54 protein-coding genes, 2 tRNA genes and 1 pseudogene (1 of these 57 only partly in view) are annotated in these 55104 nt (G+C 61.5%); 33 read left to right on the top strand and 24 right to left on the bottom strand.

What is annotated here, in order from left to right; all coding sequences use genetic code 11:
• Positions 1-247, bottom strand: a pseudogene (locus BT116_RS10825) (IS4 family transposase); the annotation flags it as partial.
• A 192-nt stretch (positions 248-439) separates the two neighbouring features.
• The gene (locus BT116_RS10830) at positions 440-904 is read right to left on the bottom strand and encodes an outer membrane lipoprotein (RefSeq protein WP_047228399.1); all 465 of its coding nucleotides are present in this window, start codon (positions 902-904) and stop codon (positions 440-442) included.
• Between the two features lie 169 nt (positions 905-1073).
• On the opposite strand from BT116_RS10830, the gene BT116_RS10835 reads away from it, so the two are divergent.
• Complete coding sequence (locus tag BT116_RS10835; protein WP_072343203.1) at positions 1074-1358, top strand: hypothetical protein; 285 nt, start codon at positions 1074-1076, stop codon at positions 1356-1358.
• Here BT116_RS10835 and pdxH read toward each other — a convergent pair.
• From pdxH to dinG, 4 genes are all read right to left on the bottom strand, one after another.
• Positions 1306-1953, bottom strand: a complete 648-nt coding sequence (gene pdxH, locus BT116_RS10840) for a pyridoxamine 5'-phosphate oxidase (protein ID WP_072343206.1) — start codon at positions 1951-1953, stop codon at positions 1306-1308. The genes BT116_RS10835 and pdxH overlap by 53 nt on opposite strands.
• A gap of 24 nt (positions 1954-1977) precedes the next feature.
• A complete protein-coding gene (locus BT116_RS10845) occupies positions 1978-3090 on the bottom strand; it encodes an OmpA family protein (RefSeq protein ID WP_072343209.1) in 1113 nt (370 codons plus the stop codon).
• A gap of 116 nt (positions 3091-3206) precedes the next feature.
• The gene (locus tag BT116_RS10850) at positions 3207-4352 is read right to left on the bottom strand and encodes a serine hydrolase domain-containing protein (RefSeq protein WP_072343212.1); all 1146 of its coding nucleotides are present in this window, start codon (positions 4350-4352) and stop codon (positions 3207-3209) included.
• 273 nt (positions 4353-4625) lie between these two features.
• Entirely contained in the window at positions 4626-6770 is a 2145-nt protein-coding gene (gene dinG, locus BT116_RS10855) for an ATP-dependent DNA helicase DinG (RefSeq protein ID WP_063322679.1), read from the bottom strand.
• Positions 6771-6869: 99 nt separating this feature from the next.
• Between dinG and BT116_RS10860 the strand changes: the two genes are divergently transcribed.
• Entirely contained in the window at positions 6870-7334 is a 465-nt protein-coding gene (locus tag BT116_RS10860; protein WP_072343215.1) for a CopD family protein, read from the top strand.
• A 60-nt stretch (positions 7335-7394) separates the two neighbouring features.
• Here the strand turns inward: BT116_RS10860 and BT116_RS10865 are convergent, their stop codons facing one another.
• The 4 genes from BT116_RS10865 to BT116_RS10880 form a co-directional block, all read right to left on the bottom strand.
• Positions 7395-8153: a collagen-like triple helix repeat-containing protein gene (locus tag BT116_RS10865; RefSeq protein WP_072343218.1), complete on the bottom strand. Its 759-nt coding sequence runs from the start codon at positions 8151-8153 to the stop codon at positions 7395-7397.
• Positions 8146-8418, bottom strand: a complete 273-nt coding sequence (locus BT116_RS10870; RefSeq protein ID WP_063322681.1) for a DUF1145 domain-containing protein — start codon at positions 8416-8418, stop codon at positions 8146-8148. The genes BT116_RS10865 and BT116_RS10870 overlap by 8 nt, the downstream gene beginning before the upstream one ends.
• A 138-nt stretch (positions 8419-8556) precedes the next feature.
• Positions 8557-9282, bottom strand: a complete 726-nt coding sequence (locus BT116_RS10875) for a PA1041 family peptidoglycan-binding anchor lipoprotein (protein ID WP_072343221.1) — start codon at positions 9280-9282, stop codon at positions 8557-8559.
• A gap of 90 nt (positions 9283-9372) precedes the next feature.
• Positions 9373-10068, bottom strand: a complete 696-nt coding sequence (locus tag BT116_RS10880) for a PA1041 family peptidoglycan-binding anchor lipoprotein (RefSeq protein ID WP_072343224.1) — start codon at positions 10066-10068, stop codon at positions 9373-9375.
• A 191-nt stretch (positions 10069-10259) separates the two neighbouring features.
• Between BT116_RS10880 and BT116_RS10885 the strand changes: the two genes are divergently transcribed.
• From BT116_RS10885 to BT116_RS10900, 4 genes are all read left to right on the top strand, one after another.
• Positions 10260-10757 (top strand): DUF6231 family protein, encoded by a 498-nt coding sequence (locus tag BT116_RS10885; protein WP_072343227.1) that lies wholly within the window; start codon positions 10260-10262, stop codon positions 10755-10757.
• Positions 10758-10759: 2 nt separating this feature from the next.
• Positions 10760-11248 carry a YchJ family protein gene (locus BT116_RS10890; protein ID WP_063325155.1) on the top strand — a complete coding sequence of 163 codons (489 nt, stop codon included), beginning with the start codon at positions 10760-10762 and terminating at the stop codon, positions 11246-11248.
• Between the two features lie 70 nt (positions 11249-11318).
• The gene (locus BT116_RS10895; protein ID WP_072343230.1) at positions 11319-11804 is read left to right on the top strand and encodes an LEA/WHy family protein; all 486 of its coding nucleotides are present in this window, start codon (positions 11319-11321) and stop codon (positions 11802-11804) included.
• Positions 11805-11809: 5 nt separating this feature from the next.
• Positions 11810-12013 (top strand): SEC-C metal-binding domain-containing protein, encoded by a 204-nt coding sequence (locus BT116_RS10900; protein WP_072343233.1) that lies wholly within the window; start codon positions 11810-11812, stop codon positions 12011-12013.
• Between the two features lie 141 nt (positions 12014-12154).
• Here BT116_RS10900 and BT116_RS10905 read toward each other — a convergent pair whose 3' ends face one another.
• Positions 12155-12712 (bottom strand): cysteine hydrolase family protein, encoded by a 558-nt coding sequence (locus BT116_RS10905; RefSeq protein WP_072343236.1) that lies wholly within the window; start codon positions 12710-12712, stop codon positions 12155-12157.
• 205 nt (positions 12713-12917) lie between these two features.
• Here BT116_RS10905 and BT116_RS10910 point away from each other — a divergent pair, with 205 nt between their 5' ends.
• The 10 genes from BT116_RS10910 to pdeM all read left to right on the top strand — a co-directional run bounded on the left by BT116_RS10910 (position 12918) and on the right by pdeM (position 26310).
• On the top strand, positions 12918-15368 hold the full coding sequence (locus tag BT116_RS10910; protein ID WP_072343238.1) for a penicillin acylase family protein: 2451 nt from the start codon (positions 12918-12920) through the stop codon (positions 15366-15368).
• 234 nt (positions 15369-15602) lie between these two features.
• Entirely contained in the window at positions 15603-16634 is a 1032-nt protein-coding gene (locus tag BT116_RS10915) for a ligase-associated DNA damage response exonuclease (protein WP_072343240.1), read from the top strand.
• Positions 16631-18319: an ATP-dependent DNA ligase gene (locus BT116_RS10920; RefSeq protein WP_072343242.1), complete on the top strand. Its 1689-nt coding sequence runs from the start codon at positions 16631-16633 to the stop codon at positions 18317-18319. The genes BT116_RS10915 and BT116_RS10920 overlap by 4 nt, the downstream gene beginning before the upstream one ends.
• 389 nt (positions 18320-18708) lie before the next feature.
• Complete coding sequence (locus BT116_RS10925) at positions 18709-19491, top strand: transporter substrate-binding domain-containing protein (protein ID WP_072343244.1); 783 nt, start codon at positions 18709-18711, stop codon at positions 19489-19491.
• 58 nt (positions 19492-19549) lie between these two features.
• Positions 19550-20278: an ABC transporter permease gene (locus BT116_RS10930; protein ID WP_003198406.1), complete on the top strand. Its 729-nt coding sequence runs from the start codon at positions 19550-19552 to the stop codon at positions 20276-20278.
• Positions 20275-20985 (top strand): ABC transporter permease, encoded by a 711-nt coding sequence (locus BT116_RS10935; protein WP_072343246.1) that lies wholly within the window; start codon positions 20275-20277, stop codon positions 20983-20985. The genes BT116_RS10930 and BT116_RS10935 overlap by 4 nt, the downstream gene beginning before the upstream one ends.
• Before the next feature lie 27 nt (positions 20986-21012).
• Positions 21013-22131: a succinylglutamate desuccinylase/aspartoacylase family protein gene (locus BT116_RS10940; RefSeq protein ID WP_072343248.1), complete on the top strand. Its 1119-nt coding sequence runs from the start codon at positions 21013-21015 to the stop codon at positions 22129-22131.
• Between the two features lie 13 nt (positions 22132-22144).
• Entirely contained in the window at positions 22145-22909 is a 765-nt protein-coding gene (locus BT116_RS10945; RefSeq protein WP_053118987.1) for an ABC transporter ATP-binding protein, read from the top strand.
• A gap of 258 nt (positions 22910-23167) precedes the next feature.
• The gene (locus BT116_RS10950; RefSeq protein ID WP_072343250.1) at positions 23168-25654 is read left to right on the top strand and encodes a ligase-associated DNA damage response DEXH box helicase; all 2487 of its coding nucleotides are present in this window, start codon (positions 23168-23170) and stop codon (positions 25652-25654) included.
• The gene (gene pdeM / locus BT116_RS10955; protein ID WP_072343253.1) at positions 25654-26310 is read left to right on the top strand and encodes a ligase-associated DNA damage response endonuclease PdeM; all 657 of its coding nucleotides are present in this window, start codon (positions 25654-25656) and stop codon (positions 26308-26310) included. Before BT116_RS10950 ends, pdeM begins: the two co-directional genes overlap by 1 nt.
• 36 nt (positions 26311-26346) lie before the next feature.
• Here the strand turns inward: pdeM and BT116_RS10960 are convergent, their stop codons facing one another.
• Positions 26347-26553 carry a hypothetical protein gene (locus BT116_RS10960; RefSeq protein ID WP_003184748.1) on the bottom strand — a complete coding sequence of 69 codons (207 nt, stop codon included), beginning with the start codon at positions 26551-26553 and terminating at the stop codon, positions 26347-26349.
• Between the two features lie 102 nt (positions 26554-26655).
• Complete coding sequence (dcd, locus tag BT116_RS10965) at positions 26656-27222, bottom strand: dCTP deaminase (RefSeq protein ID WP_003184751.1); 567 nt, start codon at positions 27220-27222, stop codon at positions 26656-26658.
• 354 nt (positions 27223-27576) lie between these two features.
• On the opposite strand from dcd, the gene BT116_RS10970 reads away from it, so the two are divergent.
• Positions 27577-27786, top strand: coding sequence for a cold-shock protein (locus BT116_RS10970; protein WP_002554837.1), 210 nt, complete (start codon positions 27577-27579; stop codon positions 27784-27786).
• Between the two features lie 133 nt (positions 27787-27919).
• Here BT116_RS10970 and BT116_RS10975 read toward each other — a convergent pair whose 3' ends face one another.
• Positions 27920-28927, bottom strand: a complete 1008-nt coding sequence (locus tag BT116_RS10975) for a DUF481 domain-containing protein (RefSeq protein WP_072343256.1) — start codon at positions 28925-28927, stop codon at positions 27920-27922.
• 157 nt (positions 28928-29084) lie between these two features.
• Here BT116_RS10975 and BT116_RS10980 point away from each other — a divergent pair, with 157 nt between their 5' ends.
• From BT116_RS10980 to BT116_RS10995, 4 genes are all read left to right on the top strand, one after another.
• The gene (locus BT116_RS10980) at positions 29085-29438 is read left to right on the top strand and encodes an MGMT family protein (protein WP_072343259.1); all 354 of its coding nucleotides are present in this window, start codon (positions 29085-29087) and stop codon (positions 29436-29438) included.
• A 44-nt stretch (positions 29439-29482) separates the two neighbouring features.
• Entirely contained in the window at positions 29483-31042 is a 1560-nt protein-coding gene (locus BT116_RS10985) for an AmpG family muropeptide MFS transporter (RefSeq protein WP_072343262.1), read from the top strand.
• A gap of 129 nt (positions 31043-31171) precedes the next feature.
• Positions 31172-32887 (top strand): proline--tRNA ligase, encoded by a 1716-nt coding sequence (locus BT116_RS10990; protein WP_072343265.1) that lies wholly within the window; start codon positions 31172-31174, stop codon positions 32885-32887.
• A gap of 17 nt (positions 32888-32904) precedes the next feature.
• Positions 32905-33858, top strand: coding sequence for a hypothetical protein (locus tag BT116_RS10995; protein ID WP_072343268.1), 954 nt, complete (start codon positions 32905-32907; stop codon positions 33856-33858).
• Between the two features lie 194 nt (positions 33859-34052).
• Here the strand turns inward: BT116_RS10995 and dinB are convergent, their stop codons facing one another.
• Complete coding sequence (gene dinB, locus BT116_RS11000; protein WP_072343271.1) at positions 34053-35114, bottom strand: DNA polymerase IV; 1062 nt, start codon at positions 35112-35114, stop codon at positions 34053-34055.
• Positions 35115-35399: 285 nt separating this feature from the next.
• Here dinB and BT116_RS11005 point away from each other — a divergent pair.
• The 4 genes from BT116_RS11005 (at position 35400) to BT116_RS11020 (ending at position 39857) form a co-directional block, all read left to right on the top strand.
• Positions 35400-35476 (top strand) — tRNA-Met (locus tag BT116_RS11005).
• 219 nt (positions 35477-35695) lie between these two features.
• Positions 35696-35772: transfer RNA gene (locus BT116_RS11010), tRNA-Met, on the top strand.
• A 153-nt stretch (positions 35773-35925) separates the two neighbouring features.
• A complete protein-coding gene (gene mprF, locus BT116_RS11015) occupies positions 35926-38568 on the top strand; it encodes a bifunctional lysylphosphatidylglycerol flippase/synthetase MprF (protein WP_072343274.1) in 2643 nt (880 codons plus the stop codon).
• Positions 38568-39857 carry a virulence factor family protein gene (locus BT116_RS11020; RefSeq protein ID WP_072343275.1) on the top strand — a complete coding sequence of 430 codons (1290 nt, stop codon included), beginning with the start codon at positions 38568-38570 and terminating at the stop codon, positions 39855-39857. The genes mprF and BT116_RS11020 overlap by 1 nt, the downstream gene beginning before the upstream one ends.
• Before the next feature lie 304 nt (positions 39858-40161).
• Here BT116_RS11020 and BT116_RS11025 read toward each other — a convergent pair whose 3' ends face one another.
• The gene (locus BT116_RS11025) at positions 40162-42003 is read right to left on the bottom strand and encodes a potassium transporter Kup (protein WP_371856172.1); all 1842 of its coding nucleotides are present in this window, start codon (positions 42001-42003) and stop codon (positions 40162-40164) included.
• Between the two features lie 333 nt (positions 42004-42336).
• Between BT116_RS11025 and rimO the strand changes: the two genes are divergently transcribed.
• The 5 genes from rimO (at position 42337) to tsaA (ending at position 46572) form a co-directional block, all read left to right on the top strand.
• Complete coding sequence (rimO, locus tag BT116_RS11030) at positions 42337-43677, top strand: 30S ribosomal protein S12 methylthiotransferase RimO (protein ID WP_003198379.1); 1341 nt, start codon at positions 42337-42339, stop codon at positions 43675-43677.
• Between the two features lie 264 nt (positions 43678-43941).
• On the top strand, positions 43942-44415 hold the full coding sequence (locus BT116_RS11035) for a GNAT family N-acetyltransferase (protein WP_072343277.1): 474 nt from the start codon (positions 43942-43944) through the stop codon (positions 44413-44415).
• Between the two features lie 83 nt (positions 44416-44498).
• On the top strand, positions 44499-45209 hold the full coding sequence (locus BT116_RS11040; RefSeq protein WP_063322706.1) for an rRNA pseudouridine synthase: 711 nt from the start codon (positions 44499-44501) through the stop codon (positions 45207-45209).
• Positions 45210-45266: 57 nt separating this feature from the next.
• Positions 45267-45728, top strand: a complete 462-nt coding sequence (locus BT116_RS11045) for a YehS family protein (protein ID WP_063322707.1) — start codon at positions 45267-45269, stop codon at positions 45726-45728.
• Positions 45729-45873: 145 nt separating this feature from the next.
• Complete coding sequence (gene tsaA / locus BT116_RS11050) at positions 45874-46572, top strand: tRNA (N6-threonylcarbamoyladenosine(37)-N6)-methyltransferase TrmO (RefSeq protein ID WP_072343278.1); 699 nt, start codon at positions 45874-45876, stop codon at positions 46570-46572.
• A gap of 108 nt (positions 46573-46680) precedes the next feature.
• Here the strand turns inward: tsaA and fpr are convergent, their stop codons facing one another.
• Positions 46681-47460, bottom strand: a complete 780-nt coding sequence (fpr, locus tag BT116_RS11055) for a ferredoxin-NADP reductase (RefSeq protein WP_003198368.1) — start codon at positions 47458-47460, stop codon at positions 46681-46683.
• A gap of 121 nt (positions 47461-47581) precedes the next feature.
• On the opposite strand from fpr, the gene BT116_RS11060 reads away from it, so the two are divergent.
• Complete coding sequence (locus tag BT116_RS11060) at positions 47582-48508, top strand: LysR family transcriptional regulator (protein WP_063322709.1); 927 nt, start codon at positions 47582-47584, stop codon at positions 48506-48508.
• Positions 48509-48512: 4 nt separating this feature from the next.
• Here the strand turns inward: BT116_RS11060 and BT116_RS11065 are convergent, their stop codons facing one another.
• From BT116_RS11065 to BT116_RS11075, 3 genes are all read right to left on the bottom strand, one after another.
• A complete protein-coding gene (locus BT116_RS11065) occupies positions 48513-48875 on the bottom strand; it encodes a diacylglycerol kinase (RefSeq protein ID WP_063322710.1) in 363 nt (120 codons plus the stop codon).
• 72 nt (positions 48876-48947) lie between these two features.
• Positions 48948-49601, bottom strand: coding sequence for a response regulator transcription factor ErdR (erdR, locus tag BT116_RS11070; RefSeq protein WP_072343280.1), 654 nt, complete (start codon positions 49599-49601; stop codon positions 48948-48950).
• Positions 49602-49813: 212 nt separating this feature from the next.
• Positions 49814-50560 (bottom strand): tRNA-uridine aminocarboxypropyltransferase, encoded by a 747-nt coding sequence (locus tag BT116_RS11075; RefSeq protein ID WP_072343524.1) that lies wholly within the window; start codon positions 50558-50560, stop codon positions 49814-49816.
• Positions 50561-50744: 184 nt separating this feature from the next.
• On the opposite strand from BT116_RS11075, the gene BT116_RS11080 reads away from it, so the two are divergent.
• On the top strand, positions 50745-51167 hold the full coding sequence (locus tag BT116_RS11080; RefSeq protein ID WP_003198359.1) for a quorum-sensing-regulated virulence factor family protein: 423 nt from the start codon (positions 50745-50747) through the stop codon (positions 51165-51167).
• Here BT116_RS11080 and BT116_RS11085 read toward each other — a convergent pair whose 3' ends face one another.
• Entirely contained in the window at positions 51168-51362 is a 195-nt protein-coding gene (locus tag BT116_RS11085) for a hypothetical protein (RefSeq protein ID WP_063322711.1), read from the bottom strand.
• 466 nt (positions 51363-51828) lie between these two features.
• Here BT116_RS11085 and BT116_RS11090 point away from each other — a divergent pair, with 466 nt between their 5' ends.
• Entirely contained in the window at positions 51829-52947 is a 1119-nt protein-coding gene (locus BT116_RS11090; protein ID WP_072343282.1) for an LOG family protein, read from the top strand.
• 46 nt (positions 52948-52993) lie between these two features.
• Here BT116_RS11090 and recX read toward each other — a convergent pair whose 3' ends face one another.
• From recX to BT116_RS11105, 3 genes are all read right to left on the bottom strand, one after another.
• Positions 52994-53461 (bottom strand): recombination regulator RecX, encoded by a 468-nt coding sequence (recX, locus tag BT116_RS11095; protein WP_072343284.1) that lies wholly within the window; start codon positions 53459-53461, stop codon positions 52994-52996.
• 8 nt (positions 53462-53469) lie between these two features.
• Positions 53470-54522, bottom strand: coding sequence for a recombinase RecA (gene recA, locus BT116_RS11100; RefSeq protein WP_072343286.1), 1053 nt, complete (start codon positions 54520-54522; stop codon positions 53470-53472).
• Between the two features lie 83 nt (positions 54523-54605).
• A protein-coding gene (locus tag BT116_RS11105) for a CinA family protein (RefSeq protein ID WP_072343288.1) crosses the window boundary here: on the bottom strand, positions 54606-55104 show its 3' portion. Its footprint extends 2 nt past the window's final position; 499 of the gene's 501 nt are visible here — the last part of the coding sequence; the start codon is cut by the window's right edge — 1 of its three bases falls inside, at position 55104; its stop codon occupies positions 54606-54608.

A 55104-nucleotide genomic window follows, 5' to 3' on the forward strand; every position in this document is an offset into this window, starting at 1 on the left:
GGGCGCGCAGTAGCGCAGGCTCTGTACGACTGACCTTGTCATACAGCGCCGCCAAGCTGACAGGAAGATCTTCCATCTGCCGCGCGGCGGCATGCAGCGAAGGTCGCAAGCCCAATGAAACAAGGGACATCAGTTCAACGATGGTTGAAAACAAAAGCTCACGTGGGTACTGCCGCTGACGGTGCTCTTCGAACACCTGATCGATCCATTCAGCAGGAACAGCCTGTTCCAATACCACTCTGGTCATGACACTGGCCGGTGCTTTTTTCTCAAACCGCGCTAGAACTTCTGCCCACACTGCTTTCGTCACCCTGACTGGTTTTGGGGGATTTTATCAAAGACCTTGAAAGGGCTGGCTGTAAGAGCGGAACCCTAAGTAGCCGTTACCCCAACAACGGATATACACACAACTCTGGAATCCCGCCCGTAAACCCGTAAATTAGTGCGATACGCGACTCGTACCATCCACAGTAGAAATACGAACCCGCTCACCCACACGGAACACCTCATTCTCCTGAACCTGCTGCACATAGGCGCGCATGCTGCCATCGTCCTCACGAACAGTGATTTCCACGCCTTGGGTACGAGTCAGGCCTTCTTCAGTAGCGGAGCCAATCAGGCCACCGGCCACCGCGCCGATCACAGCGGCGACGATGCTGCCACGGCCACCACCGATGGCACTGCCGCCTACACCACCGACCACAGCACCGGCCGCACCGCCGATCGGGGTCTTGGTGCCTTCGATCTTGACCGGACGCAAGGCTTCGATCGTGCCCATGCGAATCGTCTGCACGCGACGCGCTTCGTCACGGGAGTAGGAGTCACCGGTCAGGCTCGACTGACAGCCAGTGAGCAACATCGCCATCGTGGAAAAGGAAGCAACCAGCAAAACAGACTTACGCATAGCATCAACTCCAAAAGACAGGGACTCATTAAACTCCGCAGCTTGACGCCTGTCACGGCCTCGCCGGGATAAAATTGTTTTCATTCAGGTGGGATACAGGCGCACCCGAAAAATTCACCAAACAGTAGCGCCAATTTCCGAAACCTGCGTCATCAACTCGGGGATTTTCATGGATTATTTCATCATCGTCGCGGTCACCGTGGCCGGTTTGTACTTCCACTGGTGGCTGTACGTACGAATCAAACGCTGGATGGACCGCGACCTGGCGCTGTCCCTGGCGGGGCAGGATGAGCAGAAAAAGACCTACATGCTGCAACAATTGGCCCGCGCTCGGGAGCAAGGGGTCAAACGCCGGGACTTGCCGCAATGGCTTGAAACCGCTGCGGCATATTACCCCGACGCTAAGGCGCCAGACGCTCGCGCGTCCAGTTCGCCCCTTGCAGGCGGTAGTTGAGGCGATCGTGCAGGCGGCTCGGACGCCCCTGCCAGAACTCGATGCGCTCGGGCAGCAAACGATAACCGCCCCAATGCTCCGGGCAATGCGGTTGGCTGTCGCTGAAACGTTGTTCGGTGGCCTTGAGCAGGTCGTCCAGCTCACCACGCCCTGCAATTACCCGGCTCTGGGGTGAAGCCCAGGCGCCGAGACGGCTGCCCAGCGGGCGAACCTGGTAATAGGCGTCCGACTCCTGCGCGGTGACCTTCACCACTTTGCCCTCGATGCGCACCTGGCGCTCCAGGGCCGGCCAGAAAAACGTCATGGCCGCAAATGGATTCGCGGCCAGTTGCTGCCCCTTGGCGCTGTCGTAGTTGGTGAAGAACGTGAACCCCAGAGCATCCAGGCCCTTGAGCAGCAGGATCCGGCAGTGCGGGCGCCCTTCTGCATCCACCGTCGCCAGGGTCATGGCGTTGGCCTCCACCGGCGCCTGCTCGGTTTTCACCGCGTCGGCGAACCATTGGTGGAACAGTGCAAACGGCTCGGCCGGGGCTTGTGCCTCGGTCAAGCCATCGCGGGTGTAGTCGCGGCGCATATCAGCCAGCGGTTGGGTCATGGCGCGTTCCTTGTGGTTAGCCCATCACTGCTTGGGGGTATCGGCAGCCGCGACTTTCTTGGTATCGGTGGCGGCTTTGGCCGGTTGGGTTTTCTTCGCCGGGGTAGTGGCCTTGGCAGGGGCTTTCTTCGCAGGCGCCTTGGCCACGGCTTTTTTGGCCGGTGCTTTTTTGCTGGTCGGGGTCACGGCTTTTTTCGCCGCAGGCGCTGGGGCCGGGGCCACGGGCTTCACGTCCTGGGCCGCCACCAGCGTCACGGGTGCGGGAGCCGGCATGTTGTATTTGCTCAGCAGCGCAACCATGGTGTTGGCCGGCGTGACCAGCAGTTCCACGCGACGGTTCAAGGCACGCCCTTCCACACTGTCGTTGGCCGCACGTGGCGCCACTGCGCCCATGCCGCGCAGCATCAGGCGATCACGTTGCAGGCCGCTGAGACGGAAAATCGCCGCAACGGACTGGGCACGCTCCTGGCTGAGCTTCAGGTTCGCAGGTGCGGCGCCCGAGGTATCGGCGTGGCCGAGGATCAGCACGGCGGTCTTGGGGTCGGCTTCAAGGATCTTCGCCACGCGGGTGAACGGCCCGAGGGTCACGGGCAGCAGCATGGCCGGACGGTCCGGGTTGAAGGAGCCGTCCACGGGCGCGGTGACCACCAGCACGTTGTCGCGGCGCTCGAGTTGGAGCTTGCTGTCCTGGATGGCTGTGCGCAGCTTCGGCTCGTAGTCGTCGAGCCAGGCCTGGGTGACTTTAGGATCGGGCATCGGCACCGCCTTGGCGGTCTCCTGATCCTTGCCGCCAAACGGCCACCACCACTTGCCGTTGCTTTCGGCTTCGGCCTTGGCAAGGGCCGGTGCCTTGGCTTCAGGTTTGTCCTGGGGTTTGACGTCATCTTTCTTCGCAACGTCGGCAGCATCATCGGAAGCGAACGGCCACCACCAGTGGGTGGCGCTCTCGGCCTTGGCTTGCGGTGCGACGGCAGCCGGTTTCAGAGGCGCCGCTGGCGCCGTTTCCTTGGCCGCCACCTTGTCGGAAGAGCCGAACGGCCACCAGCCGCCGCTGCCCTCGGCATCATTTTGCGGGGTTTGTGCGCAACCAGTGATAGCGAAGCACAGCGCCAGAGCGAGGGTTTTATTCGATGACATTGGATATCCACAAAATGATGTAAATGGAAAATAAAGGCCATGTTTTGGCCACATAAACAGTCGCTTGGAAACTGAAAAGGCCACGAGGTTCCGGTGCCCGCCGCCTTCAATGGCGTTTATAGACAAGTGGCAAGGACCCTCGCAAGGTTCTGCGCGCGCGGGTCCATCAATACGTAAGGCCCGAGCGTGTTGGTCACGAAGCCAAAAGCCACATCATGCTCCGGGTCGGCGAACCCCATGGAGCCCCCGGCCCCTGGATGACCAAACGCCCGTGGGCCAAGGCCATAGGTCGCATTCGGTACATCCGGCTGGTCGAGCATGCAACCCAGGCCGAAACGGGTCTGGGTCAACAAAGTCTTGTCCTCGCCGAAGCTGTGCTGGCGAGTCAGTTCGTCGAGCATTTCACCTTCCAGCAGGCTGCCATCCAGCAGCCCCCCATAGAACCCGGCCAGGCTGCGGGCGTTACCGTGGCCGTTGGCCGCCGGTTGCTGCATGCGCCGCCACTCCGGTTTGTTGGTACTGGTCATGATCGACGGCGGATTGGTGAAGGCCCGGGTGGTCATGGCCGTGGGCTCGCGCATCGTCACCTGCAGCAGGCGTTGGGCCGCGGCATCGCCGACGTTGCCTTTGCCACGGGCGATGTGGGCCACGCGATGAAACTCCTCGTCGGCCAGGCCAACGTGAAAATCCAGGCCCAACGGCTTGGCCACACGAGCCACGATGGACTCCCCCGGGCCACGCCCATCGGCCCTGCGCAACAGCTCGCCAACCAGCCAGCCGTAGGTGATCGCGGCATAACCATGACCCTCGCCCGGCGTCCACCAAGGTGTTTCGGCGGCCAGGGCATCGATCATGGCTTGCCAGTCATAAAGCGCTTCGGGCGGCAGCAATTCACGTAGCGCCGGCAACCCGGCCTGATGGCAGAGCAACTGGCGCAGGGTAATGGATTGCTTGCCGGCGGCGGCAAACTCGGGCCAATAGCGGGCGACCGGGGCATCCAGCTGCAACTTGCCTTCGGCCACCAGTTGCAGGGCGGTGACGGCGGTGAACGTTTTGGTGCAGGAAAACAGGTTGGCGATGGTGTCGCTGTGCCAGGTCTCATGGCCATCCTTGTCGGCGGTACCGGCCCACAGATCGATCACCGTGCGACCACCCACCTGAATGCACAACGCCGCGCCGCGCTCCTGGGGATTATCGAACAGCGCCGCGAACGCTTCACGCACCGCCTCGAACTGAAGCTCATAATGGCCTTGAATCTGCACCCGTAACTCCTCTCCACTGAACACTTTTTGCACTGGCCGCATTGTTCCAGCCATTACGGTTTTTGTGAACCTTGTCAGGACGGCTGGTTGACTTTTCACTGAGGCTTAAGGGTGAATCTGTGGCGAGGGGATTTATCCCCGCTGGGCTGCGCAGCAGCCCCAGACAACCAACTCGCTGGTCCGGGCGAACAGAGTCGCCTGGTTTGAGGGGCCGCTTCGCAGCCCAGCGGGGATAAATCCCCTCGCCACAATAAATCTCCCTCACCTGCCGACTCAGGAAATCTCCCGCCGAAACGGCGGCAGCGCGTTGAGGATCGCCTTGCCATAGCGCTGGGTGACCAGCCGCCGGTCGAGCAAGGTGATGGTGCCGCGGTCTTCTTCGGTGCGCAGCAACCGCCCGCAGGCCTGGACCAGTTTCAGCGAGGCGTCCGGCACGGAGATTTCCATGAACGGGTTGCCGCCACGGGCTTCGATCCACTCGGCCAGTGCGGCTTCCACCGGGTCGTCGGGAACCGAGAACGGGATCTTGGCGATCACCACGTGCTCGCAATAGGCACCAGGCAAGTCCACGCCTTCGGCAAAACTCGCCAGGCCGAACAGAACGCTGGAGTCCCCACCATCGACCCGGGCCTTGTGTTTGTTCAGGGTTTCCTGCTTCGACAGGTTGCCCTGGATGAACACCTGCTTGCGCCAGTCACGGTCAAGGCCATCGAACACGTCCTGCATCTGTTTGCGCGAGGAAAACAGCACCAGGGTGCCCCGTGAGCCTTCCACCAGTTCCGGCAGGTCGCGGATGATCGCCGCGGTATGGGCGGCGGCATCCCGTGGATCGGCCTTGAGGTCGGGCACCCGCAGCACGCCGGCGTCGGCGTGGTGGAAGGGGCTCGGGACCACGGCGGTCACGGCTTTCTTCGGCAGGCCGGCGCGCATGCGGAAGCGGTCGAACGTGCCCAGGGCAGTCAGCGTGGCGGACGTCACCAGCGCGCCATAGGCCACGTTCCACAAGTTGCGCCGCAGCATTTCCGCCGCCAGGATCGGGCTGGCATTGACCTCGATATCGAACAGCGAACCGCTTTCGGCCAGGGTCAGCCAGCGCGCCATTGGCGGGTTGTCTTCCGGGTCTTCAGCGGTGAAGGCCGTCCACAGTTCCCAGTTGCCTTGCGAGCGGGACAGCAGGCTGCCAAACAACGGGTACCACTCCTCGGCCTGGTTGCTGGCGATTCCAATGTTGACCTCGCCGTCCATGCCTTCCTTGAGCAGGTCGGTCAGGCGCGTGAACAAGTCGGTCAGGCGTGCGAAACCTTTCTTGAGCTCGATGCCCATTTCACGCATGTGTTCAGGAATCACTCCGCCGACGAAGCGATGACGTGGCCGTTCGCGGCCCTCGACGTCTTCGCCGGGCTTGAAGTCGGCCACTTGCTCGCAAGCGGTGAACATGAACTGCTGGTTCGTCTTGATTTCCCGGGCCAACTCCGGTACTTGCTCGATGAACTTGCCCAGGTCACCGGGCAATGGATGCTGGGCCAACAGTTTGGTGAGGTTCTTGGCGGTGGTTTCCAGCCAGTCGGCCGTCGAACGCAGCCGGGTGTAATGGGCGAAATGACCGATGGCCTTGTCCGGCAGGTGATGGCCTTCGTCGAACACGTAGATCGTGTCGCGCGGGTCCGGCAGCACCGCACCACCGCCCAGGGCCAGGTCGGCCAGCACCATGTCGTGGTTGGTGACGATGACATCGACCTTGCCCATGCCTTCGCGGGCCTTGTAGAAGGCGCACTGACCGAAGTTCGGGCAATGCCGGTTGGTGCACTGGCTATGGTCGGTCGTCAGGCGGGACCAGTCGGCGTCTTCCAGGGCGGTGGACCAACTGTCGCGGTCGCCGTCCCATTTATTGCCGGCCAGCTTCTCGATCATGCTGGTGAACAGCTTCTGGCTGGCCTCATCGACTTCGATCTTGAAACCTTCTTCTTCGAACAACTGGGCCGTGGCGGTCTGCGCGTGGCCTTCCTGGAGCAACATGTCGAGCTTGGACAGGCACATGTAGCGCCCACGGCCCTTGGCCAGCGCGAACGTGAAGTTCAGCCCGCTGTTGCGCATCAGGTCGGGCAGGTCCTTGTAGACGATCTGCTCCTGCAGGGCGACGGTGGCCGTGGCGATCACCAGGCGTTTGCCGGCGGCCTTGGCGGTGGGGATCGCCGCCAGGCTGTAGGCCACGGTCTTGCCGGTACCGGTACCGGCCTCCACCGCCACCACGGCGGGCTCGCCACTGCGCCGGCCTTCGTCGTCGGTATCGATGTCACCCAGGACTTTTGCCACTTCGGCAATCATCAGGCGCTGGCCATATCGCGGCTTGAGGCTCTTGGCTTCGAGAAAACGCGAATAGGCGCCCTGGATCGTGGTTTTGAGTTCGGTGCTGATCATGAATGGTCGGGCGCAAAAAACGCTGGATAAATTTTCAGTGGTTCGGATCGGCGGCTATCATACCCCGCTAATGAATCCTGCGCAGAACGGAGTAACCCAATGACACCCTTTGCCCTCGTCTACACCCTGCATTTACTGGCGGCCCTGGTCTGGGTCGGCGGCATGTTTTTCGCCTGGATGATCCTGCGCCCCGCCGCAATGACGGCGCTTGAGGGCCCTGCCCGGCTCAAGTTATGGGTAGAAGTGTTTCAGCGTTTTTTTGTCTGGGTCTGGGTGGCAGTGGTGCTTTTACCGATCAGCGGCGTAGGTCTGATCCATGTGCGCTTCGCCGGTTTCGAAACCGCGCCGCGATATGTGCAGGTGATGATGGGGTTGTACGTGGTGATGACAGCGCTGTTCATCCGCATCCAGGGCCTGCAACTGCCGGCATTGCGTAGCGCCGTGACGGCGCAGGACGTGCCGGCGGGTGCGGCGGTGCTGGGGAAGATTCGGCGGTTGGTGGGGATCAATTTGGTGATCGGGTTGCTGGTGGTGGCGATTGGCGCGGCGCGGCCGATGTTCTGAACATCACATAAAACCCTGTGGGTGCGAGCTCGCTCCCACAGGTTCAGATCAGATTTTTCTTCAGAACCGCTGCACCGTCACCGTTCCCGCCGCTCCGGCAGGCCCTGGCTGGCCATCGGCGCCAGGACGACCGCTTTTGCCGCCGTCAGCCGTATAGACCAGACAGCCCTTGGCCTTGCCACCGGCCCCGGGCTTGCCGCCGCGCCCCGCCGCGCCACCGGCACCGCCGTCCACCGTCACCTTGATCTGCTCGGCAGGGTAGGCCAGGGGCAGCTCAAGGCGTACCAGCGCACCGGCCGCACCCGGCTGGCCATCGCTGCCATTGCTGCCGTCGGCCCCGCGACCGGCCGAACCCCAGGTGCAACCCGGCGCCTGGCCATTGGCACCGTCAAGACCGACGAAACCCGGCGCACCGGTACCACCGCGGGCATCCACCGACAACAGCGGCGCATCCAAGGCATTGAAACGCAGGTTGAGATCGCGCCCCGACCGCGCGGCCTTGGTGTAGGTACCCGGTGCGCCGCGTGAAGTGATCTGGCTGCCCTCGGCCAGCTCAGCCCGGGCCACTTTCATTTCCAATGCCTGCTGCGCCGGCACGATGGCGATCCGTGCTTCACGCCCCAGGTGCAATTGGTCGATGGTCAGTTCAGTGACATTGGAAGGCACCAGCAGCGTGCCGTAGTCGGCCACGTCCAGTCGCTCGAGAACCAGGGTGCTGGTGGTGTTTGGCAGGCGCATCAACGAATGGCTTTCTACCTGGACCACCTGGGCCGAAGCCCAGGGGCATACGAGTGCGGCGAGCAGACACAATTTACGCATGGGAAGCCTCTGGCGCGGTCGGGAGGGTTTGCAAATGAAAGATACCGAACAACAGCACTCTGAGGCGATCACGACCAGGCGCGGGGCGGCCACGGAAACTGGCCCGGAACAACAGCAGTTCGAGCAAATGGAGCACCAGCAAAAACGCGCCGGCGACATTGACCAGCAGATGCAGCGGATGGACGAACGGCACGACCAGATTGACCAGCACCACCAGCCAGAACAACAGGGTCAGCAAGCGCCCCAGCCCCCAAAACACCTTCATACGCCCCCCTGATCGGGAATTATTCTTTGCGCGCACAGTAACGGCTTGCGCGCAGGATAAGCCAGAGGGCCAGGCAAATTTAATCTGACCCGAGCCCCGGATCGCCTTCCCGACGACCCGGCAGCCCTGGTCCGAGCTTCAACGCTGGATATGCAGCTCAACCCGACGGTTCTGTGCCCGCCCTTCGTCAGTCTCATTATCAGCCACCGGCTCGCTTTCGCCCTTGCCTTCGCTGGTGAGTTTGTCGGGGGCCAGCCCCTGGGTCAGCAAATACTCCACGACGCTGCTGGCCCGACGTTCAGACAGCCCCTGGTTATAGGCATCACTGCCGACACTGTCGGTGTGGCCCACGACCCGGATACTGGCGACATTGGCATGGCTGAGCTTGCCCATCAGCCCATCGAGCTGGCTTCGAGCCTCTGCGGTGAGGTCGGACTTGTCGAAATCGAACAGTACCTTGCCGGCGTCGTTGAGGGTGATGACCTCGCTCGCCGGCGCTTGCGGTTCGACCGGCGGGGCGCTGGCCGGGTATTGCGGCACCGGGCAACCGTGATGCTCGACGGGGGTATTGGCCGGCGTATCGGGACAACGGTCGCGGCGGTCGAACACTCCGTCGTCGTCTTCATCGCCATCCTGGGCATAGCAGATCAGACCACCGCCCAGCAACCCCAGTGCGGCGCCACCGGCGGCCCAGCCACTGCTTTCAATGGCCCCCAACCCGCCGCCAGCCAAGCCGCCGATCAGGCTACAAATTGGCCAGGTACGTTGGTTGAGAGGTGCGCTGCCGTCGCTGTGAGTGGCGCAACCGGACAACAGACTGCTCGCCAGCAGTACCGGTAAGGCGGCCCTGATTAGAACATTCATGGTGAAGGCTCCTGTGTCACCGGCCCATACCGGTCACACAGGAGTAAAGACCCGCATCCGCAACTCTACAAGCCGCGAATCGCAAGGGTTTCAGCGGTTAATCTTGATTTCCGTGCGACGGTTCATCGCGCGACCGTCGGCGGTCTTGTTATCGGCCACCGGCTGGCTCTCACCGGCGCCGGACACCGAGACGAAACTGGCACGCGGTACGCCGTTTTCGACCAGGTATTGCACCACCGAGTTGGCCCGTTTCTCCGACAACCGTTGGTTATAGGCATCGCTGCCGACACTGTCCGTATGGCCGGTGACCCGCAGTTGCGCGGTGGACGTTTCCTGTTTCAGCCGGGTCGCAACGCCGCTCAGGACATCTTTGTCGGCCGGGGTCAGCGTGGCTTTGTTGAACTCAAAGTGCACATCGCGGATCACGATGGTTTCTTCCTTGACCACTGGAGGTTCTTCAGCCATCGGAGGCGGTGCGGGTGGCGGGCAACCGTCGGCATCGACCTGTACGCCTTTCGGTGTACCCGGGCACTTGTCACGGCTGTCCGGCACGCCATCGCCGTCTTCGTCGCCGTCACCATGGGCCCAGCACCAGCCTGCCGCCACAGTGCCGGCCACCAGCGCTCCCGGGCCGATCCAGGAACTGCTTTCGATCGCGCCCAACCCCGCGCCGACGACACCACCCGTGGCCGCACAAATCGGCCAGTCGGTTTTCTGCAAACCTGCGCAACCAGTCAACACACTGGTTAGCAGAACCAGGGGTAACGCTGTCCGAACTATGCTCATCGGTTTTCTCCTTGAGGGATCGGCTTGTCGCCGATTCAGGGGAGTAAAGACCCGTCTTCGAATCTGCGCCAGCCCGAGCAATCGCGGGTTTTCGCCCCGTGTTTGCGAAGATTCCGCACGTTCAGGGACAAACCGCTCTAGGCCACGATGTCCGGGCAGGCTATCGTGGTGGTTCTGACTGAGGAACTTCGATGACCATTGCCATTTCTGCGCGTACGCCCCAGCAAGCCCTGGCGGCCGTGCTTGACCGTTATGCCCCGCAAAAACTGCTGCTGATCGGTGCCAGCGGCTTTCCCGCGCTCGAAGCATTCCAGCAGGCCCATCCCGACACCGAAGTGGTCCACGCCGGCCCCGGCGCCCTGCCGGCGGACGTGGCGGCACGGCGTTTTGACCTGGCCCTGGCGCTCGATTGCCTGGAGCATTTGCCCAAGCGCGAAGGTCTGAACCTGCTGGGTGGCATCCGCAATCTCAATGCCAGTCGTATCGCCGTGCTGGCAGATCTCAACGCCTGCGGCTGGCAAGAGACGGACTTTTTTTCACTGGCCCTGCAAGCCAGCGAGCGATTCCAGCGCGAAGATCAGGTGCTGACCCTGTTTACCTACGATCTGCTTGAATACAAACAAGTCCCCGATTGGCTCAACTCGCGCTTTTGGGCCAACCCGGAAAATTTTGGAAAATATTGGTGGTAACCGTGAACACAAGCCCACACACACCCATCTGCCCCTGCGGCAGTGGCAATCCACTGGACGCCTGCTGCGGCCATTACCACGACGGTCACCCGGCGCCCTGCGCCGAAGCCTTGATGCGCTCGCGCTATAGCGCCTATGTGTTGGGCCTGGTGGATTATCTGGTCGCCACCACCCTGCCCGCCCAACAGCCTGGCCTCGATCGCCAGTCGATCAGCGAGTGGAGCGCCAACAGCACCTGGTTGGGGCTGGAAGTGGAAAGCAGCGAAGTGCTAGGTGGTCAACCGGAACACGCCTTTGTCACGTTCACGGCACGCTGGCACGACGGCCAGGGCGAGCATAGCCACCGTGAGCAATCCTCGTTCGTGCAGAACGACGGGCGCTGGTATTTCATCGATCCGACCGTGCCGGTCAAGACGGGACGCAACGACAGCTGTCCGTGTGGCAGCGGGCACAAATTCAAGAAGTGCTGCGCCGGCTACTTCAATCGCTGAATTTAGGAAACGTCCGACGCTCGTCCATCGGCCCATAGGGCTAGACTGGGGATAAACCAGAGGCACGGACATGACCCCTCCATCATTCTTGCTGCGCATCACCTGCCTGCTGCTGTTCGTTGGATTCGGCGGCTGTGCATCCTGGCAAGGTGAAGAAGCCCCTGAACCACAGGTGCACCTGGTCAAGGTCGAGGTGGTGCGGGCCCGGCTGCTGGAACAGAAGTTCACGCTGCACTTTCGCGTCGACAACCCCGGCGACAGCGACCTCACCGTTCGCGGCCTGACCTACCGCATCCACCTGGGCGACCTGTTGCTGACCGAAGGTGAGCATGAACACTGGTTCACCGTGAGCCCCCGGCACAGCGCCTACTTCAAGGTGCCGATCCGCACCAACCTGTGGCCACAGGTGCGGCACGTGGTGAAGTTGCTGGAGAATCCCCGGGAACAGATCCCCTATCGTCTGGAAGGTGAGCTGGAAACCGGATCATTCATCGCTCACTACGTGCACCTGGAACGCAATGGCGTGATAATCGCCGCCGATTTTATTGCGGAGTAACCCCGATGACCCAACAACCCCACATCCATGGCCCTGATTGCAACCACGATCACGACCATCATCACGATCATGACCACGGCCATGTCCACGGTCCTAACTGCGGCCACGCCCACCAGGAACCGGTGCGCAACGCCCTGAAGGATGTCGGCCGCAACGACCCTTGCCCGTGCGGCAATGGCAAAAAATTCAAGAAGTGCCACGGGGCCTGAGGGGCTGGGCGAAAAATTTCTTCGCCTGTTAGACCGCCATCGCGAGCAAGCTCGCTCCCACAAGGGTTCTGCGCCTCAGCGCAATTTCCCTGTGGGAGCGAGCTTGCTCGCGATGAGGCCGGCGCTGTCGGTACCTATCTGTCAGCCCGCCTGCAGAATTCGCTTCACACCGACCACCGTCGCATACTCACCGTGCAAGTTGCCCAGGGACATGGCATGCACTTCGGCTGCCGAACGGGCGTTACCAAAGTAATCGTTCTTGTCGAAGGTAAAGCAGGCGTCCTCGGCCACCCAGGTGTCGAATCCCAGATTGCCGGCCGTACGCGCCGTGGACTCCACCGAGTTGTGCGTCGCCACACCGACGATCACCAGTTGCCTGATTCCGGCTTGGCGCAGGTCTTGCTCCAGGTGGGTGCCACTGAACGCATCCGGCACCTGCTTTTGCACCAACCATTCCCCTGCCTTCGGCTCGAACCGTGGCTGGACCTCCACCCCCGACTGCCCCGGCCAGAACACCGAGTCCGGCGAGCGGGACAGATGGTGGACGTGAATCACCGGGCGCGCCGTCCGTCGCCATAAAGCCAGTAGCTCCAGCATGCGCAGCTCTGCCTCGGGGTTGTTGCGAGGGCCGAGCCTGGGGTGAAGGATGCCTTTTTGTTGATCGATGAGAATCAACGCCGCGTCGTTCTGTAGCTCCATGCCGGTTTCTCTTGCTTGGTCTTTGAATGTTCCACACTTGATCATCACCTTTTCCTACAGGCAAGCCTTCGAGCAAAGCGATGACCCGGCCCCGGAGTTTTATCGCCAAACCAACAAATAACCCTCGCCCCCGCTTGCGCGGCCCCCGCCTGCTCACTAACGTAGCGCCTTTATTGGTGCCCCCCCCTCCCGCAGGAGCTTTGCCATGGCCTCGCCAGCCTCTATTTCCTTCATCCCCCGGCTCGGTGTTGCCGCCGCGGTGGCCAGTGTGCTCGGTTTGAGCGGATGCCAGACCTGGAACGCCCAGGACACCGTCCCGCCGACGTCCGGTGTGCAACCGCTCAAGGGGCTGGCGCAGAACGTCTCGGTCCGGCGCAACGCCACCGGCATGCCGCTGATCGAAAGCAACAGCTTCCATGACGCCCTGTTCACCCTCGGCTACGTCCACGCCAGCGATCGCATCACCCAAATGGTCACCCTGCGCCTGCTGGCCCAAGGACGATTGGCAGAAATGTCCGGCGCCGAACGGCTGGACGTCGACCGCTACATGCGCGCCGTCAACCTGAAGAAAAACGCCGACGAGCTGTACAAGGCGTCTTCGCCAAGGCTCAAGCGTTTCTTCGAAGTCTATGCCCGCGGCGTCAACGCCTACCTGTTCCGCTACCGCGACAAGTTGCCGTCGGACCTGGCCGCCACTGGTTACAAACCCGAGTACTGGAAACCGGAAGACTCGGCGCTGATGTTCTGCCTGCTGAATTTCAGCCAGTCAGCCAACCTGCCGGAAGAAATCGCCAGCCTGGTACTGGCCCAGACCGTCACCAACGACAAGCTCGCCTGGCTGAGCCCGTCCTATCCAGACGAACCACTGCCCGTGGCCGAAGCTGACAAACTCCAGGGCTTGCGACTCAACGGCCAGATTCCGGGCCTGAACGAGATCAGCAAGGCCACCAGCCAACTGGCCGAGCTGAACCTTTTGAGTGCTGCGTCTTCGAGCAACTGGGCCATCGCGCCACAACGCAGCCGCAGCGGCAAGAGCCTGCTGGCCAGCGACAGCCACGGGCCGCTGGGCATGCCGGGGCTGTGGAGCCCGGTACAGATCCGTGCGCCCAAGTACCAGGCGGCCGGGGTTTCCGTGGCAGGGATCCCGATGATCCTGGCCGGGTTCAACGGCAAAGTGGCCTGGAGCATGACCAGCGTGCTGGGGGACAACCAGGACCTGTTCCTGGAAAAAATCCGCCGTCAGGGCAATGGCCTGTCCTACGAGGTCAACGGCAAATGGCAACCGGCGATCGTGCGCAACGAAACCTACTTCATCAAAGGCCAGCGGCCGATTCGTGAAGCGGTGTTCGAGACCCGTCACGGCCCGCTGCTCAACAGCGCCCAGGGCCCGGCCATGGCCAACGGCTTTGGCCTGGCCTTGCAGACGCCGAGCTTGAGCGACGACAAGACCCTGGATGCCTTCTTCGACCTGTCCCGGGCGCAGAACGTCGAGAAAGCCTCCGACGCCAGCCGGGAAATCCGCGCCATGGCGGTGAACCTGGTCTTCGCCGACGCCAGCCATATCGGCTGGCAAGTCACCGGTCGCTACCCGAACCGCCGTGAAGGCGAGGGTCTGTTGCCGTCGCCGGGTTGGGACGGTCGCTACGATTGGGATGGTTACGCCGACCCGATGCTGCACCCCTACGATCAGGACCCGCCCCAGGGCTGGCTTGGCACGGCCAACCAACGAGTAATCCCCCACGGCTACGGCATGCAACTGTCCAACTCGTGGGCCGCACCGGAGCGTGGCGAACGCATGGCCGAACTGGCCGGCGTGGGCAAGCACGACACCCGCAGCCTGACCGCCATGCAATATGACCAGGGCACAACGTTCGCCGCCAAGCTCAAGCAAGTCTTCGAAGCACCGGGCATGGCCCAGCCGCTCAAACAGGCGATCGAAGCCCTGCCGGTGGCTGACCGGGCCAAGGCCCGCGAGGCCTACACTCGCTTGATGGCATTCGATGGCCGGCTCAGCCCGACCTCCGCCGACGCGGCGATCTATGAGCTGTTCCTGCAGGAAAGCATGAAGCAGATTTTCCTCGACGAGCTGGGCCCGGACGGCAGCCCGGCGTGGAAGGCGCTGGTCGCCAACGGCCAATTGTCCTACTCGGCCCAGGCCGATCATCTGCTGGGCCGTGAAGACAGCCCGTTCTGGGACGATGTGCGCACCCCGCAGAAAGAAGACAAGGCCGTCATCCTCGCCCGCAGCCTGGCCGCCACCATCAACGCCGGTGATAGCCAGTTGGGCGGTGACCACAAGGCTTGGCAGTGGGGCCAGTTGCATCGCTACGCGTGGAAGAACAGCAACGGCCAGATCGTACGCGGCCCGCTGCCGGCCGGTGGCGACGCCAGCACGCTCAACACCGCAGCGTTCGCCTGGGGCCAGGATTTCACCACCACCCTGGCGCCGGCCATGCGCTTTATCGTGGACTTCGGCCAGCCCGAACCGTTGATGATCCAGGACGGCGCCGGCCAGTCTGGCAACCCGGTCAGCCCGAACTATGCCAATGGCATCGATCCGTGGATCAAGGGGCAGTACCAGAGCCTGCCGTTGCAGTCACAGAACTTCGATCGGGCGTATGGCAAGACGCGGTTGACCCTGGTGCCTGGCAAATAACTGCAGCCCGGGACTGGAGATAGTATTTGTGGCGAGGGAGCTTGCTCCCGCTCGGCTGCGCAGCAGTCGTAAACCGGCTGATGCGGTCTGCCTGTAGACCTGCAGGGGGCTGCTTCGCAGCCCAGCGGGAGCAAGCTCCCTCGCCACGGGTTCAGTCCATCCCCCACTAAATCCGATAGAACTTCCCCCCTCGCCTGCGCCTCTACCTGACAAGCCCATCGCTCCGGTGACCGCATGGATCTTGTCATTGCCCGCCCCGAAGGCTTGTACTGCCCGCCCGGGGATTTCTACATCGACCCGTGGCGGGCGGTGGAACGCTCGGTCATCACCCACGCCCACGGCGACCATGCCCGCAGTGGCAACCAACACTACCTGGCAGCGGCACCCGGCGAAGGCATCCTGCGATCACGCCTGGGCCAGGACATCAACCTGCAAACGCTGCCCTACGGCGAACGCCTGTCGCACCATGGCGTGACCTTGAGCTTTCACCCCGCCGGCCATGTGCTGGGCTCGGCCCAGGTACGGCTGGAATATCAAGGTGAGGTCTGGGTAGCGTCGGGGGATTACAAAGTCGAGCCTGACGGCACCTGCACCCCGTTCGAGCCGGTGAAATGCCATACCTTCATCACGGAATCCACCTTCGGCCTGCCGATCTACCGCTGGCAGCCCCAGGCGCAGATTTTCGACGAGATCAACCAGTGGTGGCGCGGGAACATCGCCGCCAGCCGGGCCAGCGTGTTGTTCTGCTATTCCTTCGGCAAGGCCCAGCGAATTCTCCACGGCATCGACGGAAGCCTCGGCCCGATCCTGGCCCATGGCGCGGTGGAACCACTGAATCGGGTCTACCGCGAGGCCGGGGTTCATCTCCCGCCTACGATCTACGCCGGCGACATCAAGAAGAACGACCCGATCATGGGCCAGGCACTGGTCATCGCGCCGCCCTCCGCCGGAGGCAGCAGCTGGATGCGCCGCTTTGGCGACTACAGCGACGCCTTCGCCAGTGGCTGGATGCGCCTGCGCGGTACGCGTCGGCGGCGCGGCGTGGACCGGGGTTTTGTGCTGTCCGACCACGCCGACTGGCCTGGCCTGCTCTGGGCCATCGAACAGACCGGCGCCGAACGGGTGATGGTCACGCACGGTTCGGTAAGCGTGCTGGTGCGCCATCTCTGCGAGCAAGGCCTCGACGCCCAGGCGTTCAGCACCGAATACGGTGACGATGAAGAAGACCTCGCCGTGGCCACCGACAGCGGTGAGGAGGCGCCATGAAAGCCTTCGCCGAGTTGTACGCCGAACTGGACGCCACCACCTCCAGCAATGCCAAGCTCACCGCCATGCAGGACTATTTCAGCAAAGCCCCACCTCAGGATGCGGCGTGGGCCGTGTATTTCCTTTCCGGCGGGCGTCCACGGCAACTGGTGCCGGTAAAAATCCTGCGAGAGTTGGCGGTCCGGATATCCGGGTTGTCGCTCTGGCTGTTCGAAGAAAGTTATCAGGCCGTGGGCGACCTGGCCGAAACCATTTCGCTGGTATTACCCGAATCGCCCCACAGCTCCGATGAAGGCCTGGCGCTGTGGATAGAAGAGAAACTGCTGCCGTTGCGCGGTGAGTCGCCCGACGTCCTGGCAGAACGGCTTCCGGCGCTGTGGGCGCAGCTCGACCGACCGAGCCTGATGCTGTGCATCAAACTCATCACCGGCAGTTTCCGGGTGGGCGTATCCAAACTGCTGGTGACCCGGGCCCTGGCCGCCATGGCCAACCTGGACAGCAAGCGGGTGGCCCAACGCCTGGTGGGCTACACCGACCTGTCCCATCGTCCCACGGCCGCCAGTTACCTCAAGCTGATCGCGGCCGAATCCGACGATGAACATGCCCAGCGCGGCGGCCAGCCTTATCCGTTTTTCCTGGCCCATGCGTTGTCTGCCCCGGTGGAGCAATTCGACACGCTGCTGGGGCCGGCCAGCGACTGGCAGGTGGAATGGAAATGGGATGGGATCCGCGCCCAGGTGATCAAGCGCGACGGCCATTTGTGGGTCTGGTCGCGAGGCGAGGACTTGGTCACTGAGCGGTTTCCGGAACTGCATTCACTGGCCCTGGCGCTGCCCGACGGCACGGTGATCGACGGTGAAATTGTGGTCTGGAAAGCCCCCCAGTCAGTTACCGAAGACGCCTTCGACCCGGACGCGCCGTTGCAGCCTGCGGTGCAACCCTTCGCCCTGCTGCAACAGCGCATCGGTCGCAAGACCCTTGGCAAGAAAATCCTCGACGATGCCCCGGTGGTGGTGATGGCCTACGACCTGTTGGAATGGCAAGGCGAGGACTGGCGCAGCCGTCCCCAGGCCGAGCGCCGCGAACAGCTGGAGGCGCTGATCGCCCGTGTTCGCAGTCCGGTGTTGTTGCCGTCGCCTACTGTCACCGGCCAGGACTGGTTCGACCTCGCCCGGCAACGCGAAGCCTCTCGCCGCCTCGGTGTCGAAGGCATGATGCTCAAGGCCCGCAACGCGCTGTACGGCGTCGGTCGCACCAAGGACATGGGCGTGTGGTGGAAATGGAAGATCGACCCCTTCAGCGTCGACGCGGTGCTGATCTATGCCCAACGCGGCCACGGCCGGCGCGCCAGCCTGTACAGCGACTACACCTTCGCCGTATGGGACAACCCGCCGGACAGTCGCGAGCGCACACTGGTGCCATTTGCCAAGGCCTATTCAGGGCTGACCGATGCGCAAATGCGCCAGGTCGACAACATCGTGCGCAAGACCACCGTGGAGAAGTTCGGCCCGGTGAGCAGCGTCACGCCCACCCTGGTGTTCGAACTGGGTTTCGAAGGCATCGCCCTGTCCAATCGCCACAAGAGTGGGATCGCGGTGCGCTTTCCACGGATGTTGCGTTGGCGCCAGGATAAAACCGTCGAAGAGGCAGATACCTTGGCAACGCTTCAGGACCTGCTGAAATAGCGCTGTACGCTCTTTGTGGCGAGGGGATTTATCCCCGCTGGGCTGCGAAGCGGCCCCCAAAAAAACCTGAGATGAACAACCTGACACTTCGAGGCGACTGACTGTTGGGGCTGCTGCGCAGCCCAACGGGGATAAATCCCCTCGCCACAAATAATTGCTCACCCCATAGTGTTTCCCAAACAACGCATGCTCCATCCCGGTGCACTTTTTGATGTACGCTCATCCCCGCGCACCATCGCATTCCGTTGCCTGTCGCCGAAGCTTTTAAAACACTTGTTCGGCACTCTGGTTCGGAAATTGCTACCTTTATGCCGTCATACCGTTCTCGCCTTCACCGGTAACAATACTTACGCGCCACAAGCGCTCATATTGGTTTTAGGGATTGAATAATGAAAAAAGCACTGCTGACCCTTTCTGCACTGGCGTTGTGCATGGCTGCTGGCGTCGCCACGGCCAAGGAATACAAGGAACTGCGTTTTGGTGTCGACCCTTCCTACGCCCCGTTTGAGTCCAAAGCCGCCGACGGCAGCCTGGTCGGTTTCGACATCGATCTGGGCAATGCGATCTGCGCAGAGCTGAAAGTCAAATGCAAATGGGTCGAAAGCGATTTCGACGGCATGATCCCGGGCCTCAAGGCCAACAAATTCGACGGCGTGATCTCCTCCATGACCGTTACCCCGGCCCGCGAAAAAGCCATCGACTTCTCCAGCGAGCTGTTCTCCGGCCCAACGGCCTATGTCTTCAAGAAAGGCTCGGGCCTGAGCGAAGACGTTGCCTCGCTCAAAGGCAAGACCGTCGGCTACGAGCAAGGCACCATCCAGGAAGCCTACGCCAAGGCCGTGTTGGACAAGGCCGGGGTCAAGACCCAGGCCTACCAGAACCAGGACCAGGTTTATTCCGACCTGACCTCCGGCCGCCTCGATGCAGCGATCCAGGACATGCTCCAGGCCGAGCTAGGCTTCCTGAAATCGCCAAAAGGCGAAGGTTATGAAATCAGCAAGCCGGTGGACAGCGAATTGCTGCCCTCCAAGACCGCGATCGGTATCAAGAAAGGTAACAGTGAGCTGAAGGCACTTTTGGATAAAGGTATCAAAGCGTTACACGACGACGGCAAATACGCCGAGATCCAGAAAAAACACTTTGGCGATCTGAATCTGTACAGCGGCAAATAATGCGCTGCGCCCATCCGGTCTCGGATGGGCGCTTTTCTCCTGCCAAAGGCTTTCTTCCATGTTCGAACAACTCCTACAAAATCTGGGGCTCTCCGCCTTCAGCCTGCAGGGCTTTGGCCCGCTGCTGATGCAAGGCACCTGGATGACCATCAAGCTATCGGCCCTGTCCCTGTTGTTGAGCGTCTTGCTCGGCCTGCTGGGCGCCAGTGCCAAGCTGTCCAGCGTCAAACTGCTGCGAATCCCTGCCCAGCTCTACACCACGCTGATCCGCGGCGTGCCGGACCTGGTGCTGATGCTGCTGATCTTCTATAGCCTGCAAACCTGGCTGACCTCGCTTACCGACTTCATGGAATGGGAATACATCGAGATCGACCCATTCGGCGCCGGGGTGATCACCCTGGGCTTCATCTATGGCGCGTACTTCACCGAAACCTTTCGCGGCGCGATCCTCGCGGTCCCCCGAGGCCAGGTCGAAGCCGCCACCGCGTATGGCCTCAAGCGTGGCCAGCGCTTTCGCTTCGTGGTGTTTCCACAAATGATGCGCTTTGCCCTGCCGGGTATCGGCAACAACTGGATGGTGATGCTCAAGGCCACCGCGCTGGTGTCGATCATCGGCCTGGCCGACCTGGTCAAGGCGGCCCAGGATGCAGGCAAGAGCACCTACCAGCTGTTTTACTTCCTGGTACTGGCAGCACTGATCTATCTGCTGATCACCAGCGCGTCCAACTTCATCCTGCGCTGGCTTGAACGCCGCTACGCCGCCGGAGCCCGGGAGGCGGTGCGATGATCGAACTTCTGCAAGAATACTGGCGGCCATTCCTTTACAGCGATGGTGTCAACGTCACGGGCCTGGCCATGACCCTGTGGCTGCTCAGCGCCTCGCTGCTGATCGGTTTCCTGGTGTCGATCCCGCTGTCCATCGCCCGGGTTTCACCCAGGTTCTACGTCCGCTGGCCGGTGCAGTTCTACACCTACCTGTTCCGCGGCACGCCGCTCTATATCCAACTGCTGATCTGCTACACCGGCATCTACAGCATCGCGGCGGTGCGCGCCCAGCCCATGCTCGACAGTTTCTTTCGCGACGCGATGAACTGCACGATCCTGGCCTTCGCCTTGAACACCTGCGCCTACACCACGGAAATTTTCGCCGGGGCGATTCGCAGCATGAACCATGGCGAAGTCGAGGCGGCCAAGGCCTACGGCCTGACCGGTTGGAAGCTGTACACCTACGTGATCATGCCGTCGGCGCTGCGCCGCTCGCTGCCGTATTACAGCAACGAAGTCATCTTGATGCTGCACTCGACGACCGTGGCGTTCACCGCTACCGTTCCAGACGTGCTGAAAGTGGCCCGGGACGCCAACTCGGCGACGTTCCTGACGTTCCAGTCGTTCGGGATCGCCGCGTTGATCTACCTGACCGTCACCTTTGCACTGGTGGGCCTCTTCCGCCTCGCCGAACGCCGCTGGCTGGCCTTTCTCGGGCCGACTCACTAGGGCTTCCGTTCCAGGACACACACGCAAATGCGCCACCAGATCCATGACCTGCTGGCCCCGGTACCGGGGACCGCACGCAAGATCCACAGCTTCCACTTCGGCCCGGAAAAAGCCGTCGGCAAAATCCATATCCAGTCGTCCCTGCACGCCGATGAACTACCGGGCATGCTGGTCGCCTGGCACCTCAAGCAGCGCCTGGCCGAACTCGAAGCGTCGGGCCACCTGCGCCACGAGATCGTGCTGGTGCCCGTCGCCAACCCCATCGGCCTCGAACAAGTGCTGATGGACGTGCCCCTGGGCCGCTACGAAACCGAGAGCGGGCAGAACTTCAACCGCCGCTTCGTTGACCTGAGCGAAGAGATCGGCAACGAAATCCAGGACCTGCTCACCGACGATCCGCAGCACAACCTGATGCTGATCCGCACCAGCCTGCGCGACGCCCTCGCCCGGCAGACCCCAGGCACGCAATTGCAATCCCTGCGCCTGGCCCTGCAACGGCTGGCCTGCGACGCCGACATGGTGCTGGACCTGCATTGCGACTTCGAAGCCGTGGCCCACCTCTACACCACACCCGAAGCCTGGCCACAGGTCGAACCGCTGGCCCGCTACATCGGCGCCGAAGCCTGCCTGCTGGCGACCGATTCGGGCGGCCAGTCGTTCGATGAATGCTTCACCCTGCTCTGGTGGCAACTCAAGGAGCGCTTTGGCGAACGCTTCGAGATTCCCCTGGGCAGTTTTTCGGTCACCGTGGAGCTGCGTGGCCAGGGTGACGTCAACCACGGGCTGGCGAGCCTGGACTGCCAGGCCTTGATCGAATACCTGATCCGTTTCGGCGCCATCGACGGCGAACCGATGCCCATGCCCGAGCTGCCCTACCCGGCCACGCCGCTGGCCGCGGTCGAGCCGGTGGCCACGCCCGTGGGCGGTTTGCTGGTCTACAGCGCCCTGCCCGGCGAATACCTGGAGGCGGGGCAGTTGATCGCGGAAGTCATCGACCCGGTCAACGACACCGTCACCCCCGTTCATTGCCGTAACGCCGGGCTGCTGTACGCCCGTTCGCTGCGCCGCATGGCCACGGCCGGCATGGTGATCGCCCATGTCGCCGGCACCGAAGCCTATCGCAGCGGCTACCTACTTTCGCCTTGAGGATGCATGCTCCATGTACAAACTGACCATCGAAGGCCTGCATAAAAGCTATGGCGAACATGAAGTGCTCAAGGGCGTTTCGCTCAAGGCCAAGACCGGCGACGTCATCAGCCTCATTGGCGCCAGCGGCTCAGGCAAAAGTACCTTTTTGCGCTGCATCAACTTCCTGGAACAACCCAACGACGGCGCCATGAGCCTGGACGGCCAGCCGATCCAGATGATCAAGGATCGCCACGGCATGCACGTGGCCGACGCCGACGAACTGCAACGTATCCGCACGCGCCTGGCCATGGTGTTCCAACACTTCAACCTGTGGAGCCACATGACCGTGCTGGAAAACATCACCATGGCGCCGCGCCGGGTGCTGGGGGTCAGCAAGCAGGAAGCCGACGACCGCGCTCGTCGTTATCTCGACAAGGTCGGCCTGCCGGCACGGGTCGCCGAGCAATACCCGGCATTCCTCTCCGGCGGCCAGCAACAGCGCGTGGCCATCGCCCGCGCCCTGGCGATGGAGCCGGAGGTGATGCTGTTCGACGAACCCACGTCGGCCCTGGACCCGGAGCTGGTGGGCGAAGTGCTGAAGGTGATCCAGGGCCTGGCCGAAGAGGGCCGGACCATGATCATGGTGACCCACGAAATGAGTTTCGCCCGCAAGGTCTCGAACCAGGTGCTGTTCCTGCACCAGGGCCTGGTGGAAGAAGAAGGCGCGCCGGAAGACGTGCTGGGCAATCCCACCAGTGAACGGCTCAAGCAGTTTCTCAGTGGCAACCTGAAATAAAGCTCGGCACACCTGAATTGATGGGCCAGATACTGCTCTTGTGGCGAGGGGATTTATCTGTGGCGAGGGGATTTATCCCCGTTGGGCTGAAGCAGCCCCTCAGTTGATCGCCTCGGTGCGTCTGGCAAATTATTCTTGAGCTTTTTGGGGCTGCTTCGCAGCCCAGCGGGGATAAATCCCCTCGCCACAGGGTTTTTAAAACCTTTCACCTCCCACCGTGGTCACTGAAGAAGGACTTTCAGGGCGCACGCGGCAGGCATGGCGACATCCAACAATTTCGCGAAACAGTGGTTCGATGCCCGCGGCTGGAAGCCGTTCGCCTTTCAGAAGCAGGTCTGGAGCGCCGTCAAGCGAGGGCAATCCGGGTTGCTGCATGCCAACACTGGCGCTGGCAAGACCTACGCCGTCTGGTTCGCGGCCCTGAACCGTTTCGCCCGTCCTGCCCCAGTGCCAGATAAACCGCGCAAACGCAAACCGCCGGCCGAACCGCTGACCGTCCTGTGGATCACGCCGATGCGCGCATTGGCGGTCGACACCGGCAAAGCCCTCGAAGCGCCCCTGGCAGACCTGCACCTGCCCTGGAGCGTCGGCCTGCGCACCGGCGATACCAGCGCCAACGAACGCGCCCGCCAGGGCCGGCGCCTGCCCACCGCGCTGATCACCACCCCCGAAAGCCTGACCCTGATCCTCGCCCGGGCCGATGCGCATACCGCCATCTCGACCCTGCGCATGGTCGTGGTGGATGAATGGCACGAGTTGCTCGGCAACAAACGTGGCGTGCAATTGCAACTGGCCCTGGCGCGCTTGCGGTACTGGCATCCCGAACTCATCGTCTGGGGCGTGTCCGCGACCCTGGGCAACCAGGCCCACGCCGGACAGGTATTGATCCCGCAAGGCAACGGAATCAGCGTGCAGGGAGCCGATAGCAAGGCGCTGCGGGTCGACACACTGCTACCCCCGCCCCTCGAACGTTTCCCGTGGGCCGGGCACATCGGCCTGAAGATGCTGCCCCGGGTCGTGGCCGAAATCGACGCCAGCAGCAGCTGCCTGGTCTTCACCAACACCCGGGCACAGTCGGAAATCTGGTATCAGGCGCTGCTTGAGACGCGGCCCGATTGGGCCGGGTTGATCGCCCTGCACCATAGCTCACTGTCGCGTGACACCCGGGATTGGGTAGAACAGGCATTGAAGGACGGCCAGCTCAAAGCGGTGGTCTGCACGTCCAGCCTGGACCTGGGGGTGGACTTCCTGCCAGTGGAACGGGTGCTGCAGATTGGCTCGGCCAAGGGCGTAGCCCGGCTGATGCAACGGGCCGGGCGCTCCGGCCACGCACCGGGCCGGACCTCGCGGGTGACGCTGGTGCCGACCCACAGCCTGGAATTGATCGAGGCCGCCGCCGCGCAGGACGCCGTGGCCCAACGGCGCATCGAACCGCGCGAATCGCCCCGCAAGCCGCTGGATGTCCTGGTGCAGCACTTGGTGAGCATGGCCCTGGGTGGTGGCTTCGTTCCCGACGAATTGTTCGAGGAAGTGCGAGGTGCGTGGGCCTACCGCGACCTCAACCCGGCCGAATGGGCCTGGGCCCTGGCGTTTGTGCGCCATGGCGGCCTGTCATTGACCGCCTACCCGGATTACCGACGCGTCGAACCGGACGAACACGGGATCTGGCGAGTACCTGACGCACGCCTGGCCCGGCGTCACCGCATGAGCATCGGCACCATCGTCAGCGATGCCAGCCTGCAATTGAAGTTCTGGGGCAAAGACGGGGGCGGCAAGACCCTGGGCAGCGTAGAGGAAGGCTTCATCGCCCGCCTGCGCCCCGGTGACGGTTTCCTGTTCGCCGGGCGCTTGCTGGAATTGGTCCGGGTCGAGGACATGACCGCCTACGTGCGCCGCAGCCAGGCCAAGAAGGCCGCTGTGCCGCGCTGGAACGGCGGGCGCATGCCGCTCTCCAGCGAACTGGCCGCCGCCGTCGTGGCCCGTTTGAGCGAAGCCGCCTCGGGCCGCTTCGAGGGCCCGGAGATGCACGCCGTGCAGCCGCTGCTCTTGACTCAACAACGCTGGTCCGGTTTGCCCACGCAGAGCACATTGCTGGCCGAAGCCCTCAAGTCCCGGGAGGGCTGGCACCTGTTTCTCTACCCGTTTGCCGGACGCCAGGTTCATCTGGGCCTGGCCAGCCTGCTGGCCTGGCGTGTCAGCCAGCAACAGCCGCTGACGTTTTCCATTGCGGTCAACGACTACGGCCTGGAACTGCTTAGCGCCACGGCAGTGGATTGGTCGCAATACCTGACCCCGGGCCTGCTGAGCGTCGATCATCTGCTGACCGACGTACTTGCGAGCCTGAACGCCGGGGAATTGGCCCTCAGGCGCTTTCGCGAAATCGCCCGGATCGCCGGACTGGTCTTTGCCGGCTATCCCGGCGCGCCGAAAAGCACCCGGCAAGTCCAAGCGTCCAGCGGGTTGTTCTTCCAGGTGTTCAAGCAATACGACGCCGACAATCTCTTGCTGGCCCAGGCCGGGGAGGAAGTCTTGCGCGAAGAATTGGATATTCGTCGACTGGAGCATACCTTGCTACGCCTCAGTACCTTGAAGCTGGACCTGCACGTGATCAAGCGCCCCACCCCGCTCGGGTTTCCGTTGCTGGTGGAACGGTTCCGGGAAAGCATGAGCTCGGAAAAGCTCGCCGATCGCATCCGGCGGATGGTCAGCGAGCTGGAAAAGACTGCCGATCGCGGTGACGCCTGATGCCAGCGCCTTATCCCGTCAGCCTGGCCGGCGAAGAACTCTGGTTGCTCCCGGAAAAAGCCGTGTACTGGCCTGCCCAGGAAATTCTGATGGTGGCCGATGTTCATTTCGGCAAGGCCGCCGCCTATCGCAGCCTCGGGCAACCGGTGCCCCACGGCACCACCGCCAGCAACATCGCCGCACTGGATGCGTTGCTGGCCAGCCTGCCGTGCCGACAGTTGATTTTTCTCGGGGATTTTCTCCACGGTCCCGGCTCTCATGCGCCCGGCACCTTGAAGGCACTTTCCGATTGGCGTGTGCGACATCCGCACCTGGCCATGACGCTGATTCGTGGCAACCACGACAAACGCGCCGGTGACCCACCGCCAGCGCTGAACATTCGCGTCGTACCGGAGCCGTTGCTGCTGGGCCCTTTCGCCGTGCAACACGAGCCTGCCCCACATCCCAGCCGCCATGTGCTGGCCGGTCACGTGCACCCGGTCTACCCCCTGAGCGGCAAGGGCCGGCAACGCCTTCGCCTGGCCTGCTTTCGGCTGGGCAGCGAGATCAGCCTGCTGCCGGCCTTCGGTGCGTTCACGGGCGGTTACCGGGTCGAGCGGGGCAGCGATTGCAGGATTTTTGTCATCGGCGATAACGAAATATGGCCCGTCAGCTGAAGCACTCTGTGCTATCGCAGGCGGGCCATCGTCTCATCAGGCAACAGGCGCAGGAGGCGGCTCATCCGGCAGCGTAGGCTCGCCGGGTTCGGTGGGTTGTTCGTTGGGGGTGTCGGGATCAGGCTGGCCAGGGATGCCGCCCGCCGCTTCGACAGGATGGGCCAGCAATGACCAGGCCATGACGCCGATCTGATTGGGCTCAAGCCTTGCCAGTTCGGCACTGATTCGCGGATCGATCTTCATAGAGCAACTCCTGAGCGAAGGCCCGCTGCGCTGACGCACAAAAACGGGCAGTACACGCAATAGAGTGCCTGCCCGCCCAGGAATTCCAACAGTTCGTCAGATTCAGGTACGCGGCAGTGTCACACCGCGCTGGCCCTGGTATTTGCCGCCACGATCCTTGTAGGACACTTCGCACTCTTCATCGGATTCCAGGAACAGCATCTGCGCCACACCTTCGTTGGCGTAGATTTTCGCCGGCAAGGTCGTGGTGTTGGAGAACTCCAGGGTCACGTGGCCTTCCCACTCGGGTTCCAGCGGCGTGACGTTGACGATGATGCCGCAACGGGCGTAGGTGCTCTTGCCCAGGCAGATGGTCAGCACGTTGCGCGGAATGCGGAAGTACTCGACGGTACGGGCCAGGGCGAAGGAGTTCGGCGGGATGATGCAAACGTCGCTTTTAACGTCGACGAAGCTCTTCTCGTCGAAGTTCTTCGGGTCGACGGTGGCCGAGTTGATATTGGTGAACACCTTGAATTCGTCGGCGCAGCGCACGTCGTAGCCGTAGCTGGAGACACCGAAGGAAATCAGCCGATCGGCGCCTTCGCCACGCATCTGGCGTTCGACGAAGGGCTCGATCATGCCGTGCTCTTGCGCCATGCGGCGAATCCACTTGTCCGATTTGATGCTCATGGCGGTTTCCTGAATTAGCGAGGTGGAAAAAATACGTCCGGCATCTTACTGGGGCACGGGTCCGAGTTCAAAGCGCGGCACGCAAATCTCGCCGATCCACCTTGATTTCCGGGTCCTGCCGGCCATCGCCCGCGCCGTCAGTCACCAAATAAGAGAAACCTTCGCAAAGACCATTGGCACATTCTGGAAAAAGGGTTAAGGTGGCGCCACTGTGCTGCTTGTGTCACTGAGAATCTCTACACGATATGTTGAATTTCGATCCAACCATCTACAAGAATTTTTCCTGCTCTTTGCACTCAGTCTCGGCCAGGGTTCTTCCTGAGTCGCAGTTATCTTTGTCCAAGGAGTTACACCATGTCTAATCGCCAAACCGGTACCGTTAAGTGGTTCAACGATGAAAAAGGCTTCGGCTTCATCACTCCACAATCCGGTGACGACCTGTTCGTTCACTTCAAAGCTATCCAATCCGACGGCTTCAAAAGCCTGAAAGAAGGCCAACAGGTTTCTTTCATCGCTACCCGCGGTCAGAAAGGCATGCAAGCTGAAGAAGTTCAAGTTATCTAACTTGTCCTTGCTTTAGTAAAAGGCCCCGCCCTCAAAAGCGGGGCTTTTTTGTGCCTGGGTGTTTTTCCCAGGGCACAAAAAACTGTGGGAGCGAGCTTGCTCGCTCCCACAGGTGTGTGTGGGTGAGCCCGAATTACCAGGTCACGCCAAACCCAGCGGTGTACCGAGTCTTGCTCAAGTCACTGTCTTCAGTGCCCTCGATGACATCTTTCTCGGCCTTGAGGTTGAGCGACGCCCAATCGGTGACCTTATAGCGCAACCCCACTTCAGCGTCGTAGGCATAATCCGCCACGTCGGACAGTGGCTTGCCCACTTCGCCGTTGGTGAAGAACTCGACGCGCTTGCCAATCAGGTAGCGGTTGTAGTCCCACTTCATGGCGACGGAATAGAAGTTGTCCTTACCGCCGTCGCGGTATTCATAGTCGGTGCGGTTCAACAGCGAACCCAGCGAGAATGCGCCCAGCTCGTCATCCCAGAACTGATAACCCGGACCGGTACCCACCACGCGCTGGCGCGCCAGGTCTTCGACTTTGTCACGCTTGTAGTTCAGGCGGCCTTGCCAGAACCATTTGTCCGTCAGGAACCGGTCGAGGGAATATTCCAGGCGCCAGTTATCGGCGGAAACCACATCGTCCTGGAACTCACGGTTGTATTCACCCTCGGCGGTATGCCGCCATCTGCCGTGGCGAGCCGAGGTCTTGAAGTCGACGTCGTAATCGTCGGTATCGTTTTCCGCACGCTGGTAATCCAGCGCGGCATCGATGTTGCCTTTCCACACCAGGTCCTCGACCACCGGCTTGGGCTTGAGGATCTGCTGGATACTGGCCAGATCAACGGTCTTGGGCGCATCACCGTTGGCCAAAGTGACCTTGCCATCCTCGGCCGCATGCAGCGCCTTGGCTTTCTCGCCGGTATAAGCATCCTGCTTGACCAAGAGTTGCTGATCACTCTCCAGAGTCTTGACCTGTTTCCAGTCGACAGGAATCGCGCCGGCGTAATCGGTCTGGATCAGCAACTTGCCGCCATCAAAAACGGTAATCTTGCCACTGAGTTTGTCCCCATTCTTCAACCAGACGGTGTCGGCAAGCAAGGGCATGGAGGCGCTGGCAACAGCCAGGCAAAGCAGGGTTCTAGACAACATAAGCGATAATGGGCTCAAGTTTTCGGTGAGAAGGCGGCATTATCCCCCAGGATGACACCTCAGCAACGACTGACCCGCGTATCGATGATGAGTTCATTTCTCAATCAGCCTTGTAGGAATTAATCTACGGACGGACACCCCTTCAGGAACCCTTTACGTGAATGAGATCCCAGCGGACACCGAGAACGCCACGCAAATCCGCCGCACCACCCTCTACCTGACCCTGGCACAAGTGCCGGCCGGCAAGGTGGTCACCTACGGCCAACTCGCCGAAATGGCCGGCCTGGGCCGCGCGGCGCGCTGGGTCGGGCGGACCCTCAGCCAGTTGCCGAACGACACGAAGCTGCCCTGGCATCGGGTATTGGGTGCCGGCGGTCGGATCAGCCTACCGGCGGGCAGCGCCTCAGGGGACGAACAGCGCGCACGCCTGCGCATGGAAGGGATCAGTGTCCTGAACAATCGTGTTGATATTCAGCGCCATGGCTGGCGCCCGGTAGAGCACAGCGGTTAGAGTGCGCGCTTTGTTTTCGCAATTTTTGAGGCAGACTCCAGCCCATGCCCCGTAAAACCTGGCGCGCCGCCCTCGCCGCCTATGCCAGTCCCTCGACGCTCGTGCTGTTGCTGCTTGGCTTCGCCGCCGGCTTGCCGTACATGCTAGTGTTTTCCACACTTTCGGTCTGGTTGCGCGAAGCCGGTGTGGCCCGCGAAACCATCGGCTACGCGAGCCTGATCGGCCTGGCGTATGCCTTTAAATGGGTCTGGTCGCCGCTGCTCGACCAATGGCGCCTGCCGCTGCTGGGTAAACTCGGGCGTCGGCGTTCATGGCTGGTGCTCTCCCAAGGCCTGGTCATCCTCGGCCTGATCGGCATGGGATTCTGCGACCCACAGAAACACCTGTCATGGTTGATCGCCATTGCCGTCATCGTGGCCTTCGCCTCTGCGACGCAGGACATTGCCGTCGATGCCTATCGCTTGGAGATCGCCGACGACACCCGCCAGGCCGCCCTCGCCGCCAGCTACATGTCCGGCTACCGCGTCGCGGCACTGCTGGCCACCGCTGGCGCGCTGTTTTTCGCCGAAGGGTTTGGCTCCACTGGCTTCAGCTACAAACACTCGGCCTGGGCCGGCACTTACCTGCTGTTCGGCGTATTGATGGTCCCGGCGTTGCTTACCTCGCTGTTCATGCGCGAACCGCCGGTACCTCTGCGCACCCAACTGCAGGCCGGACGCTATTCGTTCGCCCATCAACTGGCGTCGGTGTTCGTGCTGATCGTGCTGCTGGTGTCTGTCCCGGCGATGTTCACCCAGCTCTACAACACCGACTTCGCCAGCGTGCTGTTCGAGGGCGTCAGCCTGCTTGACTTGCTGCTCGAAGACCGCGCGTTCCTGCGGGCCATCCTCTATACCATCCTGACCGCCCTGTGCCTGTCCACCATGGGCCGGCGCGGACTGGCGCCGGTGCTGACGCCGATCAACGATTTCATCCTGCGTTATCGCTGGCAGGCCCTGCTGCTGCTCGGGCTGATCGCGACTTATCGGATGTCCGACACGGTCATGGGCGTCATGGCCAACGTGTTCTACATCGACCAAGGGTTCACCAAGGACCAGATCGCCAGCGTCAGCAAGATTTTCGGGCTGATCATGACACTCGTCGGCGCCGGCATGGGTGGCCTGCTGATCGTACGTTTCGGCATCCTGCCCATCCTGTTCATCGGCGGTGTCGCCTCGGCCGGCACCAACATCCTCTTCCTGATGCTGACCGACATGGGCGCCAACCTGAAGATGCTGATTGTCACCATCTCCCTGGACAACTTCAGCTCCGGCCTGGCCACCTCGGCGTTCGTCGCCTACCTGTCGAGCCTGACCAACCTGAAATTCTCCGCCACCCAATACGCCCTGCTCAGCTCGATCATGCTGTTGCTGCCGCGCCTGATCGGTGGTTACTCAGGGGTGATGGTGGAGAAGTTCGGCTATCACAATTTCTTCCTGATCACCGCGTTGCTGGGCGTTCCGACCTTGCTGCTGATCGCCTTGCACTGGTTCCAGGAGAACCGTCGCCAGGGCTCGACGCCCACCGCCGAACCGACGCCCACCCGGCCTGCGGAAGAGTCGTAGGAAACGTCAGAAAACGCCGGGGAAACCGGCGTTCGCATCGGGTGACCGGCCACGCGCCTGTACGCCAGGGCATCTCGCCCGTACAATGCCCCGTCACTTCTCGTCATCAGCAACCGACAACGGCCAACCATGCGCACCAGTCAATATTTGCTCGCCACACAGAAAGAAACACCTTCCGACGCCGTCGTGATCAGCCATCAGTTGATGCTGCGTGCCGGTATGATCCGCAAACTCGCCTCGGGCCTGTACACCTGGCTGCCGATGGGCCTGCGGGTCATGCGCAAGGTTGAAGCCATCGTTCGCGAAGAGATGGACGCTGCCGGCTCCCTGGAAGTGTTGATGCCGGGCACCCAACCGGCCGAGCTGTGGCAGGAATCGGGGCGCTGGGAAGAATACGGCCCTGAGCTGCTGCGCATCAAAGACCGTCACGGTCGCGACTTCTGTGCAGGCCCGACTCACGAAGAAGTGATCACCGACCTGATGCGCAACGAGTTGAGCAGCTACAAGCAGCTGCCGATCAACCTGTATCAGATCCAGACCAAATTCCGTGACGAAATCCGTCCACGCTTCGGCCTGATGCGCGGTCGCGAATTCATCATGAAGGACGCCTACTCGTTCCACACCGACCTGGCCTCGCTGCAAGTCACCTACGACCGCATGCACCAGGCATATTGCAACGTGTTCACCCGCCTGGGCCTGAAATTCCGTCCGGTTGAAGCCGACAACGGCTCCATCGGCGGTGCCGGCTCCCACGAGTTCCACGTACTGGCCGAGTCCGGCGAAGACGACATCGTCTTCAGCAACGGCTCCGACTACGCCGCCAACATCGAGAAAGCCGAAGCCGTGCCACGGGAAACCTCCCGCGCCGCGCCGACCGAAGAGTTGCGCCTGGTGGACACGCCGAACGCCAAGACCATTGCCCAGTTGGTGGAAGGCTACAACCTGCCAATCGAACGCACCATCAAGACCCTGATCGTGCGGGCCGAAGAGGAAGGCAAGCTGATAGCCCTGATCGTCCGTGGCGACCACGAGCTCAATGAAATCAAGGCCGCCAACCAGCCAGGCGTCGCCAGCCCGCTGGTCATGGCCACCGAAGCCGAACTGCGCGACGCCATCGGCGCCGGTGCCGGCTCCCTCGGCCCGTTGAACCTGCCACTGCCGATCATCATCGACCGCTCGGTGGAGTTGATGAGCGACTTCGCCATCGGCGCCAACCTCGACGACAAGCACTACTTCGGCGTGAACTGGGAACGCGACCTGCCGGTTCCAACCGTCGCGGACCTGCGCAACGTCGTGGCCGGCGACCCGAGCCCGGACGGCAAGGGTACCCTGGAAATCAAGCGCGGCATCGAAGTCGGGCACATCTTCCAGCTGGGCAACAAGTACAGCAAGGCGATGAAGTGCGAAGTACTGGGCGAGAACGGCAAGCCGGTCACCCTGGAAATGGGTTGCTACGGCATCGGTGTTTCCCGCGTGGTAGCTGCCGCCATCGAGCAGAACAACGACGAGAAAGGCATCATCTGGAGCGACACGCTGGCGCCTTTCCAGATTGCCCTGGTGCCGCTGCGCTATGAAACCGACCTGGTGCGTGAAGCCACCGACAAGCTCTACGCCGAACTGACGGCCGCCGGCTTTGAAGTGCTGCTGGACGACCGCGACAAGAAAACCAGCCCCGGCATCAAGTTCGCGGACATGGAACTGATCGGCATCCCGCATCGGATCGTCGTCAGTGACCGTGGCCTGGCCGAAGGCAACCTGGAATACAAGAGCCGCACCGAAGCCGAGCCGCAAGCGCTGCCGGTCGCCGACGTGCTGTCGTTCCTCCAGGCCCGTATCCGCCGCTGACACCAGATAGAGACGTCATGTTCAAGCGAAACACCTTAGGCCTCGGTGGTGCCGCCCTGTGCGGCGCCCTGCTGGTCAGCGGCTGTGCCAACCAAATGTCACAACGCAGCGAGCACGAAGAGCGGGTCGAGCGCAAATTGCTCGACCACAGCCTGCAGATCGACGTGGGCGAACCCAAGGTGCTCGACCTGCCGCAACGTCGGGTGCGAATCAATGAGCAAAAGACCTTCGAAGTCACTGAGTTCGAGGTCACTCGCCATTACGATCGCTATACGCCGTACCAACCCTGGCGGGAGATTTACGAGATCCCCTTGGGCGCGGTGGCAGTGGTGGCCGGTGTCGGCGCAAACGTGGTCAATGTGTTCGCCCTCGGCAACCTGCCGGACACCGTGACCCGTGACTGGATCAGCTACGGTTTCGCCGGGCTCAACCCATTCATGAACGTCCCTTCCCATGGCCGCGCCCAGCAGAACCTGGCGGGTATCGACGAAGTCCAGCGCGACAAGCGTACGGAACACTCGAGCCTGCCTTGGAGCGAACGCCCGGTGGAGGTCAAGGCCGCCCGGCAGACCTTCGAGCTGAGCACCGACCGTAACGGCGTGCTGCGCCTGAACCTGCTGGAAAGCCCGTTCGCCGAGCAGGACCTGAGCCAATTCGGCAAATTGCAGATCAGCGTGACGGATGCCCAGGACGAAGTGCACACCGACTCATCCCTGAGCATCAGCAGCACCTTGCGCAGCAAGCTGCTGGAAGCCCACGCGTTGATCTACGACGATCTGGAAGATGACGAGGTGAACCAATGGGTGCATCGAGTCAAGCGCCTGTCGGAACTGGGGCTTGAAGAAGAGGCCAGCGAACTGGAACAGAGCCTGATCGAACTGACCCGTAATGATCCGGAGTTGCAGACCGAGTTTTTGAAAGCACTGACCAAGGACGGTGGACGGTTGGTGGCGGATCCGGGCGCCAACTGAGTCCAGCTTGGATTGGTCAACCTCTCTTGTGGCGAGGGAGCTTGCTCCCGCTGGGCTGCGCAGCAGACCCAATAGCGGTTGACTCAATGAACCTGACACACCGAGGCGGCAGATTTAAGGGCCGCTTCGCAGCCCAGCGGGAGCAAGCTCCCTCGCCACAAGAGCAAGGCAAGGCATTCAGCCAACCGACAGCCTCACCGCTCAAACAACTCCAACTGCTCAAACCCACCGCGCAAATCCTCCAGCCGCACCCCGATCCCCAATAACCGCACCGGCTTGCCGCCCCGGTTGAACGCCTGGGTCAACAGCAACTGGTAGCTGCCCAGGTCCCGCCCTGCCCCGGCCTGTTCCAGTGTGGTCTGGGTGAAGTCGTGGAATTTCACTTTGACGAACGGCTTGCCCGGTCGATAACTGCTGTCGATCCGCGCCATGCGTCCGTTGAGGGTTTCCATCAGTTCCGGCAGTTTGCCGAGGCAACTCACCAGGTCGGGCAGGTCGACATCGTAGGTATTTTCCACGCTGATGGACTGCCGTCGGCTGTCGTTGTGCACCAGCCGCTCATCGATCCCACGAGCCAGGCTCCAGAGCCGCTCACCGAAACTGCCAAATTCGCGCACCAGCGCCAACTTGTCCCATTGGCGCAACTGCAGGCAATCGACGATGCCAAGTCGGTTCAGCTTATCGGCGGTGACCTTTCCAACACCGTGGAGCTTGCTCACCGGCAGGGCCGAGACAAAATCCTCGACCTGGTCGGGAGTGATGACGAACAACCCGTTGGGCTTCTTCCAGTCGCTGGCGATCTTGGCCAGGAACTTGTTCGGCGCGACGCCTGCCGACACGGTGATGTGCAGCTGGTTGGAAACCCGTCGGCGAATGTCCTGGGCGATGCGCGTGGCGCTGCCACCGAAATGGGCACTGGCGGAGACATCCAGGTAGGCCTCGTCCAGCGACAGCGGCTCGATCAGGTCAGTGTAATCGCTGAAAATCGTATGAATTTCCTTCGACGCTTCCCGATAGGCATCCATTCGTGGCTTGACGATGGTGAGGTCCGGGCAAAGCTTCAAGGCGTGGCCGGAGGACATGGCCGAGCGCACTCCATAGGCCCGCGCTTCGTAGTTACAGGTGGCAATCACGCCCCGCCGATCCGCCGAGCCTCCCACCGCCAAGGGCTTGCCGGCCAGCCGCGGGTCATCGCGCATTTCGATAGCGGCATAGAAACAGTCACAGTCGACATGAATGATCTTACGTTGCGTCATAAATAAAGAAGCAGAGTGTGCGACGAATCGGGCCACCAGTATCGCACCGGCACCTGTATATAGCACCAGTAGTTTGAAAGATCCTTCGTTGGGAGCCGAAAGTGCCTACGCAAATTTACTTCTTCAATCGCAACGAAGCCGCCAATAGAGCTCAGCCCTTGCCAGGCCTGCGTCACAGCGCTGTCACAATGTCTTTCTCCAAGGCTAACCGCTTGAAGCGGAACAGGTTTTTGTGAAGCCAGGGTTGACAGCAGCGCGATCCTCTGTAGAATGCCGCCACACAGACGCGGGATGGAGCAGTCTGGTAGCTCGTCGGGCTCATAACCCGAAGGTCGTCGGTTCAAATCCGGCTCCCGCAACCAAACATCAAGAAAGGCTACTCGAAAGGGTGGCCTTTTTTGTGCCTGTCCATTTTTGACTGCCTGATCAGAGAGTCGCCGCCTGCATGCAACAGTTGTAGGACAATTTCTTTAAATTCCGAGCATTTAGGAAGACAAGGGGCGGATCGAGCGTTTATTTGAGCCCATTACCTTTTAACGGTTGACACTCGGGCGTTCGCCTGTAGAATGCCGCCACACAGACGCGGGATGGAGCAGTCTGGTAGCTCGTCGGGCTCATAACCCGAAGGTCGTCGGTTCAAATCCGGCTCCCGCAACCAAATATCAAGAAAGGCTACTCGAAAGAGTGGCCTTTTTTGTGTCTGGCGAAAAAAGCTCTACATTACAAAGATTTTGTAATTATTTTCCTTCGCGGGGATTGGTAACTTGGCTGGATACCCCCATCCTGTCGCGCATAGCTCAAGAGGTGATTGATGCGCGCCCACTCGTCTGACCCGCAAGACCCTGTTACTGCGACACAACCGATCAAAGCCGAACGATTGCGCTGGCTGGATCGGATCAGTCAATACCGCCAGCCTATTGGTCTCGCGGTCACGTTGCTGCTGTTTGCGATTGCCTTGATTGCCTGTCGCCACTTGCTGAGCGAGCTCGATCTTTACGCCCTGCACGATTCAATTCTGGAAGTGCCACGACCGGCCCTGCTGGGCGCGATCGCCGCCACGGTAGCCGGCTTCATCATTCTTTTGGGCTACGAATGGTCCGCCAGCCGTTATGCCGGGGTGACACTGCCGCCACAAACCATGGTCCTGGGTGGGTTCACCGCGTTCGCCATCGGCAATGCCATTGGCCTGTCACTGCTGTCGAGCGGCTCTGTTCGCTACCGTCTGTATGCGCGTCATGGCCTGGGGGCCTCGGATGTCGCCCACATGACGCTGTTCGCCAGCCTGTCCCTGGGCTGCGCGTTGCCGCCGTTGGCGGCCCTGGCGACGCTCAGCAACCTGCCCGCCGCGTCCGCCGCGCTGCACCTGCCTGCTACTTTGCTGGGGGCCATTTCCGTGGCGGTGCTGCTGCTCACCAGCGTGTTGGCCATCGGCATTTACCGCCGACGCCTGCCGGAACAGCCTCATCGTGACAGCCTGTTGGTAAAAGCCGGGCGCCGCACACTGCGCTTGCCGGGCCGACGTCTGACCTTCCTGCAACTGGTGATCACCGCGCTGGATGTCGCCGCCGCCGCCACCGTGTTGTATCTGTTGCTGCCCGAAGCGCCGCCGTTTGGCGCCTTCCTGCTGGTGTACCTGCTGGCGCTGGCTGCCGGGGTGCTCAGCCATGTACCGGGCGGTGTCGGCGTGTTCGAAGCAATCCTGCTGGCCGCGTTCGCCGACAAACTCGGGGCCGCGCCACTGGCCGCCGCGCTGTTGCTGTATCGCTTGATCTATGTGCTGCTGCCGATGCTGGTGGCCTGCGTACTGTTGCTGATCAATGAAGCGCAACGGCTGTTCCAGACGCGCCAGACCCTGCGGGCGGCATCGGGTTTCGCTGCGCCGATCCTGGCGGTGCTGGTGTTTCTTTCGGGCGTGGTGCTGCTGTTTTCCGGGGTGACACCGGAAATCGACACCCGCCTGGAGCACATCGGCTTCCTGATCCCTCATCGGCTGGTCGACGCTTCGCACTTCGGCGCCAGCCTGGTGGGCGTGTTGTGCCTGCTGCTCGCCCAAGGCTTGCGCCGTCGCCTGTCGGCTGCCTGGATGCTGACCACGGTCTTGCTCCTGGTGGGCGCCCTGCTCTCGCTGCTCAAGGGTTTTGACTGGGAAGAAGCCACGTTACTGACCCTGACGGCCGCCCTGCTGGCGGTGTTCCGGCGTTCCTTTTATCGTCCCAGCCGCCTGACTGAACTGCCCTTTTCTCCACTGTTCCTGATCGCCAGTATCTGCGTGCTAGGCGCGTCGATCTGGCTGCTGCTGTTTGCTTACCAGGATGTGCCCTACAGCCATCAACTCTGGTGGCAGTTCACCCTCGATGCCGACGCCCCGCGCGGTCTGCGCTCCCTGCTGGGCGCCGCGGTGCTGTTGGTGGTGGTGTCCCTGACCTGGTTGCTGCGCACCGCACGACCGGTGATCCATTTGCCGACGACAGAAGAACTGGAGCGAGCCAAGACGATTCTCATGACGTCTTCGCAACCCGACGGCGGACTGGCCCTGACCGGCGACAAGGCATTGCTGTTCCATCCCAACGACGAAGCGTTCCTGATGTACGCCCGCCGTGGTCGCAGCCTGGTGGCGCTGTACGATCCGATCGGTCCTACCCAGCAACGGGCTGAAATGATCTGGCAGTTCCGCGACCTGTGTGACATCCACCATGCCCGCCCCGTGTTCTATCAGGTACGTGCCGAGAACCTGCCGTACTACATGGACATCGGCCTGACAGCCATCAAGCTGGGCGAGGAAGCACGGGTCGACCTCAAGCGTTTCGATCTCGAAGCCAAGGGCAAAGAGATGAAGGATTTGCGCTACACCTGGAACCGTGGCACCCGTGACGGCCTGTCGCTGGAAATCCACGAACCGGGCCAGGCGCCGATGGATGAGCTCAAGGTCATTTCCGATGCCTGGCTGACCGGCAAGAACGTGCGTGAGAAAGGTTTCTCCCTGGGCCGTTTCAGTGATGACTACCTCAAGCATTTCCGCATCGCCGTGATTCGTTTCGAGGGCCGGCCGGTGGCGTTCGCCAACCTGCTGGAAACCCACAGCCACGAACTGGCCAGCCTCGACCTGATGCGCGCCCACCCCGAGGCCCCGAAACTGACCATGGAATTCATGATGGTCGGTCTCATCCAGCATTATAAAAATCATGACTACGCCCGCTTCAGCCTCGGCATGGTCCCGCTGTCAGGCCTGCAACCGCGTCGCGGCGCACCATTGACCCAACGCCTGGGTTCGATGGTGTTCCGCCGCGGCGAGCAGCTCTATAACTTCCAGGGGCTGCGCCGCTTCAAAGACAAATTCCAGCCTGACTGGGAACCTCGCTACATGGCCGTGCCCGCCGGACTCGATCCGCTGGTGGCGCTGGCTGATACCGCCGCCCTGATTGCAGGCGGCCTGACTGGATTGGTGAAACGCTGATGATGCAACGCTCCTGGCGATACGTAGTGGCCGCCCTGCTGGTGCTGGCGGTAATTCTCGGTGGCGGTTACTGGTACTTGAAACGCCCGGCCCCGCAACCGACCCTGGAACAGCTGGCGCCCATCGAAGGCGTAGCGATGACTCGGGTCATCCCCGGCACCAAACCGCGCGCCCAGGTGCTGGTGGCGGTCAATGAAGACCAGAAGCTCAGCGACACGCAGTTGACGACCCTCAGCCGCAGCGGCTCGGCACAGATCGTTCAGGTGATCCTGCCCAAGGACTGCATGTTGCAAGGTCGCGCCCTGCAGACGGGTCTGCGACAACTCCAAGGGCCCGCCACGCTGGTCAGCGGCATCGGCCCTGGCGCTGTGCTGGCCTGGCGCTGGCTGGCCGAGCAGAAGGATGACAAGGCCAAGGCCGTGTCGGTGGACCTGGCCCTGGAAAAACCCGGCTGCACACACTTGCTGCCCAAAAGCGCAGCCCACGGCCACTGGCTGGTGGCCTGGAACGATAACCCCGACGACACCAGCGCCGGCTTCGTACGCGATCAGTCGAATGCCGAGACCAGCATCAGCGACTACGACATCAATCTGCCGCAAGTCCTGAACAACGAACTGCGCAAGATCCTGGTCGGCACCGACAAGGCCAAGGGCGGCCTGAGCATCCCGGTGGTGGAAGTCCCAGCCAGCCAGACGCGGGATACCGTGACCCTGTTTCTCTCCGGAGACGGCGGCTGGCGTGACCTGGACCGCGACGTGGCCGATGAAATGGCCAAGATTGGCTACCCAGTGGTCGGCATCGACACCCTGCGCTACTACTGGCAGCACAAGAGCCCGGAGCAAAGCGCGGCGGATCTGACCGAACTGATGCAGCACTACCGTCAGGTCTGGGGCACCAAGCGCTTCATCCTGACCGGCTACTCCTTCGGTGCCGACGTGTTGCCAGCCATCTACAATCGTCTGCCAGCCACCGAACAACAGCGGGTCGATGCGATCATCCTGCTGGCTTTCGCCCGCACCGGCAGCTTCGAGATCGAAGTCGAAGGCTGGCTCGGCAACGCCGGCACCGAAGCCGCCACCGGCCCGGAAATGGCCAAGCTGCCAGCCGAGAAAGTGGTGTGCATCTACGGCGGTGAAGAAGCCGACGAAAGCGGCTGCACCGACAAGACTGCCGTGGGTGAAGCCATCAAGCTGCCCGGCGGCCATCACTTCGACGAAAACTACCCGGCCCTGGCCAAGCGCCTGATCGACGAGATCAACAAGCGCCAGAACAAGACAGCCGAACAGTAAGTCGATACACCCTGACAAAAAGCCCCGGCAGCCTTGCGGTTGCCGGGGCTTTTTTGTCGATGCTGGGTTTACACAGGCCCCTCTTGTGTTTTTGGTGTCCACAGCATTTGCGCCCACCACCGCCTCATTGTGGGAGCGAGCTTGCTCGCGATGGCGGTGGCAGATTCAACATCTTTGCAAACTGACACTCCGCTATCGCGAGCAAGCTCGCTCCCACAGGGGCTTGACTCTGGCATCAGCCTTTGTGTCGCACAAAAAAAGCCCTCGCCGCCGCAAGGCAACGAGGGCTTTTGTTTTCCTGATGCTACATCTCGACCTGCGTCCCCAGTTCAATCACCCGGTTCAACGGCAGATTGAAGAAGCGCAGATTGCCGTTGGCGTTCTTCAACATGAAGGCGAACAACGCCTCGCGCCAGCGGGCCATGCCTTCGAGTTTCGACGCGATGACCGTTTCGCGGCTGAGGAAGTAAGTGGTGCGCATCGGGCTGAAGTCCAGGTCATCCAGATGGCAGAGCTTGAGCGCCTGCGGAACGTCCGGCTCGTCGGTAAAGCCAAAGTGCAGGATCACCCGGAAGAACCCTTCGCCGTAGGCATCGACCTCGAAGCGCCGCTGCGGCGGTACCCGGGGAATGTCTTCGTACACCACCGTCAGCAGCACCACTTGCTCATGCAGCACCTGGTTGTGCAGCAGGTTGTGCAACAGTGCATGAGGCACCGCGTCCGAACGTGCGGTCAGGAACACGGCGGTGCCCTGGACGCGATGAGGGGGTTGCACGCGGATGCTGCTGATGAAGATCGGCAGCGGCAGCGCCCCTTCGTCCAGGCGCTCCACCAGCAACTGCTTGCCGCGCTTCCAGGTGGTCATCAGCACGAACAAGGCAATACCGGCGATCACCGGGAATGCGCCGCCCTGGATGATCTTCGGCACGTTGGCGGCGAAGTACAGGCCGTCCACCAAGAGAAAACCGATCAGCACCGGCACCGCCAGCAACGGCGGCCATTTCCACAACAGCAGCATCACTGCCGAAACCAGGATCGTGGTCATCAACATGGTACCGGTCACCGCCACGCCATAGGCCGAAGCCAACGCGCCGGACGACTCGAAACCCAGCACCAGCAATACCACGCCGACCATCAGCGACCAGTTCACCGCACCGATGTAGATCTGGCCCTGTTCGGCGCTGGAGGTGTGCTGGATGTACATGCGCGGGATGTAACCGAGCTGGATCGCCTGGCGCGTCAGGGAGAACGCCCCGGAAATCACCGCTTGCGAAGCGATCACCGTGGCCAGGGTCGACAGCCCCACCAACGGGATCAGCGCCCAGCTTGGTGCCAGCAGATAGAACGGGTTGCGCGCCGCCTCCGGGTCCCCCAGCAACAACGCGCCCTGGCCGAAATAATTGAGCACCAGCGCCGGCAACACCAGGATGAACCAGGCCCGTGCAATGGGTTTGCGCCCGAAGTGGCCCATGTCGGCGTACAACGCTTCGGCACCGGTCAGCGCCAGCACCACGGCGCCGAGGATCGCCACGCCCATGCCCGAATGGACGACGAAGAAACGCACGGCCCAGACAGGGTTCAACGCCTGCAACACTTCCGGGTGTTGGCTGATGCCGTAGACACCGAGGGCGCCGAGCACCAGGAACCAGGTGACCATGATCGGGCCGAACAGGATGCCGATCCGTGCAGTACCGTGGCGCTGGATGATAAAGAGCCCTACCAGCACGACCAAGGACAGTGGCACGACCCAATGATCGATGCCTTCGAACGCCAGGCCCACACCTTCGATCGCCGAAAGCACGGAAATCGCCGGCGTGATCATGCTATCGCCGTAGAACAACGCCGCCCCGATCAAGCCGCAGACCACCAGCAATTTGCGCAACCTCGCCCGTCCCGCCGCTGCCCGCCGCGCCAGGGCGGTGAGCGCCATGATCCCGCCCTCGCCCTGGTTATCGGCGCGCAGGACGAACATCATGTACTTGATCGACACGACCCAGATCAGCGACCAGAAAATCAGCGAGAGAATCCCCAGCACACCATCGTGGTTGACAGGTACGCCGTAGGCACCGGAAAACACTTCCTTGAGGGTGTACAGCGGGCTCGTGCCGATGTCGCCATAAACCACTCCGACCGCCGCGACCAGCATGCTCAGCGGCTTCGCTGCCGAATGCTCGGCACTTGCCGCCTGACTACTTGCATGACCCATCCAACACTCCTGATTCCAGACCTGGCTTCTTGAACGAAGCACTATGCTTTGTTGAGGCAGCATGCGTTGTTTTACGCATTGTTACAGACGTTTTGTTGACTGTAGCAATCGTCAGAACGCAAAGGCGCGAAGCATAGCGCAGCACTCGTCGCATTTCCCGGTATAAAGCTGGTCAATCAGCCCGACCACAGATAGAATTGCGCACTTTTTGATCAGAGGCGCGCCAGGCGCCCTGTCTCGGCAAGAGACGATCCCCCTACACCGAGGTTAGACATGTCCACCACTACCGCGCCAGCCAATCCGAAGGTTGGCTTCGTATCCCTGGGTTGCCCGAAGGCTCTGGTCGACTCCGAGCGCATCCTGACCCAGTTGCGCATGGAAGGCTATGACGTTGTGTCCACCTATCAGGACGCCGACGTGGTGGTGGTCAACACCTGCGGCTTCATCGACTCGGCCAAGGCCGAGTCCCTGGAAGTGATCGGCGAAGCCATCAAGGAAAACGGCAAGGTTATCGTCACCGGCTGCATGGGCGTGGAAGAAGGCAATATCCGTAACGTGCACCCGAGCGTGTTGTCCGTGACCGGTCCGCAGCAGTACGAGCAGGTGGTCAACGCCGTGCACGACGTGGTGCCGCCACGCCAGGACCATAACCCGCTGATCGACCTGGTGCCGCCGCAAGGCATCAAGCTGACCCCGCGCCACTACGCCTACCTGAAGATTTCCGAAGGCTGTAACCACAGCTGCAGCTTCTGCATCATCCCGTCGATGCGCGGCAAGCTGGTGAGCCGCCCGGTGGGCGATGTGCTTGACGAGGCCCAGCGCCTGGTCAAAGCCGGCGTCAAGGAACTGCTGGTGATCTCCCAGGACACCAGCGCCTACGGCGTCGACGTGAAATACCGCACCGGCTTCTGGAACGGCGCGCCGGTGAAAACCCGCATGACCGAACTGTGCGAAGCCCTCAGCACCCTCGGCGTCTGGGTCCGCCTGCATTACGTCTATCCATACCCGCACGTCGACGAACTGATCCCGCTGATGGCCGCCGGCAAGATCCTGCCGTACCTGGACATCCCGTTCCAGCACGCCAGCCCGAAAGTCCTCAAGGCCATGAAGCGCCCGGCGTTCGAAGACAAGACCCTGGCTCGTATCAAGAACTGGCGCGAAATCTGCCCGGACCTGATCATCCGCTCGACCTTCATCGTCGGCTTCCCCGGTGAAACCGAAGAAGACTTCCAGTACCTGCTGGATTGGCTGACCGAAGCCCAGCTCGACCGCGTCGGCTGCTTCCAGTATTCCCCTGTCGAAGGCGCACCGGCCAACGACCTGGACCTGGACGTGGTGCCGGACGACGTCAAGCAGGACCGTTGGGAACGCTTCATGGCGCACCAACAGGCCATCAGCTCGGCGCGCCTGCAAATGCGCATCGGCCGTGAAATCGAAGTGCTGGTGGACGAAGTGGACGAACAAGGCGCCGTGGGCCGCTGCTTCTTCGACGCCCCGGAAATCGACGGCAACGTCTTCATCGACAATGGCAGCAACCTCAAGCCAGGTGACAAGGTCTGGTGCAAGGTGACTGATGCCGACGAGTATGACTTGTGGGCTGAACAGATCGGTTGATCCAGGCTTGGGCTCAAGCCGAACTGGCTTTTTGTGGTGAGGGAGCTTGCTCCCGCTCGATTGCGCAGCAATCGCAAAAAGCGGGGGCCGCTGCGCTGCCCAGCGGGAGCAAGCTCCCTCGCCACAGGTTCTGTGCTTACAACTACCAACTAACTCGCCCACCCCGAAAAAACTGAAAAGCCCTGCCTTGCGACAAGATGCGGGGCTTTTTTACGGCTATCGTATGGAGAAACACCGGACATCAAGCACAAGGAACAGGCGGGCATGCGTCAGCATTCGGTCATCCATACACCGAAACCAAGCGACTACCAGGAACTGACCCGGGTCTGGGAGGCATCGGTACGAGCCACCCACGACTTCCTGCCGGACAGCTACATCGAGCTGCTGAAAAACCTGGTGCTCACCCGTTACCTGGATGCAGTGATGCTCATTTGCACCCGGGACTCGCGCCAGCGGATCACCGGTTTCGCCGGCGTCGCGGCCGGCAAGATCGAAATGCTCTTCATCGACCCGCAGCACCGTGGCCAGGGCCTGGGCAAGCAACTGCTGCGCTACGCCATGGAACACCTGAACGCCGATCAACTGGACGTCAACGAGCAGAACCCGCAAGCCCTGGGCTTTTACCTCAAGCAAGGCTTCGAAGTGATCGGGCGCTCGGCGAAAGATGGCATGAACCAGCCCTACCCGCTGCTGCACATGCGCTACAAGCAGCCCGACCTGAAGGCTGGACGCGGCTAAAAACGGCATGAGGCAAATGGACCCGCGATTAACCGGCGCCAGGCAGGTACAATGGCCACCCTCTTTTTGTTACGGCCCCCGTCATGACTGACCCGATTCGTCTCTCCAAACGCCTCATCGAACTCGTCGGCTGTTCCCGTCGGGAGGCTGAGTTGTTCATCGAGGGCGGCTGGGTCACCGTGGATGGCGAAGTGATCGATGAACCGCAGTTCAAGGTCACCACCCAGAAGGTCGAACTCGACCCCGAGGCCAAGGCCACCGCGCCAGAGCCGGTGACACTCCTGCTGAACGTCCCGGCGGGCATGGATGTAGACACCGCGATGGCCTCCCTTGGACCGCAGACCCTGAGCGAAGAACATCGCTTCGGCAAACGCCCGCTCAAGGGCCATTTCCTGCGCCTGAGCGCCAGCGCCGACCTGCAGGCCAACGCCAGCGGGCTGCTGGTGTTCACCCAGGACTGGAAGATCTTGCGCAAGCTCACCGCCGACGCCGCCAAGATCGAGCAGGAATACGTGGTGGAAGTCGAAGGCGAGATGGTCGCCCATGGCCTCAATCGCCTGAACCATGGCTTGACCTACAAGGGCAAGGAGCTGCCGGCGGTCAAGGCCAGCTGGCAGAACGAGAACCGCCTGCGCTTTGCCATGAAAAACCCGCAGCCCGGCGTGATCGCCCTGTTTTGCCAGGCGGTCGGGCTCAAGGTCGTCGCCATTCGCCGCATTCGCATCGGCGGCGTGTCCATTGGCAAGGTGCCGCTGGGCCAGTGGCGCTACCTGTCTGCCAAAGAGAAATTCTAATTTTCCGGCGCCGCACCGAACCGGGGCGCCCACTGCCGATCGATCAGGACTGCACACATGATTCACAACGACGTACTGCGCAGCGTGCGCTACATGCTCGACATCAGCGACAAGAAAGTCATCGAGATCATCAAGCTGGGTGGCCTGGAAGTCTCCCTGGCCGACCTGGCGGGCTACCTCAAGAAAGACGAGGAAGAAGGCTTCGTGTTCTGCCCTGACGAGGTCATGGCGCATTTTCTCGATGGCCTGGTGATCTTCAAGCGTGGCAAGGATGAAAGCCGTCCGCCGCAGCCGATCGAAGTGCCGGTGACCAACAACATCATTCTCAAGAAACTGCGAGTGGCGTTCGAGCTGAAGGAGGACGACATGCACGCCATCCTCAAGGCCGCCGAGTTCCCGGTGTCCAAGCCGGAACTGAGCGCGCTGTTCCGCAAGTTCGGCCACACCAACTATCGCCCGTGTGGCGACCAATTGCTGCGCAATTTCCTCAAGGGCCTGACGCTGCGCGTGCGCGGCTGACGCTGAAGGACTGCTGAACCTGATCATTCCCACGCTCTGAACTGACCCCCAAAAGCGTAACGCGGAGCGTCACTGGAGGCGTTACCACGCAGAGCGTGGGAACGATCGATCTACTATCATCCGACTACCGCCTCGATTTCAACCCATGACCTACAGCGTCTCCCCCATCGGCTTCGTCCGCTCCTGTTTCAAGGAGAAGTTCGCCATTCCCCGCCAACCGCAACTGGCCCCCGCCGCACGCGGAGTGCTGGAGCTGGTGGCGCCGTTCGATCAGGGCAAGGCGGTGCAGGGGTTGGAGCAGGTCAGCCATGTCTGGCTGCTGTTCCTGTTCCACCAGGCCCTGGAAGACAAGCCGCGGTTGAAAGTGCGGCCGCCGCGCCTGGGCGGCAACAAGTCCATGGGCGTGTTCGCCACCCGCGCCACCCACCGTCCCAATGGCATCGGCCAATCGGTGGTGAAGCTGGAGCGGGTCGAAGCCGGGCGTCTGTGGATCTCGGGTATCGACTTGCTGGACGGCACGCCGGTGCTGGACATCAAGCCCTACGTACCCTACGCCGACATCATCGGCTCAGCTTCCAACAGCATCGCCAGCGCAGCGCCTGAATTGATTCCGGTGCAATGGGCGGACACTGCCCTGCTTCAAGCGCGCGAGCACGCCACGCGCCTGGGAGAGCCCCTGGTGGAGCTGATTGAACAGTGCCTGGCCCAGGACCCACGCCCGGCGTACCAGATGCCCACAGCCGAACGGGAATATGGCGCGCAGTTCTGGGATGTGGACGTTCGCTGGCATTACCCGCAGCCGGGGTTGATCCGGGTGTTGGAAGTGATTCCAGCTAAGCAGTGATCGCCAGGAACGAAAAAGCCCGCGCGGCCTTATTCAGGCGGCGCGGGCTTTTTTTGTGGACAACTGTTGGACCGGGTCGCGGTCATCAGCCACTCCACAGACTGCAGCTTACTTCTCTACAAACGCCCGCTCGATCAGGTAATCACCCGGCTCGCGCATACGCGGCGAAACGGTCAGGCCGAAGCTGTTGAGCACTTCGCTGGTCTCGTCGAGCATGCTCGGGCTGCCACACAACATGGCGCGGTCGTCCTGCGGGTTGATCGGTGGCAGGCCGATGTCGCGGAACAGCTTGCCGCTGCGCATCAGGTCGGTCAGGCGGCCTTCGTTCTCGAACGGCTCGCGCGTCACGGTCGGGTAGTAGATCAGCTTTTCACGCAGCGCTTCGCCGAAGAACTCGTTCTGCGGCAAGTGTTCGGTGATGAACTCGCGGTAAGCGACTTCATTGACGTAACGCACGCCGTGGCACAGGATCACTTTTTCGAAACGCTCATAGGTTTCCGGATCCTGGATGACGCTCATGAACGGCGCCAGGCCAGTACCGGTGCTGAGCAGGTACAAATGCTTGCCAGGCTTGAGATCGTCCAGCACGAGGGTGCCGGTGGGTTTCTTGCTGATGATGATCTCGTCGCCTTCCTTCAGGTGCTGCAACTGGGAGGTCAGCGGACCATCAGGCACCTTGATGCTGAAGAATTCGAGATGCTCTTCCCAGTTCGGGCTGGCAATCGAGTAAGCGCGCATAAGCGGGCGGCCATTGGGCTGTTGCAGGCCGATCATCACGAACTGGCCGTTCTCGAAGCGCAGGCCCGGATCGCGGGTGCACTTGAAGCTGAACAGAGTGTCGTTCCAGTGATGAACACTGAGGACACGCTCGTGGTTCATGTTGCTCATGTACGGGGACTCCTGGGAATAATGCCTGCGCCGATAATCTGCGCAATTGCATCGCATTCTAATGGCGGCGACAATATCTGTTAAATGGATTATTAAGATAAGGGTTATCGGTTATATCGATATGCGATTTACTCTCCGTCAACTTCAAGTCTTCGTCGCCGTGGCCCAGCAGGAAAGCGTGTCTCGCGCTGCGGGCCAACTCAATCTGTCGCAGTCGGCGGCCAGCACCTCCATCACCGAACTGGAGCGGCAATCGAGCTGCCAATTGTTCGACCGTGCCGGCAAGCGCCTGAGCCTCAATGCCCTGGGCAAACAGTTGCTGCCCCAGGCAGTGGCGCTGCTGGACCAGGCCAAGGAAATCGAAGACCTGCTCAACGGCAAGTCCGGTTTCGGCTCACTGGCGGTCGGCGCGACGCTGACCATCGGCAATTACCTGGCGACCTTGTTGATCGGCGGTTTCATGCAGCGCCATCCAGAAAGCCAGGTGAAGCTGCACGTGCAGAACACTGCCAATATCGTGCACCAGGTTGCTCACTATGAAATTGATCTGGGTCTAATCGAAGGTGACTGCAGCCATCCGGACATCGAGGTGCAGAGCTGGGTCGAGGACGAACTGGTGGTGTTCTGCGCCCCTCAACACCCGCTGGCCAAGCGCGGCCAGGCGACGATGGAGGAACTGACCCATGAGGCGTGGATTCTACGGGAACAGGGTTCCGGCACACGCCTGACCTTCGACCAGGCCATGCGTCACCACCGTAGCGCGCTGAATATCCGCCTGGAGCTGGAACACACCGAAGCCATCAAGCGCGCCGTGGAATCCGGCCTGGGCATTGGCTGCATCTCACGCCTGGCCCTGCGCGACGCCTTCCGCCGGGGCAGCCTTGTCGCAGTGGAAACCCCGGACATGGACCTGGCGCGGCAGTTTTATTTCATCTGGCATAAACAGAAGTACCAGACCTCGGCCATGCGCGAATTCCTCGAGCTGTGCCGGGCTTTCACCGCCGGGGCCCAGCGCAGCGACGAAATCGTGCTGCCGACCATTGCCTGAGTCGTTACAACAGCACCACGCCCCACACCAACGCGATCATCGTCAGGGCGACTAACTGGGCGGCGCTGCCCATGTCCTTGGCATTTTTTGACAATGGGTGCAGCTCCAGGGAAATGCGGTCGATGGCCGCCTCCACCGCCGAGTTGAGCAATTCCACGATCAATGCCAACAGGCACACGGCAATCAGCAGCGCCTGCTCGACACGACTGACGTTCAGGAAGAATGACAACGGAATCAACACGACATTGAGCAACACCAACTGGCGGAAAGCCGCTTCACCGACAAAAGCTGCACGCAGCCCGTCCAAGGAATAGCCGGAGGCGTTGAGGATACGTTTCAGGCCGGTCTGGCCTTTAAAAGGTGACATAGAGTGGGCAACTGATCGAAAAGGAGTGGAGAAGCTAATTCAAACCCGGTCAAAAAAGCGTGAACCGGAACACTAGGCCGGCGGTGAAATTGACTCAAGTTGTTGCAGCAGCAAGGCCGCCTGGGTCCGGGTGCGCACATTCAGTTTACGAAAGATCGCCGTGACGTGAGCCTTGATGGTGGCCTCCGAAACGTTCAGCTCGTAGGCAATCTGCTTGTTCAACAAGCCTTCGCAGACCATGGTCAACACCCGGAACTGCTGCGGCGTGAGACTGGCCAGCCCCTCGCTGGCGGCCTTGGCTTCCTCGGACACGCTCACCGCCTCGAACGCCTGGGACGGCCAACAGACATCGCCGTCCAGGACCGCCTTCACGGCCTTCTGAATCATCTCAAGGGAACTGGACTTGGGTATGAATCCGCTGGCGCCGAACTCCCGGGCCTTGACCATCACCGAGGCTTCTTCCTGGGCCGAGACCATGACCACGGGGATCTGCGGGTATTGGCCCCGCAACAGCACCAGCCCTGAAAAACCATAGGCACCGGGCATGTTCAGGTCCAGCAGCACCAGGTCCCAATCGGCCTTCGCCGTCAACTGGACCTCCAGTTCCGCGATACTGGCCACCTCCGTCAACCGGACAGCCGGGCCGAGGCCCAGGGTCACAGCCTGATGCAACGCGCTGCGAAAGAGCGGGTGGTCATCGGCAATCAGGATTTCGTATGTGGCCATTTTTCAAATGATCCTGTTTTAATGGCAGGCCCGATGCATTCGCGCCTCGCCAAGACAACTCAAGACACCGCCATGCAGCGGCATCCACAGGGGCACATTCAACGCCAAACACGGCGTTTCAAACATTGGCGGCGCCCCGGTCGGCGCCAAGCATGCCCAGCGAAGCCGGGGTGGTCAAGCAGCACGGCCATCACAGTGTCGAGTATGCGCCACTATTGGTCCAATACTGCTTGCGGCGTACGGATAAAGGGTCGCAACTCGGCGTGGGCCGGGGTCGAGACGTTCACCTCCTGCTGGCCCTTGGCGCCCAGGTAATGCTGGCTGAACACATCGAAATAGGCGTCCAGGGCCGAAGCGGCATCGCTGTCCCCCGCCAGCTCCAGACACAATGCCGCCACTTCGGCGGTGCACAGGTGCTCGCTGCGGGTCGAACGGCGCAGGCGGTAACGCGACAGTCTGTCAGGCAGCAGGCTCAGGATCGGCAGTCGGTCGAAATACGGGCTTTTACGAAAAATCTTCCGCGCCTCGGTCCAGGTCGCATCCAGCAGAATGAACAGCGGGCGCTTGGAATGATCAAGATCAACCGCATGGGTCACCCGTGATGGCTCGACGTATTCGCCCGGAAACACCAGGTACGGTTGCCATTGCGGATCGTTCAGCAGCGCCAGCAGTTGCTCGTCGACGTCGGTGCGCGACCAGATGAACGCGTGATTGTCGCGCACGACGTCGGCAATCAGCCAACCAGTGTTGCTCGGTTTGAACACTTCCTTGTTGGTCATGATCAGGCAGACCCCGGAGCGGGTCTCGACACTCGGACGCCAGGCGCACAGGCAATGGCTCTGGATCACTCGGCAGGCGCCGCAACGGGGCGCGCGCCAGCCACGGGCCTGGATCGGCCTGATTCCTTCATCGATGCGCTGGTCGCGCAGGCGGGCTACGGCGTTAGGGGCGTGATTCATCATGGGCAACGCCGGCAGAAAGGAAAACTCGACACGAACAACTCTCGGCAGGGCAATAAAGGCCGGCAGTCTACCAGAGCGCACGAGCCTGTACCGTCCACCCTGGCTCCCCTATAATTCCCGGCCACTGAACGCACAGTCATGTGATCGGTCGAACCACCAGTCACTGAACCAGGAGAGTTTCATGCTGCGCCTTATCGTCCCTACCGTTGCCGTTCTGCTGGCGACGTCCTTCAGCGCTCAGGCTGCTTCGCTGAAAGAACTCGAACTGAACAAGATGCTGCAGAACGTCGCCAAGGAAAGTAGCGTCGGTACGCCGCGGGCGATCAACGAAGACATTCTCGACCAGGGTTATACCGTCGAAGGCACCGAGCTGATCAACCATCTCAGTGTGCAAAGCAGTCACGCCCAGAAAATGCGCGCAGACCCCAAGGCTGTGTATTTCCAATTGGGCTCTACGGTGTGCACCAATCCAGGTTTCCGCAAGTTGATGGCCAAGGGCGCAACCATGCGCTACGAGTTCACCGAGGTTAAGACCAACCGCCCGGTCGCGACCGAGCGCTTCCAGGAATCGGATTGCCCGAAACCGGCCAAGACGAAGAAGTAGTCAACCTGAACTTGCGCGCCGCTGCTCATCGTCGGCGCGCAACTCCGCCACCAGCGCCTGCAAGTAACGCGAGCGCCATGCTCGCCCTCCCAGCCGACGACAGCATTCGTCCTCAAGACTCACCCGATTGGCCTGTGCCGACTCCAACAACATCAAGTACAACTGCCTGTCGAGCTCCAGAGTAACCCTGGTCATTTCTCCCGCCTCCCTGCCCCGATTCGCTGCAATCCATCACGTGGCACCCAACCCTGGGCGTCAAATTGCATTGGCACGCTTGTTATCAGTAAATCAGAGCGACACGCACCCGGCCGGCAATCTGACGAGCGGTGCGATCGTTCACGGCATGTATCAGCGGTTGCCAACGGTCACTTTTGAGCGCCATGATCAGGACAGCAAAGATCGGCATGACGGTCTAGATTCAAAGTATCCATAGTATTTTCATCGGGCAGAAAGAGGCTGCCTGGCCAACACCTTGGCGTGTGATTGTTTTTTATCAAAGGGAAAAGCAGAACCCGCTGGATGGCTTGGTCGCCTTGCTGCAGACCGCGTCAAGCCAGGTCACCCTCCAGGCCGATGCTTGGGCTGACAACGACACACGGAGTGTCGTGGCCTCGATGAATCTCTCGTCCGGGCCGGGGTCCTGTTAAGAAGGAGAAGCTGAATGCCTTACAAACCGAATGACCTGCTCAGTCGTCATTTTGAGAACCATGGCCACGACCTCACCCGCAAGGTCGAAGAGCAACTCAACCTGGTCTCCCCCAACAGCCCCAACCTCCCCATTTACCGAGACATGATCCTGACTGTGCTGCGCATGGCCCAGGAAGATCACAACCGCTGGAATGCCAAGATCACGCTACAAGCCCTGAGGGAACTGGAACACGCCTTCCGTACCCTCGAGCAGTTCAAGGGCCGGCGCAAGGTCACGGTCTTCGGCTCGGCCCGAACCCCCATCGAACATCCGCTGTATGGCCTGGCCCGAGAGCTGGGGGCGGCGCTGGCCCGCTCGGACATGATGGTCATCACCGGCGCCGGCGGTGGCATCATGGCCGCCGCCCATGAAGGCGCAGGGCGCGACCACAGCCTGGGATTCAACATCACCCTGCCTTTCGAGCAACACGCAAACCCGACCGTCGAGGGCACGCCGAACCTGCTGCCGTTCCATTTCTTCTTCACCCGTAAACTGTTTTTCGTCAAAGAGGCCGACGCACTGGTGCTCTGCCCCGGCGGTTTCGGCACGCTTGATGAAGCGCTGGAAGTCCTGACGCTGGTACAGACAGGCAAGAGCCCTTTGGTACCGGTGGTCCTGCTGGATGTTCCAGGGGGCAAGTTCTGGCAAGGAGCCCTGAACTTTATCCGCGAGCAATTGGAGGAAAACCGCTACATCCTGCCCACCGACATGAAGCTGATGCGCCTGGTGTACAACGCCGAAGAGGCCGTGGAAGAAATCAACCAGTTCTACCGCAATTTTCACTCCAGCCGCTGGCTCAAGCATCAGTTCGTGATCCGCATGAATCACAAGCTAAACGAACAGGCGTTGCAGCAGATGCAGGGAGAATTCGCCGATTTGTGCCTCAACGACTGTTTTCATCAGCATGACTACAGCGGTGAAGAGCACGACGAAGCCCAGTTCAGTCATCTGACCCGACTGGCGTTTGCCTTCAACGCCCGGGATCACGGTCGCTTGAGGGAACTGGTGGATTACATCAACCTGCCGGAAAACTGGGCCCAGCCCGCCCAAAAACCCCACCCCCTCACCTGGGAGCCGATCAAGGTAACCTGAGCCCATAAAAAAACGGCCTGCTATCGAAATAGCAGGCCGTTTTTGTTTAGTCATCCATACCGCGACCGCTGAACAAGCGGTTGATCATTTCCATGGAGTAACCTCGATACGCCAGGAAACGCCCTTGTTTGGCTCGTTCCCGCGCATCGATGGGTAAATGTCCTGAGAACTTGCGGCGCCAGGTGTCCGTCAGTTGCTCCTGCCAATCGATACCGCTTTCGTGCAAGGCAAGTTCGATATCCGGGCGTTGCAAACCACGCTGGCCCAGTTCCTCACGAATTCGCAAAGGACCATAACCGGAGCGAGCGCGATAAGACACAAAGCTTTCCAGGTAACGGGACTCCGACAGCAAGCCCTCTTCGGTCAAACGGTCGAGGGCTGTGTCGATCAACTCATCGGGAGCGCCGCGCTGACGCAGCTTACGCGTCAGCTCGACTCGACCATGCTCGCGCCTGGCGAGCAGGTCCATCGCGGTTCGTCGCACCGCGACGAGGGTATCGAGTACGACGGTCATCGATTCGATCAGATGTCAGCGTCAACCAGGTCGTCAGCGGTCTCGCGATTAGCCACGGACTTGACGTCTGCCACCGGGCTCAACAGCTTGTCACGCAGTTGCTTCTCAAGGGCAGCGGCGACTTCCGGGTTATCCGCCAGGAACTTGGCCGAGTTGGCCTTGCCCTGACCGATCTTGGTGCCGTTGTAGGCATACCAGGCGCCCGACTTCTCGACGAAACCGTGCAGCACACCCAGGTCGATCATCTCGCCATTGAGGTAGATGCCCTTGCCGTAAAGAATCTGGAACTCGGCCTGACGGAACGGCGAAGCCACCTTGTTCTTCACGACCTTGACGCGGGTTTCGCTGCCGACAACCTCATCACCTTCTTTCACCGCGCCAGTACGGCGGATATCGAGGCGAACCGAGGCGTAGAACTTCAGCGCGTTACCACCGGTGGTGGTTTCCGGACTGCCGAACATCACGCCGATCTTCATACGGATCTGGTTGATGAAGATCACCAGGCAGTTGGCGTTCTTGATGTTACCGGTGATCTTGCGCAGGGCCTGGGACATCAGGCGAGCCTGGAGGCCCACGTGCATGTCGCCCATTTCACCTTCGATTTCAGCTTTTGGCACCAGTGCCGCCACGGAGTCGACGATGATCACGTCAACCGCGTTGGAACGCACCAGCATGTCGGTGATTTCCAGGGCCTGTTCGCCGGTATCCGGCTGGGAAACCAGCAGGTCGTCGACGTTGACACCCAGTTTGCCGGCGTATTCCGGGTCCAGGGCGTGTTCGGCGTCGACGAAGGCGCAGGTCGCACCGGCTTTTTGGGCCTGGGCGATCACGGACAGGGTCAGTGTGGTTTTACCGGAAGACTCAGGACCGTAGATTTCAACGATTCGGCCTTTTGGCAGGCCGCCGATGCCAAGCGCAATGTCCAGGCCCAGGGAGCCGGTGGAGATGGAAGGAATAGCCTGACGGTCCTGATCGCCCATACGCATTACGGCACCCTTGCCGAATTGACGTTCGATCTGACCCAAGGCCGCAGCCAAGGCTTTCTTCTTGTTGTCGTCCATTAAAGTCCTCACGTAATCAATAAGGCCTGACGGCCAACACCTGTATAAGTAGCCAGTATTATTCCACAGCGATTGAGGATCGCCTACCCCTGATTTGAGATTTCTACAGCGGCATGTTGCAGCAGCCCCTCTAGCGCGGCCTTCACCGTTTGTCGGCGGACCTCGTCGCGGTTGCCTGCAAAGAATCGCTGCTCGCTGATCACCGCTTCGCCAACGCCCCAGGCCAGCCACACCGTGCCCACCGGCTTGTTCGGCGAACCACCATCCGGCCCCGCTACACCGCTGACCGCCACGGCAAAACGCGCCAGGCTTTTATGCTGGGCGCCTCGCACCATGGCCTCGACCACCTCGCGGCTGACCGCTCCTACCGTGCCGAACAACTCGGCCGGTACGCCCAACTGCTGGGTCTTCTGGCGATTGGAATAGGTGACGAAACCGGCCTCGAACCAGGCCGAACTCCCGGGAATCCGGGTAATCGCCTCGGCAATCCCGCCGCCCGTGCAGGACTCAGCCGTGGTGACGTGGGCATTGAGCAACTGCAGGCGCCTGCCCAGTTCAGCGGCCAGTTCGGTAATGTCGTCC

Origin of the sequence: Pseudomonas sp. NFACC16-2, assembly GCF_900119205.1 — a bacterium.
Lineage (GTDB): Bacteria > Pseudomonadota > Gammaproteobacteria > Pseudomonadales > Pseudomonadaceae > Aquipseudomonas > Aquipseudomonas fluorescens_Q.

What these genes read in the sequence shown, in the direction of transcription:
- BT116_RS10830 (WP_047228399.1), bottom strand. Translation starts at nt 904, where the DNA reads ATGCGTAAGTCTGTTTTGCTGGTTGCTTCCTTTTCCACGATGGCGATG.
- BT116_RS10835 (WP_072343203.1), top strand. Translation starts at nt 1,074, where the DNA reads ATGGATTATTTCATCATCGTCGCGGTCACCGTGGCCGGTTTGTACTTC.
- pdxH (WP_072343206.1), bottom strand. Translation starts at nt 1,953, where the DNA reads ATGACCCAACCGCTGGCTGATATGCGCCGCGACTACACCCGCGATGGC.
- BT116_RS10845 (WP_072343209.1), bottom strand. Translation starts at nt 3,090, where the DNA reads ATGTCATCGAATAAAACCCTCGCTCTGGCGCTGTGCTTCGCTATCACT.
- dinG (WP_063322679.1), bottom strand. Translation starts at nt 6,770, where the DNA reads ATGATCAGCACCGAACTCAAAACCACGATCCAGGGCGCCTATTCGCGT.
- BT116_RS10860 (WP_072343215.1), top strand. Translation starts at nt 6,870, where the DNA reads ATGACACCCTTTGCCCTCGTCTACACCCTGCATTTACTGGCGGCCCTG.
- BT116_RS10865 (WP_072343218.1), bottom strand. Translation starts at nt 8,153, where the DNA reads ATGCGTAAATTGTGTCTGCTCGCCGCACTCGTATGCCCCTGGGCTTCG.
- BT116_RS10870 (WP_063322681.1), bottom strand. Translation starts at nt 8,418, where the DNA reads ATGAAGGTGTTTTGGGGGCTGGGGCGCTTGCTGACCCTGTTGTTCTGG.
- BT116_RS10875 (WP_072343221.1), bottom strand. Translation starts at nt 9,282, where the DNA reads ATGAATGTTCTAATCAGGGCCGCCTTACCGGTACTGCTGGCGAGCAGT.
- BT116_RS10880 (WP_072343224.1), bottom strand. Translation starts at nt 10,068, where the DNA reads ATGAGCATAGTTCGGACAGCGTTACCCCTGGTTCTGCTAACCAGTGTG.
- BT116_RS10885 (WP_072343227.1), top strand. Translation starts at nt 10,260, where the DNA reads ATGACCATTGCCATTTCTGCGCGTACGCCCCAGCAAGCCCTGGCGGCC.
- BT116_RS10895 (WP_072343230.1), top strand. Translation starts at nt 11,319, where the DNA reads ATGACCCCTCCATCATTCTTGCTGCGCATCACCTGCCTGCTGCTGTTC.
- BT116_RS10900 (WP_072343233.1), top strand. Translation starts at nt 11,810, where the DNA reads ATGACCCAACAACCCCACATCCATGGCCCTGATTGCAACCACGATCAC.
- BT116_RS10905 (WP_072343236.1), bottom strand. Translation starts at nt 12,712, where the DNA reads ATGGAGCTACAGAACGACGCGGCGTTGATTCTCATCGATCAACAAAAA.
- BT116_RS10910 (WP_072343238.1), top strand. Translation starts at nt 12,918, where the DNA reads ATGGCCTCGCCAGCCTCTATTTCCTTCATCCCCCGGCTCGGTGTTGCC.
- BT116_RS10915 (WP_072343240.1), top strand. Translation starts at nt 15,603, where the DNA reads ATGGATCTTGTCATTGCCCGCCCCGAAGGCTTGTACTGCCCGCCCGGG.
- BT116_RS10920 (WP_072343242.1), top strand. Translation starts at nt 16,631, where the DNA reads ATGAAAGCCTTCGCCGAGTTGTACGCCGAACTGGACGCCACCACCTCC.
- BT116_RS10925 (WP_072343244.1), top strand. Translation starts at nt 18,709, where the DNA reads ATGAAAAAAGCACTGCTGACCCTTTCTGCACTGGCGTTGTGCATGGCT.
- BT116_RS10930 (WP_003198406.1), top strand. Translation starts at nt 19,550, where the DNA reads ATGTTCGAACAACTCCTACAAAATCTGGGGCTCTCCGCCTTCAGCCTG.
- BT116_RS10935 (WP_072343246.1), top strand. Translation starts at nt 20,275, where the DNA reads ATGATCGAACTTCTGCAAGAATACTGGCGGCCATTCCTTTACAGCGAT.
- BT116_RS10940 (WP_072343248.1), top strand. Translation starts at nt 21,013, where the DNA reads ATGCGCCACCAGATCCATGACCTGCTGGCCCCGGTACCGGGGACCGCA.
- BT116_RS10945 (WP_053118987.1), top strand. Translation starts at nt 22,145, where the DNA reads ATGTACAAACTGACCATCGAAGGCCTGCATAAAAGCTATGGCGAACAT.
- BT116_RS10950 (WP_072343250.1), top strand. Translation starts at nt 23,168, where the DNA reads ATGGCGACATCCAACAATTTCGCGAAACAGTGGTTCGATGCCCGCGGC.
- pdeM (WP_072343253.1), top strand. Translation starts at nt 25,654, where the DNA reads ATGCCAGCGCCTTATCCCGTCAGCCTGGCCGGCGAAGAACTCTGGTTG.
- BT116_RS10960 (WP_003184748.1), bottom strand. Translation starts at nt 26,553, where the DNA reads ATGAAGATCGATCCGCGAATCAGTGCCGAACTGGCAAGGCTTGAGCCC.
- dcd (WP_003184751.1), bottom strand. Translation starts at nt 27,222, where the DNA reads ATGAGCATCAAATCGGACAAGTGGATTCGCCGCATGGCGCAAGAGCAC.
- BT116_RS10970 (WP_002554837.1), top strand. Translation starts at nt 27,577, where the DNA reads ATGTCTAATCGCCAAACCGGTACCGTTAAGTGGTTCAACGATGAAAAA.
- BT116_RS10975 (WP_072343256.1), bottom strand. Translation starts at nt 28,927, where the DNA reads ATGTTGTCTAGAACCCTGCTTTGCCTGGCTGTTGCCAGCGCCTCCATG.
- BT116_RS10985 (WP_072343262.1), top strand. Translation starts at nt 29,483, where the DNA reads ATGCCCCGTAAAACCTGGCGCGCCGCCCTCGCCGCCTATGCCAGTCCC.
- BT116_RS10990 (WP_072343265.1), top strand. Translation starts at nt 31,172, where the DNA reads ATGCGCACCAGTCAATATTTGCTCGCCACACAGAAAGAAACACCTTCC.
- BT116_RS10995 (WP_072343268.1), top strand. Translation starts at nt 32,905, where the DNA reads ATGTTCAAGCGAAACACCTTAGGCCTCGGTGGTGCCGCCCTGTGCGGC.
- dinB (WP_072343271.1), bottom strand. Translation starts at nt 35,114, where the DNA reads ATGACGCAACGTAAGATCATTCATGTCGACTGTGACTGTTTCTATGCC.
- mprF (WP_072343274.1), top strand. Translation starts at nt 35,926, where the DNA reads ATGCGCGCCCACTCGTCTGACCCGCAAGACCCTGTTACTGCGACACAA.
- BT116_RS11020 (WP_072343275.1), top strand. Translation starts at nt 38,568, where the DNA reads ATGATGCAACGCTCCTGGCGATACGTAGTGGCCGCCCTGCTGGTGCTG.
- BT116_RS11025 (WP_371856172.1), bottom strand. Translation starts at nt 42,003, where the DNA reads ATGCTGGTCGCGGCGGTCGGAGTGGTTTATGGCGACATCGGCACGAGC.
- rimO (WP_003198379.1), top strand. Translation starts at nt 42,337, where the DNA reads ATGTCCACCACTACCGCGCCAGCCAATCCGAAGGTTGGCTTCGTATCC.
- BT116_RS11035 (WP_072343277.1), top strand. Translation starts at nt 43,942, where the DNA reads ATGCGTCAGCATTCGGTCATCCATACACCGAAACCAAGCGACTACCAG.
- BT116_RS11040 (WP_063322706.1), top strand. Translation starts at nt 44,499, where the DNA reads ATGACTGACCCGATTCGTCTCTCCAAACGCCTCATCGAACTCGTCGGC.
- BT116_RS11045 (WP_063322707.1), top strand. Translation starts at nt 45,267, where the DNA reads ATGATTCACAACGACGTACTGCGCAGCGTGCGCTACATGCTCGACATC.
- tsaA (WP_072343278.1), top strand. Translation starts at nt 45,874, where the DNA reads ATGACCTACAGCGTCTCCCCCATCGGCTTCGTCCGCTCCTGTTTCAAG.
- fpr (WP_003198368.1), bottom strand. Translation starts at nt 47,460, where the DNA reads ATGAGCAACATGAACCACGAGCGTGTCCTCAGTGTTCATCACTGGAAC.
- BT116_RS11060 (WP_063322709.1), top strand. Translation starts at nt 47,582, where the DNA reads ATGCGATTTACTCTCCGTCAACTTCAAGTCTTCGTCGCCGTGGCCCAG.
- BT116_RS11065 (WP_063322710.1), bottom strand. Translation starts at nt 48,875, where the DNA reads ATGTCACCTTTTAAAGGCCAGACCGGCCTGAAACGTATCCTCAACGCC.
- erdR (WP_072343280.1), bottom strand. Translation starts at nt 49,601, where the DNA reads ATGGCCACATACGAAATCCTGATTGCCGATGACCACCCGCTCTTTCGC.
- BT116_RS11075 (WP_072343524.1), bottom strand. Translation starts at nt 50,560, where the DNA reads ATGAATCACGCCCCTAACGCCGTAGCCCGCCTGCGCGACCAGCGCATC.
- BT116_RS11080 (WP_003198359.1), top strand. Translation starts at nt 50,745, where the DNA reads ATGCTGCGCCTTATCGTCCCTACCGTTGCCGTTCTGCTGGCGACGTCC.
- BT116_RS11085 (WP_063322711.1), bottom strand. Translation starts at nt 51,362, where the DNA reads ATGACCAGGGTTACTCTGGAGCTCGACAGGCAGTTGTACTTGATGTTG.
- BT116_RS11090 (WP_072343282.1), top strand. Translation starts at nt 51,829, where the DNA reads ATGCCTTACAAACCGAATGACCTGCTCAGTCGTCATTTTGAGAACCAT.
- recX (WP_072343284.1), bottom strand. Translation starts at nt 53,461, where the DNA reads ATGACCGTCGTACTCGATACCCTCGTCGCGGTGCGACGAACCGCGATG.
- recA (WP_072343286.1), bottom strand. Translation starts at nt 54,522, where the DNA reads ATGGACGACAACAAGAAGAAAGCCTTGGCTGCGGCCTTGGGTCAGATC.